Raw genomic sequence first — 56,107 nt, 5'->3', positions numbered from 1 at the left:
GCAATGCACTGGCCTCCAGCCTGTCGGGCGGCAACCAGCAGAAGATCGTCATCGGCAAATGGCTGGCGCATGGCGCCAAGCTGTTCATCTTCGACGAGCCGACGGTCGGCGTCGATGTTGGCACCAAGGCCGAGATCTATCGCCTGTTCAGCGCGCTCTTGTCGAAGGGTGCCGGCATTATCCTGATCTCCTCCTATCTGCCGGAAGTCTATGAGCTTGCCGACACGCTGCATGTGTTCCGCCGCGGCAAATTGGTGGCGACACACGGGTTCCGCACCGCCGATCACGAGGAAATTCTCACTCAGGCGCTCGCCGAGAAACAAGAAAAGCTGGGAGGACAGATATGAGCACCGAGGCGATTCCTGCTGAAAAACCGAAGCGCAACTACAACGCCTTATTCGGACTGACGCTGCTGGCGCTACTGGTGCTGCTGTGGGTCATCCTGTCACTATCGACATCGAGCTTCGCCTCTGCGAACAACATCTCGAACCTCCTGCGCCAGGGCTCGATGATCGCCATCCTGGCTGTCGGCCAGACCTTCGTCATCATCACCGGAGGCATCGACCTCTCCGTCGGCGCCGTGGTCGGCTTCGCCACCGTCATTGCGGCGATGCTGATCAATGCCGGCATACCAGTGTTCCTCGCCATCCTGATCACGCTGCTGGTGGGCGTCGCCATCGGCCTGTTCCATGGTTTTGGCATCGTCAAGATGGGACTGCCGCCCTTCATCATCACGCTGGCTACGCTGACATCCTTGCGCGGCATCGGCCTGCTGATGACCAACGGCAACTCGATCTCGATCAACAACGATGCCTTCCAGGTATTCTCGCGCAACTCCTTCCTCGGTGTCCCCAATCTGTTCTGGATGGTCATCCTGGTCGGCATTCCCGCCTATGTCTTCCTGCATCACAGCCGCTGGGGACGTTACCTCTTCTCGGTCGGCTCCAACGCCGAAGCCTCGCGCCTGTCAGGCGTCAACGTCCAGCGCACTATCTACATGGCCTACACGCTGTCGGGTCTGTGCGCTGCCTTCGTCGGCGTGCTGTTGGCCTCGCGCATCGGCATCGGCAATCCGACCCAGGCCGAGGGCTGGGAACTGCAGGCGATCGCGTCCTCGGTGATCGGCGGCACCTCGCTGTTCGGCGCGGTCGGCTCGGTGCATGGCCCGCTGCTCGGCGCCTTCATTCTCGCCACCATCAACAACGGCGCAAACCTCTTGAACGTCAACGCCTTCTGGCAACGCATCATCACCGGCGTTCTGATCATCGTCATCGTCTATTTCGACGGCTTGCGCCGCCGCGGTGGCAAATGACCCGCCACTGAAATCGGTCGCCGGCGCGCATCAAAGATGGGCCGGCGACTTCATGACAAACTGGATTAAAGCATGAAAGCCGTCGTCTGCCGCTCGCCCGGCGAGCTTGTCCTGGAAGATCGCCCGGCGCCAGGAGCACCCCCAGCCGGCTGGGCGCTTGTCGCTGTCAGCCATGTCGGCATCTGCGGCACCGATTATCACATCTTCGAAGGCAAGCACCCGTTCCTCGCCTATCCCCGCATCATGGGCCACGAAGTGTCGGGAACGATCGTCGAGGCCGGCGAAGGCGTCGACTTGGCCCTTGGTGAGCCGGTCGTCATCAATCCCTACCTGTCCTGCGGCAAATGCATCGCCTGCCGGCACGGCAAGCCGAATTGCTGCGTCAGGATCGAGGTGCTCGGCGTCCATCGCGACGGCGCCATGTGCGAAAACATTCTTGTCCCGGCCCAAAATCTTTACCCGGCGAACGGCCTGTCGCTGGCGGATGCCGCCGCCGTCGAATTCCTCGCCATCGGTGCGCATGCCGTGCGGCGCTCACGCGCCGATCCCGGCGCCCGCACGCTGGTCATCGGCGCCGGCCCGATCGGCCTCGGCACCGCCATCTTTGCCCGCATCGCCGGGCTCGACGTGACGCTGCTCGACATGAGCAGCGAGAGACTTGCCTTCGCCGCAACCGAACTCGGCTACAAGACTCTCGACGGCTCGCGCGGCGCAGCGCCCGATCTGGTCAGGGACGCGACATCAGGCGAAGGTTTCGACGTGGTCTTCGACGCCACCGGCAACACCCGGTCGGTGCAGTCGGCCTTCGCCCATGTCGCCCATGGCGGCACATTGGTGCTGGTTAGCGTCGTCAAGGACGACATCGTCTTTTCCGATCCGGAATTCCACAAGCGCGAGATGACGCTGGTCGGCAGCCGCAATGCCTTGCGCGCTGACTTCGACCATGTCGCTGCCTCGATCCGCAACGGTGCGGTGCCGCTGGCCAAGCTCGTCACCCACCGCACAACGCTTGACGGTACGCCGCGCGATCTCGCCCGCTGGGCGCATGAGAAATCCGGCCTGATCAAGGCCGTGATCGAGGTGGGGTCATAACATGGCAGACGCCGGACCCGGCCCGAATTGACGACGCTCCGCGCAACGTCGACCCCACTCCGTCTCGGCTTCGCCGAGACGGAGTGGGGAAGGCGGTCCTCAAATGCGCCGCCGCTGACAAGTGAACGCGACCGAGTTGGGCTGATGTCAGCGTGAGCCAGATGATCACGGTCTCGTATAACGCCGGCACTTCCTACAGCGCCGACAGTTTAAGCTCCACCCGCTCGGCCGAGAAACGCGTCTCGGAAAACTGGATCGGCTGGCCGTCAGGCGTAACGTTGACGGCGACCGTGACCAGCACGATGGCACCCGGCTGCAGGCCGAGATCGGCAAGGTCGCCCGCATCGGCGTGGCGCGCCGACAGCACGGTCGATTGCCGGAGATAATCGTCGATGCCGAAATGCATCAGCGACGCGGTGATCGAGCCGGTTTGCGCCATGGCCTTGTCGATGCCGGCAAAGCGCCTGGCATCGAACCAGCTGGCCGCGCGCGACACCGGCCGGCCATCCGCTTCGCCGCGCGTCTCCAGCCTTATCACCTCGGCACCCCTGGCCAGGCCAAGACCCTCGGCGACGCGCTGGCTGGCCGGCTCGACCGAGGAAGCCAGCAGCACGGTGTGCCGCTCCGACGTCTGCCCTTGCAGGCCTGTCGAGAAGCGGGTGCGCGCGCCGATCGGATAGGACAGCCGCTTGCGCGACAGCACGAAAGTGCCGCGTCCCTGCTCGGCCCGCAGAACCCCTTCCTGGACGAGGGCTGATATGGCGCTGCGCACTGTGTGGCGGTTGACGCCATAGCGCTCGGCCAGCGCCACCTCCGGCGGCAGAGCCGTATTCTCGGCGAAATCGCCGATGGCGATCGCGTGCAGGATCTTGTCGGCGATCTGCCGCCACAGCGAAACGCCGCTGCGCCGCTCGATGCCGTCAGCCGCCATCTGCCCAATCATGACTTGCCCCACCCAGCTTCTGTCGCCCCAGCCTTCATGACTTGTCACGCACCCGTCATGGACTCGCGTTAGGTAATATGTATAATTTGTATAGTTGTCTATATCAATAGACAAATTTAGCAAAGAGGAATGCTGCTGATGCGAGGACAAGAAGCCCGGGACCAGGCGGGGCGCAAAGCCGCCATGGCAACGCTGGCGCAATCCAGCGGTGATGACATCGTCCGGCTCTGGAACGAGGCCGGGCTGCCTTCGGAGGCTGAATTGCTGCGTGGCCCCGAGACCGGGCTGGTGACGTTGCGCGGCCGGATCGGCGGTGGCGGCGCGCCCTTCAATGTCGGTGAGGCAACGGTCACCCGTGCCACCGTCCGCCTGCCGTCGGGACAGGTTGGCCATTGCTATGCGCTTGGCCGCGACAAGCAGAAGGCCAAGCTGGCGGCAATAGCCGACGCGCTGTGGCAGGACCCTGCCCGCCGCGCCGAGGTCGAGGCCCGCCTGATTGCGCCTCTTCAATCCGCCTTGGCCACCGCCCAGGAGAAACGCCGCGCCGAGACGGCGGCAACAAAGGTGGACTTCTTCACCATGGTTCGCGGAGAAGATTGATGGAGATCGCAGCGCAATCGATCGAAGGCGGTTTCGCCGATCCGGTCTTCAACGCCCAGGCGGTGTTCCGCGCGATCATGGACGCCATGGCGCGGCCGGGCAGCGTGCAGCCTTTGCCCGCCCTGGCCCGTCCGCCGGCACCGCTCTTGGCAACAGCCGGCGCCATCGCGCTGGCGCTCTGCGATAACGACACGCCGCTCTGGCTCGATCCCGCCCTGCACGCCTCCGCCGCGATCGGCTCCTGGCTCGGCTTCCACACCGGCGCGCCGCTGGCCAACACGCCAGCCGATGCGCATTTCGCCTTCATCGCCACGCCCGCCGAGATGATGGCGATCGACGGCTTTTCGCAGGGAACGCAGGACTATCCCGACCGCTCGACCACCCTGATCCTGCAGGTGGCCGATCTTGCTTCAGGCACCCCGCTGTTGCTTGAGGGCCCCGGGATCGAAACCAGCGCGACGATCGCACCGGCGCAGATGCCGCGCCATTTTGTCGAGCAGTGGAAGCAAAACAATCAGCGCTTTCCGCGCGGCGTCGACATCATCCTCGCCACATCGGAAGGCCTGGCCTGCCTGCCGCGCACGACGCGCATCAAGACGATGGAGGCCTAGGATGTATGTCGCGGTAAAAGGCGGCGAGGCCGCAATTGCCAATGCCCACAGCTTGCTTGCGGATCGTCGGCGCGGCGACCGTTCGGTGCCCGCGCTTCGCCTAGACCAGATCGTCGAGCAGTTGGCGCTCGGCGTCGACCGGGTGATGAGCGAGGGTTCGCTCTACGACCGCGAACTCGCCGCGCTCGCCATCGTCCAGGCGCGCGGCGACATGATCGAGGCGATCTTCCTGGTGCGCGCCTATCGCACCACACTGCCGCGCTTCGGCTACTCGAAGCCGATCGACACCGGCGCCATGCGGGTCGAGCGGCGCGTGTCGGCAACCTACAAGGACCTGCCCGGCGGCCAGCTTCTCGGTCCGACCTTCGACTATACCCACCGGCTGCTCGATCCCGAGCTTGCCACCGGCGCCGAGGTCGCTGCGCCCTTGCAGCGCGAAACGGAAGCGCAGGCGATGCCGCGCGTCTCGGCGATCCTCGCCCGCGAAGGGCTGATCGAGCCGGATGGTGAGATGCCGCAGGATCATGTTCCCGGGGACATCACCCGTGAGCCGCTGGAATTCCCGATGGCGCGCGACATCCGCCTACAGGCACTGTCCCGCGGCGATGAGGGCTTCCTGCTGGCGCTCGGCTATTCCACCCAGCGCGGCTATGCCCGCAACCACCCCTTTGTCGGCGAAATCCGCATCGGCGAGGTCGAGCTGGAGCTCGACGTGCCCGAACTGCCCTTCGCGGTGCCGCTCGGCTGCGTGCGCGTCACCGAATGCCAGATGGTCAACCAGTTCAAGGGCTCGGCCAAGGCTCCGCCGCAATTCACCCGCGGCTACGGTCTGGTCTTCGGCCAGAGCGAGCGCAAGGCGATGGCGATGGCGCTCTGCGACCGCGCGCTGCGCGCCTCGGAACTGGGCGAGGACGTCGTTGCCGCCGCCCAGGACGAGGAGTTCGTCATTTCGCATTCAGACAATGTCCAGGCGACCGGCTTCGTCGAGCATCTGAAGCTGCCGCACTATGTCGACTTCCAGGCCGAACTCGACCTCGTGCGCCGTATGCGCGCCGAGTATGAGGCACGCGAAAATCCGATGGCGAAGGACGAGAAGAAGGAGGCGGCGGAATGACGACGCAATCGACCGACATCGCCACCTACAACTTCGCCTATCTCGACGAACAGACCAAAAGGATGATCCGCCGGGCGATCCTCAAGGGCATCGCCATTCCCGGCTACCAGGTACCCTTCGCCTCGCGCGAAATGCCGATGCCCTATGGCTGGGGCACAGGGGGCGTCCAGGTCACCGCCTCGATCATTGGCCCCGACGATGTCCTGAAGGTGATCGACCAGGGCGCCGACGACACCACCAACGCCGTCTCGATCCGCGCCTTCTTCAAGAAGGTCGCCAATGTCGCCGTCACGACCGATACCGCCAGCGCCACCATCATCCAGACCCGCCACCGCATCCCCGAGCATCCACTGACGGCGGGCCAGGTGCTGGTCTATCAGGTGCCGATCCCCGAACCGCTGCGCTTCCTCGAACCGCGCGAGACTGAAACGCGCAAGATGCATGCGCTGGAGGAATACGGGCTCATGCATGTGAAGCTCTACGAGGACATCGCCAAGCACGGCCGCATCGCCACCACCTATGCCTATCCGGTCAAGGTCGAGGGCCGCTATGTGATGGACCCCTCGCCGACGCCAAAATTCGACAATCCCAAGATGCACCGCTCGCCGGCGCTGCAACTGTTCGGCGCCGGCCGCGAGAAGCGCATCTACGCGGTGCCGCCGTTCACCGAGGTCGTCAGCCTGGACTTCGAGGATCATCCGTTCGAAGTCCAGACCTTCGACCAGCCCTGCGCGCTGTGCGCGGCCGAGAATGTCTATCTCGACGAGGTCATTCTCGACGACCATGGCGGCCACATGTTCGTCTGCTCCGACACCGATTATTGCGAGAAGCGGCGGGCCGACGGCCATCGCGGCCACCTTGCTCCGGAAACCCATTCCGTCTCGGAAAAAATGGAGCCAGCGCAATGACCGACGAACCACTGCTGCGCGTCTCGGCGCTCTCCAAATTCTACGGCTCACGCGTCGGCTGCGACAATGTTTCGTTCGAACTCTGGCCGGGCGAGGTCCTGGCTGTGGTCGGCGAATCCGGCTCCGGCAAGACGACGCTGCTCAACTGCCTGTCGACGCGGCTGCTGCCCTCGTCCGGCACCGCCAGCTACCGCATGCGCGACGGCCAGTTCCGCGAGCTCTACCGCATGAGCGAGGCCGAGCGCCGCTTCCTGATGCGCACCGACTGGGGCTTCGTCCATCAGAACCCGGCCGACGGCCTGCGCATGACGGTGTCTGCCGGCGCCAATGTCGGCGAACGATTGATGGCGGTCGGCGACCGCCACTATGGCAAGATCCGCGCCACCGCCGTCGACTGGTTGTCGCGCGTCGAGATCGAGCAAGACCGCATCGACGACGAGCCGCGCGCTTTCTCCGGCGGCATGCGCCAGCGCCTGCAGATCGCCCGCAATCTCGTCACGGGACCACGGCTGGTGTTCATGGACGAGCCAACCGGCGGCCTCGATGTTTCGGTCCAGGCCCGCCTGCTAGACCTCCTGCGTGGGCTGGTCACCGATCTCGGTCTCGCGGCCATCGTCGTCACCCACGACCTCGCCGTGGCGCGCCTCCTGTCGCAGCGCATGATGGTGATGAAGGACGGCCGCGTCGTCGAAAGCGGCCTCACCGACCGCGTGCTCGACGATCCGCGCGCGCCCTACACCCAGTTGCTCGTTTCCTCGATTTTGCAGGTGTGACGATGGCGCCAAGGCACCCCCCTCTGGCCTGCCGGCCATCTCCCCCTCAAGGGGGGAGATTGGCTGTCACTTCCGTTTTCGCCAATTTTCGACGTCGGAGAATGTGCGAGGCCGAAAAGCTTTCGATCTCCCCCCTTGAGGGGGAGATGGCCGGCAGGCCAGAGGGGGGCGCTGGCCCGCAAACGAACGACTGGAGAACCCTCTGATGCCGACGCCGCTCGTTGTCTCCGACGTTGCCAAGAGCTTCACCATGCACCTGCGTGACGGCATCAAACTGCCGGTCGTCGCTGGTGTCTCGTTCTCCATCAGGGCCGGCGAATGCACGGTGCTCGGCGGCCCGTCCGGTGCCGGCAAGAGCTCGATCCTGAAAATGCTCTACGGCAATTATGCCGTCGACGAGGGCCAGATCATCGTCACGCACGATGACGCGCTGATCGATCTCGCCAACGCCAGTCCGCGCACCGTTCTTGCCGTGCGCCGGCAGACGATCGGCTATGTCAGCCAGTTCCTGCGCACCGTGCCACGCGTCTCGGCGCTGGATGTGGTCGCCGAACCGTTGGTCGAGCGTGACGAGGACCGTGAGGCGGCAAGAGGCAAGGCGCGCGCGCTGCTGGCGCAGCTCAACCTGCCGGAGAAACTCTGGGCGCTGCCGCCGGCGACCTTCTCCGGCGGCGAGCAGCAGCGTGTCAACATCGCGCGCGGCTTCATCACCGAACACCCGATCCTGCTGCTCGATGAACCAACCGCCTCGCTCGATGCGAGGAACCGCGACGTGGTGATCGAACTCATCGCCGCCAAGAAGGCGGATGGCGTCGCCCTACTCGGCATCTTCCACGACCACGACGTGCGCGAGGCGGTTGCCGACCGCATCATCGACGTCACCGCTTTCGCTCCGGGAAAACTCGCCGCATGACCAGGAAATTGTCGGAGACGCCGCTGGTTCACCCGACAGCGGAGGTGCACAATTCCACGCTCGGCCGCTGGACCGAGATCGCCGACCGCAGCCGGGTCTCGGAAAGCGAACTCGGCGACTATTCCTACATGATGCAGGATTGCGCCGTCTGGTGCGCAACGATCGGCAAGTTTGCCAACATCGCGGCAAGCGTGCGCCTCAACGCTACCAACCACCCGACCTGGCGGCCGACGCTGCACCACTTCACCTATCGCGCCTCCGACTATTGGGACGACGCCGAGCACGAGAGCGAATTCTTCGCGGAGCGTCGCGCCAAGCGCGTCATCATCGGCCACGACACCTGGCTCGGCCATGGCTCGACCGTCCTGCCCGGCATAACGGTCGGCGATGGCGCGGCGGTTGGCGCTGGAGCCGTCGTATCGAAAGATGTCGCCCCCTACACGATCGTCGCCGGCGTGCCGGCAAAACCGATCCGCGAGCGCTTCGACCGCCGAACGGCCGAACGCTATCAGGCACTCGCCTGGTGGGATTGGGATCACGCTCGGCTGCGGGCCTCACTCGATGATTTCCGGGAACTGTCTGCCGAAGCCTTCCTGGAGAAATACGAGGGATAGCTCCTCACATCGTCGTCATGGGAACTCGTTCATATCCTTGACACACGACTCGGACACGAGGCCATCTCCCCAAGGAGATCGCAATGCCCGACACAATCAGCCCCTCGCTCGCTGGATTCTTTGCCGGCTCCAACCCGATCCCACCGGCGCATCTCGGCACGCGCTACGACACGTCGGGCAACTTCCTGATCGAGCCCGGCAACACCGTCGTCAGTCATCTGGTCAGCGGCTCGCCGTCGCAGGCCGTGGTGCTCGCGGTGCGCGAGAAGATGATGGCGATGCCTGACGCCGGCCGGCTCACCTTCACGCCGGTCTCCAGCCTGCACATGACGCTGTTCCAGGGCATCATCGAATACCGCCGCCGCTTGCCCTACTGGCCGCAGGACGTTCCGCTGGACACCAGCATCGAGGCCATGACCCACCTCTATCTGGAACGGCTGAGGGATTTCCGGGGGTTCGGTCCGTTCAACATCAGGGTCGTCGAAGTCGTGCCGACCGGCCTCACCGTTGCCGGTGCGACGGACGAGGATGTGCGCATCATGCGTCGATGGCGCGATGCGCTGGCGGTCCCGTTCGGGTACCGGCACCCCGATCACGACGCTTACGTCTTCCACATCACCTTCGCCTATCAGATCCAGCGTCTTGCCGATGACAAGGCGGCCGCGTGGCAGACGCTGTTCGACGATTGCCTGGCGCTTTTCGCGCGCCAGGCGCCGGTCATCGAGATCAAGCCGCCCGCATTCTGCAGCTTCCGCGACATGGAGCATTTCGAGGAATTGCAGGTGCTCGGCTGATCGCGCGGAAACGGGCGCATGACGCAGCGCCTGTGGAGCGTAACAAAACTGACATCAAGGCGACACGGCAGGTTCATGTGGCTGCGTTAGGCGAGAAGCCTGACGATCAACATGGTCCTGACGGGAACCTGCCCATGCCAGCAACCTCAGCCACGCTCGAAATCCGCGGCGTCACCCGACGATTTGGCAAGAACACCGCTGTCAGCGATATCAACATCTCGATCCCACAAGGTCAGATGGTCGGCGTCATCGGCCGTTCCGGCGCCGGCAAATCTACCCTTCTTCGCATGATCAACCGTCTCATCGATCCCAGCCAGGGGTCGATTTTCTTTGACGGCGCCGAAGTCTCCCAGTTGCGCGGCTCGCCGCTGCGGCGCTGGCAGCGCGACTGCGCCATGATCTTCCAGCAGTTCAACCTGGTGCCGCGCCTCGACGTGCTGACCAATGTGCTGCTCGGCAAGCTGAACCACCGTTCGACGATATCGAACCTTTTCGGCATGTTCTCCCGCGCCGAATGCGCCGAGGCCGTCGCCGCGCTCGAACGGCTCGACATCGCCCGCACGGCACTGCAGCCCGCCGGCACGCTATCTGGCGGCCAGCAGCAACGCGTCGCCATCGCCCGCGCCATGATGCAGCAGCCCAGGGTGATCCTTGCCGACGAGCCGATCGCCTCGCTTGACCCGCTCAATGCCAAGGTGGTGATGGATTCGCTGCAGGACATCAATCTGCGCGAAGGCATCACGGTCGTCACCAACCTCCACACCCTGGATACCGCCCGCACCTATTGCAACCGCATCATCGGCATGGCCGCCGGCAAGGTCGTCTTCGATGGCGCGCCGGAAGAGCTCGACCGCGAGGCCGTCCGCCTCGTCTATGGCGCCGACAGCAATGGTGGCGAGATTTCGGAGGCCATCACTTCCACCAGCGTCGCCTTCAAGCGAAAGATCGCCGCATCCGCCGGACCGCTCGAACCTGCATTCCCAGCTTACTGAGTTCAAGAAAGAGCGGCTCGGATCGTCCGCCCGCGTCAAGGGCACCTGTCAAAATCGATAACGCTGCCGGCGCGGGGCCGGAACCTACAGGAGAGATATCAATGTTCAGGAAGATGGTTCTCAGCGCCGTTTCGGTGCTCGCCATGGCCACCAGCATGGCCCACGCCGCCGACATGAAGGAATTCCGAGTCGGCATTCTCGGTGGCGAGAACGAAACCGACCGGCTGCGCAACTACCAGTGCCTGGCCGACCATTTGAAGGCTGAATTCGGCTTCGAAAAGGTCTCGCTGTTCCCGGCCGCCGACTATGACGGCGTCATCCAGGGCCTGCTCGGCGGTACGCTCGATTTCGCCGAACTCGGCGCTTCCGGCTACGCCAGCGTCGCGCTGAAGGACCCGAAGGCCGTTACCCCGATCCTCACCACCCAGCAGACCGACGGCGCCACCGGCTATTATTCGATCGGCCTGGCACTCAAGTCCTCCGGTATCACCGACATCAAATCGGCCAAGGGCAAGAAGCTCGGCTACGCCGATCCGGATTCGACCTCGGGCTACCTGATCCCGCTGACCCAGATCCCGAAGGACACCGGCGCTTCGAACGAGACCTTCTTCGCTTCGACCCAGTTCAACGGCGGCCACGAGAACAACGTCCTGGCCGTGCGTGACGGCAAGGTCGACGTCGCCGTGGACGATTCCTCGGGCATCGGCGACTTCAAGAACGGCTACACTTCGGGCACCTTCCACAAGGAAGTCGCCAAGGGCGCCGTCGACCCCAACGACTTCGTCGAAGTCTGGCGCTCGGGCCTGATTCCGAACGGCCCGCTGGTCGTGCGCACCGCGCTTGGCGACGACATGACCGCCAAGCTGACCGCCTTCTTCACCGACCTGCCCAAGAAGGACAAGGCTTGCTTCGAAGGCGTGGAAGGCGGCGATTTTACCGGCTACGTTCCGGTGAAGGCGGACTTCTACAACGTCATCGTCGAAGCCCGTAAGGCAGCCATCGGCGGCTAACGGCGAAATCGGAAAGGGCGGCGCTGAAAACGCCGCCCTTTTTGCATCTCCGATCATGACCCTTTCCGTGACAGCCCCCTCTTCTGGCGCTACCCACCAGATGGCCGATGCCTGGCGACGGCAGACGTCGTTGCGCCGGTTCTATACCGCCCTCGGCGTCGCGCTGCTGCTTGTCGCCATGCTCGCCAGCATGTGGTTCGCCGACGAAGCCAATGCCGGCCATTTCTTCGACCGGCTGCCGCACATCCTGGATTTCCTGAGCTGGCTCGTCCCCAAGGACTGGAACGACGTCTGGCGGGCTTTGTTCGACATCGCCTCGCCGCATGATACCGGCACCCAGGAATTCAACTTCCCGCTTGGCCGCGTCTATGTCTGGGGCGGTTTCTACATCCCCGAATATTTCGAGCTGATGCTGACCACGGTGAACGTGGCGCTGGTCTCCACCTTCATCGGTTTCGTCTTCGCCGTGCCGTTCTCCTTCATCGCCGCGCGCAACCTGACACCGCACCCTGTGCTGCGGCTTGTCGTCAAGCGCTTCATGGAGCTGCTGCGCGCCTTCCCCGAGATCGTCATCGCCGGCCTGTTCGCGGCCATCGTCTCGATCGGCCCGGTGGCCGCCATCATCGCCATCGGCCTGCATTCGATCGGCGCGTTGGGCAAGCTGTTCTACGAGATCAATGAGAACATCGACATGCGGGCCGAGGAAGGCCTGCGGGCGGTTGGCGCCAACTGGTTCGAGCGGGTTCGCTTTGCCGTCCTGCCGCAGGTTCTGCCCAACTTCATGTCCTACACGCTGCTGCGGATCGAGATCAACGTTCGTATCTCCACCATCATGGGCGCGGTCGGCGGCGGCGGCATTGGCGAGGAGCTCAAGCTCTCCATCTCGCGCGGCTTCGGCGCCAAGACGCTGGCGCTGGTGCTGCTCCTGTTCACCACCATCTTCATCGTCGACCAGTTCTCAGCCTGGCTGCGCCGCAAGCTTGTCGGCGAGCAGGCCTTCGTGATGGGGGCTTAGACCATGGTCCCGAAAAGTGGAGGCCGATTTTCGGAAGAGATCATGGTCAAACAAAAAGATGAATCATGGCGACCATGACGGCAGACGAAATCAGCGCGATCGAGGGCCGCTTTCCGCAGGTGTTCCGGCGGCCGGCCTACAAGCGCTTCGGTCCGCTGTTCCTGCTTCTGGGCACGGTGCTCTACCTCGCCTATGCGATGTGGTTCTTCAGCCTGCCGCAGGTGCTGCGGGAATCGCACTGGGAGCGCCTGCCGCTGTTCCTGTCGCAGTGGGTCAGCTACGATCTCCAGCCGGAGTTTCGCCTCGACCAAGCCGAGATCACGCCAAAATATCCCCGCTTCTCCGCGCTTGGCGAGAACCCGAACCCCGACTGGGTGATCAGGAACCCGGACGGCACGTTCACCGTGCAGATCGACGGGCCGGCTAAATCCGTCACTTTCGACAAGGCGCAGGCGACGATCATGGCCAACGGCCAGGCCGTGCCTGTCACGCTGACCAGCGGCAAGCCGGTTATCTCAGGCCCGGTGCCGGACTGGATCACCGCGCATGACGACGAAGTGGTCGCCAAGATGGGCTTCGCCGGCGAGGTGCGCGTCACCGTCGACCGCGTCAAAGTGCGCAAGCGCTTCCTCGGCTGGGCGAATTTCGTCTTCGACACCCGCTCGCCCTTCTTCGGCAAATCGGCGGGAGACGTGGTCTCGCTGATCGTGTCCGGGCCGCAGCTGAAACCCGGCACCTCGAACCTCGCGCTTGCCGGCGACAACATCTGGAACAACGCCCAGTGGCAGCACGGCGACGTTTGGACGAAGCTGCTGCAGACCATCGTCATGGCGTTTCTGGGCACGCTGCTCGGGGGCATTGTCGCCTTTCCGCTGGCTTTCTTCGCCGCCCGCAACATCACGCCGAGCGGATTGCTGAGCCAGGTGCTCAAGCGCTTCTTCGACTTCATGCGCTCGGTCGACATGCTAATCTGGGCATTGTTCTTCACCCGCGCCTTCGGGCCGGGGCCCCTGGCCGGCAGCGCCGCGATCTTCTTCACCGAGATCGGTACGCTCGGAAAAACCTATTCCGAGGCATTGGAGAACATCGACGACAAGCCGCGCGAGGGCGTCGTCTCGACCGGCGCCAACGGCCTTCTGGTGCAGCGCTACGGCGTGATACCGGAAGTGGTGCCCGTGTTCATCAGCCAGACGCTCTACCAGTGGGAATCCAACACCCGCGGCGCCACCATCATCGGCGCTGTCGGCGCCGGCGGCATCGGCCTGAAATTGTGGGAAGCGATGCGCACCAACTCCAACTGGGCCAACGTCTTCTACATGGTGCTGCTGACGCTGGTGGTGGTCTTCATCTTCGACAACATCTCCAACTTCCTGCGCCGCAGGCTGAGCCGGACGATCCACGATTACAACAGGATCCAGGCTGAACAGGGGTAGGCATCTTCCAGAATGAGGCGAGACGTCGGTGGGACAGCACCCCCCTCTGGCCTGCCGGCCATCTCCCCCGCAAGGAGGGAGATTGGCAGTTTCACAGGTGGCGCCTCCATTGCAACACTGGAGACTGGCGAAAGCCAGCACAACATCCGATCTCCCCCCTTGCGGGGGAGATGTCCGGCAGGACAGAGGGGGGTGTGAAGGAACGCGGCGTTCGTTGGACGGCGGCATTGTTACCTAAGCCGCCCCTCTCCACCCATCCTTGATATGCTTATACCCATCCCGATAAACCGCTTCCGGGCTCTCCGAAAAATCGCGCCACACCTTGGTCGCCGCCGCCAGTTCCTTGAGCGACCGCCCGAAAGCCTCGATCGTCAGCCAGTCGTCATAACCGCTCTTGCGGATCGCCGCGAACGTCTCTTTCCACGGAATGTTGCCGCGTCCCGGCACGCCGCGATCATTCTCCGAAATATGGACGTGCACGATATTGCGGCGGTGCTTCGTGTAGGCACCGATCGGATCGGCCTCTTCGATATTGGCGTGGAATGTATCGTACATCGCCTTGATGTGCGGCCGGTCGATGGAGTCGATATGCTCCGACAGGTCGGCCATCGTGTTGAGAAGATAGCATTCGAAGCGGTTCAGCGCCTCGAGCCCGATGGTGACCCCCCGCTTGCCGGCATGGTCGCCGATGGCGCGTTGCGAGGCCACCGAGCGTTTCTTCTCGGCGGCAGTCGGCCCGGAACCGGAAAAGGCGCCGAGCGTTGAATGCAGCGGGCCGCTCAGCGTGCGGGCGCCAAGCGCCTCGGCGCAATCGACAGCCCATTTCATGTAGTCGATACCGGCCTTGCGCGTGGCCGCATCGGCCGAGATCAGGTTCATCGCCGGATCGCCCATCGCCGAAACCGCCGTCCGCTCCAAGCCGATGCGGTCGAGCAGGTCGCCCAACTTCCTGTAGTCGTCCGGCGTGCCGGAAAAGATCGGTATCTCGACGCCATCGAAGCCGGTCGCCTTGATGTCGCGGAGCAGCGGCTCATGTTTCTTCGATACCGCCGTCGTCCACAAGAACATGCACATGCCGATTTTCATCGACTCCCCTCCCCATTTTACGGCGCACTGGCTGTTCCGCCAGCTTCGCGCCATGCTCCCTCGTCCGGCCGCTTCGCGGCCACCGTCTCCCCGAGGGAAGGGGCGCGCCTACAGCTTCGTCCACGCCCCATTCTTCTTCGACGACTTCACGCAGGCCTCGATGAAGGCCATGCCCTCGACGCCGTCGGCGATCGTCGGGAAGACGACATCCTTTGCCGGCTTGCCGCCCTTGCGGCGCGCTGCCCGGATGGCGCGTGCGGCTTCCTGGTAAATGTTGGCGAAACCTTCCAGATAGCCTTCGGGATGGCCGGAAGGAACGCGGCTGACACGGCCCGCCACCGGCAGCGCGCCGGCACCGTTGCGGGTGATCAATTGCTTCGGCTGTCCGAACGGCGTGTACCAGAGATAGTTCGGATCGGCCTGCACCCATTCCAGCCCGCCCTTCGAGCCATAGATGCGCAACTTCAGGCCGTTCTCATGCCCGGGCGCCACCTGGCTTGCCCAGATCATGCCCTTGGCCGGATGCGTCTTGCCGGCGGGCTTGAAGCGCAGCATCACGTTGACATTGTCGTCGAGCAGCCGCCCCGGCACGAAGGCGTCGAGATCGGCCGAGAGCGAATCGAGTTCCAATCCGGAGACGAAGCGGGCGAGATTGTAGGCATGGGTGCCGATGTCGCCCAGCGCACCGCCCGCACCCGCCTGCTTCGGATCGCCGCGCCATGATGCCTGCTTCTGGCCGGTGGCGGCGAGATCCTCGGTCAGCCAGTCTTGCGGATATTCGGACTGCACGATGCGGATGTCGCCGAGCACGCCCTTGGCCACCATTTCGCGCGCCTGCCGCACCATCGGATAGGCAGTGTAATTGTGGGTCAGCACGAACACCTTGCCGGTTTTCTCGACGATCGCCGCGAGCTTCTTCGCCTCGGCCAGCGTCGTCGCCAGCGGCTTGTCGCAGATGACGTGGATGCCCGCCTCGAGGAAGGCCTTTGCCGCCGGCACATGCACATTGTTGGGCGTCACGATCGCCACCGCCTCGATGCCGTCGGGACGTTTGGCCTCGGCCTTGGCCATCTCGGCATAGGACGCATAGCTGCGGTCCGGGTCGAGCCCGAGTTCGGCGGCCGAAGCCTTGGCGCGCGCCGGGTCGGATGACAGCGCGCCGGCAACCAACACGAAATCATTGTCCAAGCGCGCCGCGATCCGGTGCACCGCGCCGATGAAGGCGCCCTGCCCGCCGCCGACCATGCCGTAGCGGATCGGGCCGCCTCCCGTCTCCGACTTCGATGCGCCGACCATGTCTTTCTCCCTCATGTCTGAAATATCATCCCTCGATGGAGGGAAGCCGCGTCAAATTCCCATCATGGCGCGCAACAGCTTCTTGTCGGTGGTGCCGGCGGCAAAATCGTCGAATGCCTTCTCCGTCACCCGAATGATGTGGTGCTGGATGAAGGGCGCCCCTTCGGCAGCACCGTCTTCCGGATGCTTCAAGCAGCATTCCCATTCCAGCACGGCCCAGGAATCGTAATCGTACTGCGTCAGCTTGGAGAAGATGCCGCCGAAATCCACCTGCCCGTCGCCGAGCGAACGGAAACGCCCGGCACGGTTGGTCCAGCTCTGATAGCCGGAATAGACGCCTTGCCGGCCGGTCGGGTTGAACTCGGCGTCCTTGACGTGGAAGGCCTTGATGCGCTCGTGATAGATGTCGATGAATTCGAGATAATCGAGCTGCTGCAGCAGGAAGTGCGACGGATCGTAATTGATGTTGCAGCGCTTGTGGCCGCCGACCGCGTCGAGGAACATTTCGAAAGTGGCGCCGTCGAACACGTCCTCAGAGGGGTGAATTTCGTAGCCGACATCGACGCCATTGTCCTCGTAGACGTCGAGGATCGGCTTCCAGCGTTTGCCGAGCTCGCCAAACGCTTCCTCAATGAGTCCAGCCGGCCGCTGCGGGAACGGATAGAGGTAAGGGAAAGCCAGCGAGCCGGTAAACGACACAGAAGCATTCAGTCCCAGATTGCGCGATGCTTTGGCGCCGAACTTCATCTGCTCGACAGCCCACTTCTGCCGGGCTGCGGGATTATTGTGCACCGACGGCGGCGCAAAGCCATCCATCTGCGCGTCATAGGCCGGATGAACCGCGACCAGCTGTCCCTGCAGATGCGTCGACAGTTCGGTGATCTCGACGCCGGCGTCAGCGCAGATGCCCTTCACCTCGTCGCAATAGGCCTTGGAAGACGCCGCTTTCTCGAGGTCGAACAGGCGTGCGTCCCAGGTCGGGATCTGCACGCCCTTGTAACCGAGACCCGCGGCCCATTTGGTGATCGAAGGCAGCGAATTGAACGGCGCCGCATCACCCGCGAACTGCGCCAGAAACAGTCCAGGACCCTTCATTGTCGTCGGCATCGGCATCCTCCTCATTTGTCGAGACCAAGCATAGCGCCGATTGGAAGCAGGGCCAGCCATTTTGGTCTTCTCGCATCGTGCGCTTTGCAGGCACTGCCATTCTGGTATTACCAAATAAGCAAATTTGGTCAAGTCTCCCAATGCGCCGCCAAAGCCCTCCAGCTACTCAAAATGATGGCATATATCGCAATGTAATCAATAGAGTAATCCGCACGAAAAGTTGCGATGCTGCGCTTCTTGCCGTTCCGGGGAATTTGCTGTAGACCTCATTTGAGGCCCAATTGGTCGAACCAGTTTGCAAGGAAAAGGCTGGGGATGCCTTGGGGAGGAACCCTTGCGTCGCCTTTCGGCGATGCATGTCGCAGGCAAACCATACGGACGAATTTTGGGAAGGACGGACCATGCATCTTTCGACGCACAACTGGATGCGCGCGGAACCCCTGGAGACGACGCTCAAGCGCATCAAGAAATTTGGCTACGAGTCGATCGAGATTTCCGGCGAGCCCGAACAGTATAAGACCAAGGAGACGCGGGCGCTGTTGAAGGAACATGGCATCCGCTGCTGGGGCGCGGTCACCTTGATGCTGGGCGAACGCAACCTCGCCGCCAGGAACCAGGGCCAGCGCGAGCGCTCGGTGCAGTATGTAAAGGACGTGCTGACCATGGTCAGCGAACTCGATGGCGAGATCATCACGCTTGTCCCCGCGACCGTCGGCAAGGTGGTGCCTGACGGCACCGAGGAAGAGGAATGGAAGTGGGTGGTCGACGCGACCCGCGAATGCTTCACCCACGCCAAGAAGGTCGGCGTCAAGATCGCAGTCGAGCCGCTGAACCGCTTCGAGACGTATCTGTTCAACCGTGGCGCCCAGGCGCTGGCGCTGGCCGACGCGGTCAGCCCCGAATGCGGCGTCTGCCTCGACGCTTATCACATCCACATGGAGGAATTTAACGTCCACGACGCTATCCGCCAGGTCGGAAAGCGCCTGTTCGACTTCCACGTCGCCGACAACAACCGCTTCGCCGCCGGGCTGGGCCAGATCGACTGGCCCAGGATCGTCGCCACCTTGAAGGAAGTCGGCTACGACGGCGCGCTGACCAACGAGTTCGTCGCTCCGGTCGACCGCACGCCGGCGGCACCCTACCCCGAAATGGTCGAGCGTCACCCGGTCGATATCTCGCCTGAGCAGCTGAAGTTCATCCAGGATCACGGCTCCAGCGTGCTCACCGAAAAATTCTACACCGACCAGATGCGCATCACCGCCGAAACGCTGCTGCCGCTGATCAAGTAGTCGACTGCTTTGGGATTTTGCCCTTTCGCCCTGGCCGGCGGCAGGGCTGGGGAAAAATATGCGCATCAAGACCGTCCAAGCCTGGTGGGTCCGCATCCCGATCGAAGCCGCTCGGCAACACCGTAGCGACTTCGGCCAGGTCACGACCTTCGACGCCGCCATCCTGCGCATCGAGACCGATGATGGGCTGATCGGCTGGGGCGAAGGCAAGAACGCCGCCGGCAGCGCCGGCAGTTACGGCGCCCTTGTCCACATGCTGAACCATGAGGTTGGGCCGCAGCTGATCGGCCGCGATCCGGCCGATATCGGCGTCATCTGGGAAATGCTCTACAACGGCGTGCGCCACGACAGCGCGATACGCGCCGGCCATGCCATGCCGCAGCTGGCGCGGCGCGGCATGAGTGTCGCCGCCATCAGCGCCGTCGACATCGCGCTCTGGGATATTCTGGGCAAATCGCTGGGTGTCCCGGTCTGGCGGCTGCTGGGCGGCCGCAAGGCCGACCGCATGCAGGCCTATGCCTCGGGCGGCTGGGCTGCCGCCGATGCCATCGGCGAGCAATTGAAGTCCTATATCGCCCGGGGCGGCTTCAAGGCGCTGAAGATGCGGGTCGGCGCCATGGATGGCGCCGCGCACATTTCCGCCGCGCGTGTCCGCGCCGCGCGCCAGGCGCTCGGTCCCGATGTCGAACTGATGGTCGACGCCCACGGCACCTATACGGTCGCCGAAGCAAAGCGCTTCATCCATCTCGTCAACGATCTCGATCTGGCCTGGTTCGAGGAGCCGATCATTGCCGATGACAAGCCCGGCATGGCTGAAGTGCGCGCCTCGGGCGCCGTCCCGATCGCCACCGGCGAAAGCGAGGCGACGCGCTATGCCTTCCGCGACCTCGCCGTGCTCAAGGCCGCCGACATCTTCCAGCCGGATCCCGCCTTCTGCGGCGGCATCAGCGAGGCGATGAAGATCGGCACCATCGCCAGCGCCTTCAACCTGCGCTTTGCGCCGCATCTGTGGGCCGGCGCCCCCTGCTTCTTTGCCGGGCTGCATGTCTGCGCCGCGTCGCCGGCGAGCTTCACTGTCGAATATTCGCTCGGCGCCAACCCGATGATCCACGATCTGATCGAAGAGACTGTCGAAGCAAGGGACGGTATGATAGCGATCCCCGAAAAGCCGGGTCTGGGATTCACCATTTCGGAGCGGTTCCTGGAGGCGCACGCGCAACGCAATTGACGATGAAAGAAAAGAACCTCCTCGCGGAACTCGCCGCCTATCTGTTCTCCCACTCGGACAAGGAGACCGGCCGGACACCGTCGGAACGTGAGCTGGCGGAGCATTTCGGCGTCAGCCGGGGCCAGATCCGCGAAGCGCTCGCCATCCTCGAAGCCATGCGGATCGTCGAACGCCGTGCCAAGTCCGGCATCTACATCGACACCAAGCAGGCGAGCGTCGAGGCGCTGGCGCTGTTTGCCCGTGCCGGGCTGCCGCTCGATCCGCTGCAGATTTACGAGACAGTCGAGTTGCGCAAGATCCACGAGATCAAGGCCGCGGAACTTGCCTGTTCGCGTGCCACCGAGGAAAATTTCGAACGGCTGCGCGAAATCCTCAGGGCTTCCGAGGAGCGCATCGCCGCCGGCGAGGGCCTTGCCAAGGAGGACCGCGAATTCCATCTTGAGATCGTGCGCGCCACCAAGAACAGCGTCTTCCACAACATCTGCAGCGTCTATTATCTGATGGGCGAGCAGCGCCTGCCGATCTATTTCAACGATCCCGAACGCAGCGTTCGCTCGCATGCCGAACACGTGCAGATCTACGAGGCGCTGCTGCGCCGCGACGGCAACCTCGCCCAGGCGCTGATGAGCGCGCATTTGCAGGGCGCTGAAAGCTACTGGAAGGGCCTGATCGAAGGCGGCATGGCTGCTGTTCCGCCGAACCCTGCGCTCGAAAAGGCCTGACCGTGGCCCAGCCAAAGATCCTGTCGACCCATCCGCTGCACCCGCACGCCGCAGCCAAACTGGCGGGCGCCGGCCAGCTTGTGATTGCATCGGCGCTCGATGCCGACACCCTGATCAGGGAGGCCAAGGATGCCGACATCGTCATCGTGCGTGCCCCATTGCCGCCGGCGCTGTTCGAGGGTGCCTGGAAGCTGAGGGCGGCCATCCGCCATGGCGCCGGGCTCGACATGATCCCGATGGAGGCGGCGGCGGCGGCCGGTGTGCTGGTGGCCAATGTGCCGGCGGTCAATGCGCGCTCGGTTGCCGAACACGTCATGTTCACCGCACTTGCCTTGCTTCGGCAATTCCGCAGGGTCGACCGCGACCTGCGCGCCAAAGGCTGGCTTGCCGGACGCGAGCATGCCAACGCCAACGTCGAACTCGCCGGCAAGACCATCGGCATCGTCGGCCTCGGCGCCGTCGGCCAGGCTGTCGGCCATATCGCGGCGCACGGCTTCGACTTGAAAGTGGTGGCCACGACGCGCAGCATGCAGCCGGCGCCGGAAAAGGTCGGCTTCCTGTCGATCGACGCACTGGTCGAGCAGAGCGACATCATCGTGCTCTGCTGCCCGCTGACGCCGGAGACGCGCGGCCTGATCAGCCGCGAGCGCATCGCCCGCATGAAACCCAATGCGCTGCTGATCAACGTGTCTCGAGGCCCGGTCGTAGATGACGATGCGTTGATCGAGGCCTTGCAGAAGCGCCGTATCGGCGGTGCCGCGCTCGACGTTTTCTCGACGCAGCCGCTGCCGTCAAATCATCCCTATTTCGGCTTCGACAACGTCATCATCACCCCACATATGGCAGGCATCACCGAGGAATCGATGATGCGCATGGGCGTCGGCGCCGCGGGCGAGGCCCTGCTGGTGCTGGCTGGCAAACTGCCGGTCAACCTGCGCAATCCGGAAGTGGTCGATCACTACCGCCGGCGCTTTCCGCTCGACATATAGCGCATCGCGGTTTCGCGCCAATTCTCCGCGACCCTGGGAGCCATGTCCGGTCTTCGCCTCGTATTTCTGACTGTTGTCGCTTCGTCGATCTTCGCTCTGCCGGCACTCGCCGCAGACGAAAGCAGTTATGTCTATTGCGACAACGGGCTTCGCTGCTTCAAGGCGCCCTGCCCGTCGAACAGCGCGCTCGACCTTGCCACCGGCACAATCATCAAGGGCCTGTCGATCGACACCAGCGGATTGCCGCAGGCCGACAAGGCGATAACGGATCAGTCCGACGTGCTTTACAGCGGAAAGATCATCGTCAGGGGTTCGATCGAGCACCGTACCCAAACCATCACCGGCAAGGACTACAGCCTGCCCTGGCTGGTCGCGACCCGCATCGTGCGCACCGCCAAGGACAGCGAACGCAAGCACTGTTCGTCGCACTGATCCGCCATCTGCGGTTTCGCTGCCGACTGCCGATCAACCACCCAGCAGCCTCTCCACTTCAGCGGCAATCCGCAACAGACGGCAGTCATGGCCATTGCGCGCCACCAGCATCAGTCCCGCCGGTAGCGTCATGCCTGGCATCGGCAACGAAATTGCACAGAGGTCGAACTGGTTGGCGACCTGCGTGTTGCGCAGCAGCAGGCCCTCTATGTGATCGCGCAGTTCGGGATTCTCGGCCATCGATACGATGGTCGGCGCCGTCACCGGCGTCGTCGGCAAGGCCAACACATCGACCGATGTCAGCCGCTCGTCCATGGCGACGACCAGCGCGGCGCGGCGGCGCAAAGCCCTGATGTAGACCGGCGTCGGTATGGCGGCTGCCCGCGACAAAGGTCCGCTGACATGTGGATCGACCGGCACCGGTGCTCCCGCCGCCAGCCAGTCGGCATGGATTTCAGCCCCTTCCATCGCGGCGATCGAGCCACGTTTGGTCGCCGCGCGCATTTCTCCAAGCAGATCGTCTATCGACATGTCAGCCAGGCGCGCACCGGTCTGTTCGATCGTGCCGAGACAATGCTCGAACGCCGCGGTCACCCCGCTTTCCGTTTCTCCAAAAAGAATGCCGCGCGGAATGCCGATGCGAAGGCCTGAAAGCGGGATCGGCGCCAGCTCGGCCGGCACATTGCCGGCCATCACGGCATCGGCAGCGGCACACTGGGCTACCGTTCGAGCGAGCGGCCCGATCGAATCCAGAGTGCCAGATAGTGGGAAGGCACCGGTCAGCGGCACGCGCCGCGCCGTCGGCTTGAAGCCAACGACACCGTTGAGCGATGCTGGTATGCGCACCGAGCCGCCGGTGTCGGAGCCGATCGATATTTCGCTCGTCGCCTCGCCGACGGAAACGCCGGCACCTGAGGACGAACCGCCGGGAATGCGGCTGGCATCGACGGCATTGCCTGGCGTGCCGTAGTGCATGTTGTCGCCGATCGCGGTGAAGGCGAATTCGGTCATGTTGGTCTTGCCGATGATCACCGCGCCGGCTTGCCGCAACCGGCTGATGATGGCCGCGTCGCGCGAAGCAGGCATGGCGGTTTTGCGCATCAGCGAGCCGGCCGTGGTTGGTTCGCCGGCGACATCGAACAGATCCTTCACCGAGACGATGGTGCCGTCGAGCGGTCCCAACGTCACGCCGGCTCGGCTGCGGGCATCACTGGCATCGGCTGCCGCTCGCGCCGCTTCGGCGTAGAGCCTGGTGAACACGCGTTCCTCACCGGCACGAGCGGCAAGCCGCGCCAGGATGATTTCCAGATGATCGCGGGTTGATTGCATTTTCGGTGTCGGGCTCCGGACGCCTCGAACGTCCTTGGACAAGTGGCATGGAATGCCAAGACTTAACCCGGCGCAGGTGGTTTTGCACCCCTGCCGGACGCAAGGAAGAAACGATGCTCTACAAAGGCAGCTGTCACTGCGGCAAGGTCGCCTTCGAATTCGAGGCGGAGCTGACCGGGGCCGTGCGGTGCAATTGTTCGATCTGCTCGCGCAAGGGCGCGCTCCTGTGCGCCATCCCGCACCAGAGTCTGAGGATTCTGGCCTGGGGTGATGATTTGGGCACCTACACATTCGGCAGTCACGCGATGGCGCACCGCTTCTGCCGCACCTGCGGCATCCACCCTTTCGCCGAGGATGTGCGCGAAGGCGGGGAGCGCAGCGCCTACATCAACCTCAACTGTGTCGCCGGTCTCGACCCGTCGACCTTGTCGATCTTCGACTTCGACGGGCGCTCGGCCTGACACCGTCGCATAAGCCATCACAATGGCAGCGGACCGAGAACCGTGACGGTTCTCGGTCCGCTCGTAAATCAGGAATTCGGCGGCACTATTCCACGCGCTTCGGACCGCGCAGGAACACCACGATGGCCGCCAGCAATGTCGCCGCGCCGCAATAGGCGAAGGCGCTGGCGACGCCGGCATGGTCGACCAGCAGGCCGCCGAAGACGGCGCCCAATGCAATCGCCACCTGGAACGTCGCCACCATCAAGCCGCCGGCGCTTTCAGCCTGGTCGGGCGCGGCCCGCACCAGCCAGCTCTGCAGCCCGACCGGCACCGCGCCGAAGGCAAAGCCCCAGATCGCGACCGACACCGCAGCAATGGTCGGCGAGGCGCCAAGAACCAGCATCGAGGCGGCGGCCAGTGCAATCAGCAGGGGTGCCAGCGCGACCGCTGCCTTGAGATTGCGCTCGGCCAGGATGCCGCCGGCGACATTGCCGAAGAAGCCGCCTATGCCGTAGGCCAGCAGCACCAGCGAGATCGTCTCGATGTCAAGCACGGGCACCTTTTCGAGGAACGGGCGCACATAGGTGAAACCGGCAAAGTGCCCTGAGGCGACCAGCAGCACGACCAGCAGCGCCACCCTGATCGACGGGCGCTCCAGCACCTCGAGCAAGGTGCGGAAGCTTGCCACTCCCATGGGCGGCAGCTTCGGGATGGTCGCCACCTGCACCAGCAGCGCCAGCGCGCCGACGATGGTCGCGATCATGAACGCGGTGCGCCATCCCCACATGTCACCGACATAGGCGCCGACGGGGGCCGCGGTGACGGTGGCCAGCGAAACGCCGGTCAGGATGATCGACATGGCACGCGGCATCAGCCGCATCGGCACCAGCCGCAGCGCCATGGCAGCCGACATCGCCCAGAAGCCGCCCAGGGCGACGCCAAGCACGACGCGGGCAAGCAGAAGCATGGGCAAGGATGAAGCAAAGGTGGCCAGGAGATTGGACAGGATCAGGAACATCGTCAGCATCCACATCACCAGCCTGCGGTCCATGCGCCTTGTGATGATCGCCATGGTCGGTGCGGCAATGGCGCCGACGATCGCGGTCGCCGTCACCGCTTGTCCCGCCACGCCTTCTGTGACGCCGAGATCGCGCGCCATCGGCGTCAGCAGGCTGGCGGGCAGGAATTCAGCGGTAACGAGGCCGAAAACCCCAAGCGCGAGCGAGACCACGGCACCCCACGCGGGCTCTGTTCGCTCCTCCTGGTCCGTGGGATTCAATAGGGCGGCGTCGACGGCGCCCGTGGCGGATTCGGCCATGATCAGTCTCCGATGAAGTTGCAGCGCAGCATTTGGCTGCAGTGCAACATAGGGAGTGACCGGCTGGAGTTTCCATGTTAGAAACACCATTATGTTTGACCGTTCGTCCAAAATTCCGGTCACTGGCGACGCGCTGACCGACATATTGCGCGGCTTGCGTCTCGATGGCGTCGAGTATGGCCGCTGCGCAATGAAAGAGCCCTGGGGCATCCAGTTCCCGGCCCAGCCCGCGGCCCGGTTTCACTTCATCGGCCGCAAAGGCTGCTGGCTGAAGCAGCCTTCCGGCGAGTGGGTGCAGCTCAATGCCGGCGATGCGGTGTTGCTGCCGCGGGGCGCTGCTCATGTGTTGGCCAGCGAACCCGGCGCCCAGGCCTGGCCAATTCACAGCTACGGCCGCGAAGAGGTCTGCAAGGACGTCTATTGTACGTCGAACGCGGAGATGTGTGACAAGAATGGCCAGCCGGGCACGCTGCTGTTCTGCGCCAGCATGTATTTCAACCTCGATGGCCTGCATCCGCTGCTCGGGATGATGCCGGATGTGATGCGCACGCACGAGCTCGAAGACTACGAACCCGGCATTCCGCACCTGCTGGATTCGATGGCGCGCGAAGTGACGATGGAGCGCGTCGGGTCCGGCGGCATTCTGGCGCGACTGGCCGACGTGCTTGCCGCCACCGTCATCCGCTCATGGGTCGAGCGCGGCTGCGGCGACTCCTCCGGCTGGATCGCGGCGGTCAGGGACCGCGACATCGGCCGCGTGCTGGCCGCCATTCATCTCGAACCGGACCATGACTGGACGGTCGAGTCGCTGGCCCGGATGATGGGCGCCTCGCGCTCGGGCTTTGCCGAGCGCTTCGCCACCATCGTCGGCGAAACGCCGGCAAGATACGTCACCCAGGTCAGGATGCATCAGGCGCGGCAATGGCTGGTCCGCGACCGGATGAAGATATCGGTCGTTGCCGCCCGTCTCGGCTATGAATCGGACGCCGCCTTCAGCCGTGCCTTCAAGCGCGTCATCGGTTCGGCGCCCAGCCACCTGCGCGCCGAGGAACAGGCCGACATCCGCCAGGCCAGCTGATGCGCCGGCCGTGACGGCTGGTGATTCCGGTTTGCCAAGTTGCCCTCATGCAATAGTTTGCCCGGTAATGGAGGGCCGGCGGCAAATCAGCCTTTGGAGGATAGCTGATGCTAAATCATGTGAAAATCCTGGCACTCGCCACCATGCTCGTCGTCTCAGGACGGGCATTTGCCATCGAGGATAACTATTTGCCAGCCAACAAGATTCCCTATGTTTCCGAAGCACCGGGCCAGCCGCAGCGCCTCGGGCCATTGTGGGGCGAGCGGGCCAAGGGCCCGGCGGGCACGTTGCTGAAGGTCCCGGGGCACCTGGCGTGCTCCTGTTCACGCGCACACCGCGGACTACCGGGCGGTGGTCATAAAGGGGCTGTGGGCGCATTGGCAGATGGACGGCGGCGAAGCGACCAAGGTCGAACTGCCTCCGGGGTCCTACTGGACCCAGAAGGCCAACGAGATGCACGACGACGCTTGCCTCTCCGACACGGAATGCGTGATCTTGCTGATCAACGACACCCCTTACGAGACCTACATGGCAAAGTGATCGGGCGCTCTATCCGGCGTGCCGCAAGCTGACGCCACTGCCCTTGTCGAACAGCACGACCTTGTCCGGGTTCCAGGCAAAGCGCACCGGCTGCTCGATCGCGACATCGGTCCTTGCCGGCACCGTCGCGCGCAGCGTCGTGTCGCCTACCCTGAGCGTCAGTATCTTTTCGACGCCGTGATTCTCGACATCGTGGACGCGCGCCTCGACCGGCGCGCCGCTTTCCAGATAGACGTCCTCCGGACGGATACCGAAGACGAGCGGGCGGCCGTCGGTCGCGCCGCTCGCCTTTAGTCCCGACAAAGTATTGGCGCCCCCCGAATAAGGCAGTTCGAAATTCAGCGGTGCCATCACCGCGCGGCCGTCGACCAGTTTGCCGTCGATGAGGTTCATCGGCGGCGAGCCAACGAAGCTCGCCACATAGGTGTCGCGCGGGTTGTTGTAGATCTCGTGCGGCGTGCCGGTCTGGACGATGCGGCCATGGTTGAGCACGCCGACCTTGTCGCCCATCGACATCGCCTCGATCTGGTCGTGGGTGACGAACAGGAAGGTGGCGCCGAGCTGTATCTGCAGGTTCTTCAGTTCCGTGCGCAGCGCCTCGCGCAGCTTGGCGTCGAGCGCCGACAGCGGCTCGTCCATCAGGAACACGCGCGGCTTGCGCACGATGGCGCGGCCGATGGAGACGCGTTGCATCTCGCCGCCTGACAGCCGGTCGGTCTTGCGGTCGAGCAGATGCTCGATCCTGAGCGTACGCGCGGCGCGGTCGACGCGATCCTTGATCTCGGCATCGGGCAACCGGCGGATCTTCGGTTTCAGCGGGAATTCGAGGTTTTCGCGCACCGTGTAGCGCGGATAGAGCGAGTATTGCTGCAGCACCAGCGCCACGTCGCGCTCGGCCGCGCCCCAGTCGGCGACGTCGACGCCGTCGATGAAGACCTGGCCCTCGCTGGGCTTTTCCAGGCCGGCAATCAGCCGCAGCGTCGTCGTCTTGCCGGCACCTGTCTCGCCCAGCAGGACGAAGAACTCGCCATCGGCGATGTCGAGATCGAGCCCGACCAGGGCGGTGTGGTTGCCGAAGGTCTTGGAGATGTTCTTGAGCTGGATATGCGCCATCAGAGTCTCACATCAAGCGACTTGCCGCTTGCCTTGTCGAAGAAATGCGCCTGGGTCGGGTCGATCCTGGCGAACACCTTCTCGCCCGGTCCGGCGACGAAGCCGCTCTTGGTGCGCGCGCGCAGCATCTTGGAACCGACCTTCAGGTCGACGATGTCGAAGGAGCCGAGCGGTTCGACGATCTGTGTTTCGACAGCCATGAACCCCTCGGCGGCGTCACGGCGGATGAGCACGCCTTCCGGCCGGATGCCGACTGCCAGTCCACCCGCGGCATGGCCGTTGAGCTTCGACAGGAGAGCTCGCGGAAACTCGAAGCCGGTGGCCGCGTCACCCACGGTCACCGATGCGGACGAGGCTTTTTCGGCCACCGCCGCGTCGGCGACATTCATCACCGGACTGCCGACGAATTGCGCCACGAACAGATTGGCCGGGCGCGAATAGACTTCGTCCGGCGAACCGACCTGCTGCAGCACGCCTTCATGCATGATGACGATGCGGTCGGCGAGGCTCATCGCCTCGATCTGGTCGTGCGTGACATAGATGGTGGTCGAGCCCTGCTTGATGTGCAGCCGCTTGATCTCGGCCCGCATCTCTTCGCGCAGCTTGGCGTCGAGTGCGCCGATCGGCTCGTCCATCAGCATGGCCTTCGGCCGCCGCACCAGTGCCCGGCCGATGGCGACGCGCTGCATGTCGCCGCCTGACAGCGCAGACGGTTTTTTAGCCAGCAGGTCCGTTATTTGCAGCGTCTTGGCGACCGAGCGCACCTCGCTGTCGATCTCCGCCTTGCTCTTGCGCGTGGCGCGCAGGGGAAAGGCGATGTTCTCGTAGACGCTCATATGCGGGTAGAGCGAAAACGACTGGAAGACCATGGCGATGTCGCGGTCGGCCGCCTTCAGATGCTGGATCGGTTTGCCATCGATGAGGATATCGCCTTCGTCGATCGTCTCCAGCCCGGCGATGGCGCGCAATGTCGTCGTCTTGCCACAGCCCGACTGGCCGAGCAGAACGATGAACTCGTTGTCGGCGATCTGGAGGTTGAGGTCCTTGATGACCTGGACGGCACCGAAGAATTTCTGGACGCCGCGAAGCTCGATCTGGGTCAATGCTGTGCTCCCGGATTTCGCGCCTGCATGTCCCCGGAATGCCCAGTACCGGCCTTGTCTTCCGGTGCGATCTTCGAGGTGACGTTGAAGCCGATCAGCCCGATCAGGATAATGGTCAGGCCGTATGTGTGCAGCAGCATGTTCCACGGCTGGCAGAGCGCGACGATGCCGAGCACCATCAGCACCTGGCTGCCTGGCTCCAGATATTTCTGATTGATGGCGCGAAAGCTCATTTGCGGATCGCTCCGAAAGACATGCCACGCAGCAGGTGATTGCGCAGCAGGAAGGTGAAGATGGCGACCGGCAGCAGGAACAGGAAGGTGCCGGCGGCGATCACCGTCCAGTCCGGCAGGCCGGAGCCGACCTGGCTGGGGATGAACGGCGGGGCGGTCTGCGCACGGCGATTGGTCATGATCAGCGCGAAGGCATATTCGTTCCACGCGGTGATGAAGCAGAACACGGCGGTGGCGGCGATGCCTGTGGCCGCCTCCGGCAGCACGATCTTGAAGAAGGCTTCCATGCGCGTATAGCCGTCGACGAGTGCCGCCTCCTCGTATTCTTTCGGTATCTCGTCCATGAAGCCCTTCATCAGCCACACCGAGAAGGACAGGTTGAAGGCGGTGTAGAGGATGATCAGCCCGACATGGGTATCGTTGAGGCCGACCGCGCGGTACATCAGGAACATCGGGATCGCCACCACCACCGGCGGCAGCATGCGTGTCGACAGGATGAAGAAGAGCAGGTCCGCCTCCCCCTTCACCTTGAAACGCGAGAAGCCGTAGGCGGTGAACGTGCCCATGCCGACCGCCAGCACGGTCGAGGTGATGGCGATGATCAGCGAGTTCAGGAAGCGGCTCGGATAGCCCGACCACTGCACCTGGCCTTTACCGTCGCGCACGATCTTCTCGCCGCCGTCGAAAACGACGCGCTCCCACCACGGGGCGGCCGCGTACTCTTCGGGCGTCGGCGGACTGCGCAATTGCGAGCGCTTGGTGAACAGCTTCACGAAAGGCGAAATCTCCGGCTGGAAGACGACCGTCGGCGGGATGGTGGTGGCCAGGTTGCGCGGCTTGAAGGCCGTCGAGGCGATCCAGTAGATCGGGGCGAGGAAGATGATCGTCACCAACAGCACGGCGACGATGGCGACGCGGTTGAAGCCGATCTCGGAAGAAGTGCGGACTGCAGCCATCTCAGCGCTCCTTCACCTTGTTGAGGTATTTGACATAGATGTTGGTAATGGCCAGCACCATGATCAGCACGATGTAGGCCATCGCGCAGGAACGCCCGGTCTGCCACTCCTGGAACGCCATCTTGTAGAGCCGGATCGAGATCAGCTCGGCCGTCGGCTGGCTGGTCAGGATGTAGGCGAGGTCGAAGGTCTTGAACGCCTCCATGGTGCGGAAGATGACTGCGATCATCAGGATCGGCGCGACCAGCGGCAGCGTGATGCGGAAGAAGGTGTAGAACGGCCCGGCGCGGTCAATCGCGGCGGCCTCGTAGAGATGTTTCGGCACCGCCGAGAGGCCTGCCAGCGACAACAGCATGACGAAGGGCGACCACATCCAGATGTCGGTCAGCGCAACCGCATAGAGCGCCATCTTGGGATCGGCCAGCCACTCGAAATTGCCGAGCCCGAGCGCATAGTTGATGACCCCCCATGATGGGTCGTAGAGAAGCTTCCAGAACAAGCCGACAACAGCCATCGACAGCATCATCGGCAGCAGCAGGAGCGTGGTGATAAGGCCCTTGAGAGGGATATCCCGGTTGAGCAGCATCGCCACGCCGAAGCCGACAAACAACTGGCCGGCGACCGAGATGATCACGTATTTGGCGGTGATGGCGAAGTTGGACCAGACATAGGGGTCGTTGAGCAGGTCGCGGTAGTTCTGCAGCCCGACGAAAGTCGCCGGCGCATTGGTCGACGCACGAAAGTCGGTGAAGGAATAACCGAGCGAATAGATCAGCGGAAAGATGTTGAAGACGATCAGGAACAGGACCGTCGGGATGATGAAGAGATTGCGGATGGAAGTGTCGCTCAGGCCGCGCGCGGCCGCTCTTGAAGACCTGTCCAGCGTGGTGATCATCGTGGTCGCCAAGACCCTGCTCCCGGTTGCGGAAAAAGAAACGGAGGGGGCATCAAGCCCCCTCCGCGAGGCATGATCGTTATTGGCCGCGGCCGTACTTCTTGAAGGTCGCGTTCCAGTCGGCCGCCAAAGCGTCCAGCGTTTCCTTGGCGGTACCTTCCCCGCCGATCATGTAGGGATAGACGCGCTGGTTGAGCTGCTGCAGCAGTTCGGCGTATTCCGGCACCGCCCAGAAATCCTTCACCTTGAACATGGTCTCGTAGAAGGCCTTGTTGTAGGGCGTGGCGTTCTGGAATTCCGGCGACTTGAGCACCGCCGCGCTGCAGGTATAGCCGCCAAGGGCCGCCCACTTCTTCTGGGTCTCGTCCTTGATGAACCATTCCAGGAACTTCGTCGCCTCTTCCTGCTTCTGCGAGTAGGAGACGATGGAGATGCCCTGCCCGCCGAGTGCGGCGAACTGGTCGCCGTTCGGGCCTGGAGGGTTGGCGAAGAAGCCGGTGTTCTTGGCATTCGGGTTCGACGCCTCGTTGATCAGCGAGGGGAAGAACGCGAAGTAGTTCATGCTCATAGCGGCCAGGTTTTCGGTGATCGCCTGGTTGTCCTCGACGAAGAACGACTTGGCCCAGCCTGGAGGGGTGAACTTGTAGAGTTCCTTGTAGGCGTCGAGCGCTGCGACCGCCTTGTCGGAGTTGATGAAGCCATCGACCTTGTAGGTCGAATAGTCACCCAGTTCGCCGCCATAGGAGAACAGCGCGTTCTCGAACCCCATCGCCATCGCGTCGTAGGAATTGTCGGTGTAGATGGCGATGCCGTACCTCTTCTGGTCCGGCCGATAGAAGAATTCGGCGATGTCGCGCAACGCCTTGAAATCCTTCGGCACGTCGAGGTCGTAACCATACTTGGCCTTGAACGCTTCCTTTTCCTTGGGGTCCTCGAACCAGTCCTTGCGATAGGACCAGCCGACGGCGTCGCCTTCAAGCGGGATGGCCCAGTACTTGCTGCTTCCGCCCGGATATTCGGCATAGTACTTCACCGTCGCCGGTGCCATTACTTCGCCGAGCTTGTGCTTGTTGAAGAAGTCGGTCAGGTCGACATAGTGGCCACCGGTCGAGCCGGCGCCGAGCCATTGCGAGTCGCCGACGACCATATCATAGGCGTCGCCATGGGCGTTGAACTCGGTGAATGCCTTGGTCTGGAAGTCGGACCATGGGGTGGTTTCCACCGTGATCTTGACGCCGGTTTCCTTCTCGTACTCGTTGCCGAGTTCCTGCAAATAGTTGGCCGGATCCCATTCCGCCCAGAAGATGGTGAGCGACTTTTCCTGCGCGTAGACGGACGTTCCGCAGGCAAGCGTTAAGCCGATACCAGCAAGTACGCTGGTCACTAACTTGCGCATAATGATTTCCTCCCTTGTGCGCGTTCTACCTTGTCATGCGAGCCGGCGACGCAGCCGACCCTGGTAGTTCCTCCCGTAATCGCACCTTTCCGGTTTCGGCCTCCTCGCCCTGCCGGAAAAATGGATCGCAACCCTCACTTTCAACCCACTTTTCTGATCCAATCTGGTATTACCAATCTTGCGTCGACGTCAAGCCCTTTCTTGGCAGCCAGTCTTCCCCCAGGCTTCCCGATTCAGACATTATCTGCCTGTTTTCGCATGATTTTCCTACTCAGTGATATGCATAGGTGTTGCCTGGCACCTCGCGCTGGAGTTAATATCGATAGTCGGCATGCAAATCTGGTCGAACCAGATTGGTGCTATTTCACGGCTGTCCCTGAACCTACACCGCCTCCTTCATCGATCGATTCCGCGACCGCCGCACGCACCAGCGCACCAGCCGCCCATTGCGCGACCGCCATCGTTTTACGGCTATCCAGCCCCCAGATATCTTTCAGCACGATCAGCACCTCGACGCCGAAGATCAGCGACAGTGCCTGCGCCAGGCGTTTGAAGTCGCGCGGCGGCAAGCGGCCTTTGAGCGGCGCGATCGCCTCCTTCAAAAGATCGACGCGATGACCGCGCGTGAGGGCCGGCTCGCCACCCAGCGTGCCGGCCTGGCGCCTCGCCCACTGGTCGAGCGACAGCTTCAGCGCCGCCTTGAACGTCGCCTCGAAGGCCTCGATGCGCGGCATGGCGGTGTAGAACAGCTCTGTGACCCGCCGCCCGGCATCGGGGGAGGTTGATTGCCAGGTCAGGATCGGGCCGAGCCCCTCATTGACGACCGCCTGCACCAACGCCGCCTGGCTCGGGAAATAACGATAGGCGGTGGCACGGGAAACCTGCGCCGCTTCCGCGACTTCGCTGACCGAAGGCGTGACGCCCGCCTGCATCAGCCGCGTCGCCGTCTCCAGCATCAGCCGTTTCGTGCGCGCCCGGGGTCCGCGCTCGGCTCTCTCGCTGGCGTCGTCCTGCACGGTGGCGTGTTGACGTGAGACATCCATGTCAATACGATACGCGCGTCTCAAAAATTTGCAATGACCTGGGAACGGCCCGTGAAGCGCATCTACGTCGTGGGCACCGCCGACACCAAGGGTGAGGAACTCGCCTTCCTGGCCAATGCGATCGCCGCCACCGGCGCCGCTGTTTGCCGTGTCGATGTCGGAACGCGCAACGCAACCGTGCCTGTCGACATCACCGCCAAGGAAATTTCCGGCCATCACCCCGACGGCGTCAACGCCGTGCTCGGCGGAAGTGATCGTGGCGCCGCCGTCGCCGCGATGGGCGTCGCCTTCGCCCGCTTCATCCAGTCGCGAAACGACATTGCCGCGATTATCGGCATTGGCGGCGGCGGCGGCACGTCGATCATCACGTCGGGCATGCGCGCCCTGCCGCTCGGCCTGCCCAAGATCATGGTCTCGACGCTCGCATCGGGCGACACCGCACCCTATGTCGATGTCTCCGACATCATCATGATGCCTGCCGTGACCGACATGGCGGGGTTGAACCGGCTCTCCCGCGTCGTCCTGCACAATGCCGCCCAGGCGATCTCCGGCATGGCGGCGAGGCCTGCGCCGCCGCCCGACGGCAAGGCTTCGATCGGGCTCACCATGTTCGGCGTCACAACGCCGTGCGTGACCGCCATCGCCGACCAGCTTCGCTCCCGATACGATTGCATGGTTTTCCACGCCACCGGCACCGGCGGCCGCAGCATGGAGAAGCTCGCCGACAGCGGCCTGCCATCCGGCATCATCGACATCACCACCACCGAGGTCTGCGACCTTCTGCTCGGCGGCGTGCTACCGGCGACGCAGGATCGTTTCGGAGCGATCATGCGCACCCGCCTGCCCTATGTCGGTTCGGTCGGCGCGCTCGATATGGTCAATTTCTGGGCGCCTTCGACCGTTCCGGAACGATATCGCGGCCGGCTGTTCTACGAGCACAATCCGAACGTCACGCTGATGCGCACCACGGCAGACGAGTGCCGCCAGATCGGCGAATGGATCGGCGCCAGGCTCGCCCGCTGCGAAGGGCCGATGCATTTTCTGATCCCGGAAAAGGGTGTCTCGGCGCTCGACATCAAGGGTGGCGCCTTCTTCGATCCGGAGGCCGATGCCGTCCTGTTCGAAGCCATCGAGCGCACCATCCAGCCAAACAACACGCGCTGCGTCACCCGCCTGCCGCTGCACATCAACGACCCCGAATTCGCCCAGGCGGCAACCGCCGCCTTCCTCGACATCGCCAGACACTGAGGTCCAAGAACATGCCCGCCATACCGCGCAAGGACATACTGAAGAAGTTCCGGGGAATGATCGACAAGGGCGTGGCGATCGTCGGCGGCGGCGCCGGCACCGGCCTGTCGGCCAAGGCCGAGGAGGCCGGCGGCATCGATCTCATCATCATCTACAATTCCGGGCGCTACCGCATGGCCGGGCGCGGCTCGGCCGCCGGCCTGCTCGCCTATGGCAATGCCAACGAGATCGTCAAGGAGATGGCCTACGAGGTGCTACCGGTGGTGAAGAAGACGCCGGTTCTGGCCGGCGTCAACGGCACCGATCCCTTCGTCATCATGCCCCTGCTTTTGGCCGAGCTGAAGACGATGGGCTTTTCCGGCGTGCAGAATTTTCCGACCATCGGCCTGTTCGACGGCTCCATGCGGCAGAGTTTCGAGGAGACCGGCATGGGCTTTGGGCTCGAGGTCGACATGATCGCCGAGGCGCACAAGCTTGACCTCTTGACCACGCCCTATGTCTTCAACCCCGACGAAGCTCGCGCCATGACCAAGGCCGGCGCCGACATCGTCGTTGCCCATATGGGCGTGACGACGGGCGGCTCGATCGGCGCCACCTCGGCCAAGTCACTCGACGACTGCGTGGTCCAGATCGATGCCATCACCGAAGCCGCCCGCTCGGTACGCAAGGACGTCATCCTGCTTTGCCATGGCGGCCCGATCTCGATGCCCGATGACGCGCGCTACATTCTCTCGCGAGCCAAGGGCCTGCATGGCTTCTATGGCGCAAGCTCGATGGAACGGCTGCCGGCCGAAGCGGCGATCGCCAGGCAGACTGCCGATTTCAAGGCGCTCGGCAGCGAGAAAGCCGCGAAGAAAAAGAAGGGGTGATGAGAGATGATCGACAAGAGCAAGGTGTTTGTCTACCCGAAGGACGTCAGCGCCTTCGGCTTCGACTGGGGCAAGCTGTCGCTGACGGTGGCTCCGGAAGTGAACGGCGCTGTCCGCTTTTCCGGCGGCGTGGTCGACCTGCCCTCCGGCAAGGGCCACGCCCGCCACAATCATCCAGGCGCCGAAGAGATCATCTTCGTCATTTCGGGCCATGGCGAGCAGATGGTCGAGGACGAAAAGGGCAATCCGGTGGTCGAGAAGGTCGGCCCCGGCTGCACCATCTATGTGCCGGAAAGCCGTTTTCATTCGACATTGAACACAGGCGACGGGCCGATGCAGCTCTTCGTCGTCTATTCGCCGACCGGACCGGAATTGGGCTTAAGGGAGCTGCCGGATTTCAGGCTGCTGCCACCCGGGCAGTAATGAACTGGTTTCTGTCCGAAGCCGCGCTGCCCCTCATTGTCCTGCCGGACATTTCTCCCCGTATAGTGACGGGGAGAAAGACGCAGCCATCGGCGCTTTCGCCAATTTTCAACGCCGCAAAACAGATACCGAGGGCGCGGCTGTCCTCTTCTCCTTGTCACTATACGTGGAGAAGGTGCCGACAGGCGGATGAGCGGCGCCAGCCTTGGGTTCTATGAAATCCCACCCCGGTTCCACCCCCGCCCCCGATCGCCGAACATCACATAGCCGCTCTCGGTCACCGCCAGTGTATCCTCCAGCTTGATAAAGCCACGTGTCGGGTGGAGCATCGTTGTCTCGACCGACAGCACCATGTTCTTTTCCAGTGGCTTGGCCGCATAGGTGCCTTCATAGGTCACCGGATGGTTGGTCATCAGGAACGGCGCCTCATGCGTGATCAGGCCCATGCCGTGGGCGAAGAAATCCGTATAGGCAGCGACTTTTGATTTCTTCAGCACGCCCTCGGCGTGGGAAATCATGTCGCCGCCGAGCGTGCCCGCTTTGACCTTCGAGAAGGCAGCCTGCTGCACCGTCTCGACCTCGGCCAGCAGATCCTCCAACTCGGCATCCGGTTCACCCAGGATGCCCATCCGGCAGAGGTCGCCGATATAGCCGTGGTAATTGCCGCCGGAATCGATCGACAGCACCTCGCCCTTCTTCCATGCCTGCGGTGAAGCGGCTCGGTTATGGCTGGAGCCCAACGTCAGCAGGCAATATTCGAAATGGATCCCGCGATTGGTTTCTTCGCGCCGCAGCTGCTCGATCATCTCGGCCTTGGTCGTGCCTTCGCGCGCCCATTGGATGGTCGCCAGCATGGAATCGGTGATCAGTTCGGAAGCCGTGCGCAGCTTCTCCAGCTCGGCATCGGTCTTGATCGCACGCATGCGCTCCAGCATGTCGGTCGCATCGATCAGCTTGGCCTCCGGCAGCGCCTTGCGGATCAGCGTATAGGCGTCCGAGGGCAGGAAACCCGGCTCGATGCCGATGCGCGCGCCCGCCTTGCCGATCTTCTGCAGATGTTCGACGGCGAGGTTCGCGGCGTCGAGCGTGCCCCAGCAGGCGGCATGCAGCGTCGGTGTCCAGAACGGGTTGTTCTGGTGCTCGCCGCCTTCCATGCGGTTGCCGATATAGGCGGCGTGATCGGGTCCGCCCTTCTCGTAAATGACTATGGGCAGATAGCGGCTGTGGCCGATCGCATCCATGGCGGCGAAGAAGATGAATTTGTAGCCGCCAAGCAGATATTGCGTGTTGTGCTTGGAGGTCGCGAGCAGCACATCGATGCCGGCCTCCTCCATCAGCCGATCGACCCTAGCTTGGTCGAACGGGATCTTGCTGACGGCACTCTTGCCCGGGGCAATGTTCATCTCTCTCTCCCTTGGATTGCCTGGGATCACAGGCCGCTCCGCGTCCCGATCCGCTGGCTGTCGATCAAATCTGCACCATTTTTCCCACACTGGTCTAGCCAGAATGCGCGAAGAGCGCGACTGCGCCGCCACCAGGCCGTCATCGGCCGTATATCCATCAAATCTGGTCTTACCAGATAGATGGAATTGAGCCATTTCCCGCAAACTGGTCCAGCGGACGAAAATTTCAAAGCCAAGCAAGGATGCGCCAATTCCGTCTCTGGCGAAACCCTTGGCAAGGCTCATAATCGCCGCCGCAAGGATGCCGGCGGGCTCGCAGGCGTTCGAGGGGTATGGCGCGCCCTGTAGGGTCGCGGAGAGGACGGAGTTCGATCATGTCAGGTTTCACGATTTCCAGACGCAGAATGCTTGGCGGCTCGGCGATGCTGCTCGCCTCCACCGCCATGCCGACACTTGGCTGGGCGCAGACACCGAAGAAGGGCGGCCGGCTGGTGCTCGCCGCCGATTCCGAGCCACGCAACCTCAACCCGGCGATCGTCGCCTCAAACGGCGTCTTCTTCATCTCCAGCAAGATCGTCGAAACGCTGGCCGAAGCCTCCTTCGACGGCAAGGACGGGCTTGCGCCACGCCTGGCTCTGAGCTGGGAAGGCGCCGCCGATGGGCTTTCGGTGACGTTCAAGCTGCGCGAAGGCGTCAAATGGCATGACGGCAAGCCGTTCACGTCGGCCGACGTCGCTTTCTCGGCGCTGCAGATCTGGAAGCCGCTGCAAAATCTCGGCCGCACCGTGTTCAAGGATCTGGCTGGCGTGGATACGCCCGACGATCTCACCGCCGTGTTCAAATTCGCCAAGCCGACGCCGTTCCAGCTGATCCGCAACGCGCTGCCGGCGCTGAGCAGCGTCGTGCCGAAGCATGTCTACGAGGTCGGCAAGATTGAGGACAACCCGGCCAACAACGCGCCCATCGGCACTGGGCCGTTCAAGTTCGGCGAGTACAAGGCCGGCCAGTATTACCGGCTGATCAAGAACACGGATTACTGGGGCAAGGACGAGCCCTACCTCGACGAAATCATCTACCAGGTGCTGCCCGACCGAACGTCGGCGGCAAGCGCACTGGAAGCCGAGGAAATTCAGCTCGCCGCCTTCTCGGCCGTGCCGCTGGCAGATCTCGACCGCATCTCCAAGGTGCCGGGCCTGAAGGTGATCACCAAGGGTTACGAAGGGCTGACCTATCAGCTCGTCGTCGAGATCAACCATCGCCGCAAGGAACTGGCCGATGTGAAAGTGCGCCAGGCTATCGCGCACGCCATCGACAAGGATTTCGTCGTCAAGACCGTGTTCCTTGGCTATGCCGCGACCGCCACCGGCCCGGTGCCGAAGAACGACCCGCAGTTCTACACCGCCGACGTGCCGACCTATGCCTTCGACGTCGCCAAGGCCAACGCCTTGCTCGACGAGGCCGGCTACAAGAAAGGCCCGGACGGCAAGCGCTTTACGCTCAAGCTCCTGCCCGCGCCGTATTTCAACGAGACCAAGCAGTTCGGCGACTACCTGCGCCAGGCACTCGCCGCCATCGGCATCGACGCGGAGCTCGTCAACAACGACTCCGCCGCGCACATCAAGGCCGTCTACACCGACCACGCCTTCGACCTTGCGGTGGGTCCGCCGGTGTTCCGCGGCGATCCGGCGATCTCGACAACCATCCTGGTGCAGAGCGGCATTCCCGACGGCGTGCCGTTCTCCAACCAGGGCGGCTACAAGAACGACGCGCTCGATGCGCTCATCGCCAAGGCATCCGAGACGCTCGACACCACGGCCCGCACCGACCTCTACAAGGAGTTCCAGAAGGAGGTGGCCGCCGACCTGCCGCTGATCAACGTCGCCGAATGGAGTTTCATCAGCGTCGCGCGCGATACGGTTGGCAACATCGCCAACAACCCGCGCTGGGCGGTGTCGAACTGGGCGGACACGTATCTGGAATCGTGACACATTTGCGCGGATGAGAATTCGCGAAATCATCGTAGACGTTGAGTTCTACGAGGCCCCCCTCTGTCCTACCGGACATCTCCCCCTCAAGGGGGGAGATTGGCCGCTTGTCTGTCCCGCGAATTCTTCAACGTTGGAGATTGGCGAAGCCGTCGGTGACATCCAATCTCCCCCCTTGCGGGGGAGATGTCCGGCAGGACAGAGGGGGGTGCCTGGGCTCGGCATTTCTTATAGGCGGCCATACGCCAACACTCGGAGGAGCCCATGACCCGCGCCTTCATCCTCCTCCGCCGCCGTCTCGTCGGCAGCATCTTCGTGCTGCTGATCGTCGTCATCGGCACGTTCCTTTTGCTCGAGGCCGCCCCTGGCGACGCCGTCGACGCCTACATCGTCTCGACCGGCGGCGACGCCGGCATGATCGAATTGCTGCGTCATCGCTGGGGTCTCGACCAGTCGGAGCTGACGCGGCTGGCCAACTATCTCTGGGCACTGCTGCATCTCGACCTCGGCCAGTCGGTGACCTTCTCCAGACCGATCCGCGACGTCATCCTCGAGCGCCTGCCCAACACGCTGCTGCTGATGGTCAGCGCCACCGCGCTCTCCTTCGGGCTCGGCTCGGCGCTCGGCATCTATGCCGGCGCGAGGCCCGGGAGTTTGCGCGACCGCTTCCTGTCGATCGGCTCGCTGGCGCTTTATGCCGTGCCCGGTTTCTGGCTCGGCCTGGTGCTGATCGTCGTCTTTGCCGTCGACCTGCGCTGGCTGCCGATCGGCGGCATCGAAACCCTGGCCTCGGACAAAACCGGCCTCGACCGAGCCGTCGACATCGCCATCCATCTCGTCCTGCCGGTTTCCGCGCTCGGCTTCATCTATCTCGCGCTCTATCTGCGCATGATGCGTGCCGGCATGGCCGAGGTCTGGCGGCAGGATTTTGTGCTGGCCGCCCGCGCCAGGGGGCTTTCGCGCCGCCGGATCGTGCTCGCCCATATTGCCCGCAACGCGCTGCTGCCGCTGGTCACCATGCTCGGCCTGCAGTCGGCGCAGATGCTCGGCGGCAGTGTCGTCATCGAGAGCGTTTTCTCCGTGCCTGGCCTTGGCCGGCTGGCGCAGGAAGCCGTGGCCGCGCGTGACACACCCCTTCTGCTCGGCATCATCCTCGTCAGCGCCGTGCTGGTCATCGTGATTAACCTCCTCGTCGACATCGCCTATGCCTTCCTCGATCCGCGCGTCGGCGCCAGCGAGGCCGGCGCGTGAACCCGCTTCGCCGTTTCTTGCGGACGCCTGAGGCCGTCGCCGGCGCCATCCTTCTGGCGGCGTTGATTGCCATGGCGCTGTCGGCACCGCTGCTGTTCTCCGGTGATCCGCAAGCCATTGCCGGACCACCGCTGTTGCCACCGTTCCAGGTCTGGTCGCTGCCGCTCGGCACCGACCGGCTCGGCCGCGACGTGCTGGCCGAGCTTTTCCACGGCGCCCGCACCTCGCTCGCCGTCGGGCTTGCGGCGGCGACGGCGGCACTGGCCATCGGCGCGACAGTCGGTACGCTGGCCGGCTTTGCCGGCGGCCTCGTCGACGAGGTGCTGATGCGCATCACGGACGCCTTCCAGACCGTGCCGGGTTTCCTGCTGGCGCTGGCCTTCGTCAGTGTCGTCGGGCCATCACTGGGCGTCGTCGTGATCGCCATCGCGCTCGGCACCTGGACCGGGCCTGCCCGTATCGCCCGCGCGGAAGTTCTCTCCATTCGCGAGCGCGACTATGTCGCCAGCGCCCGCGCCGTCGGCATGCATCCGCTCGAAATCGCCTTTCGCGAAGTGCTGCCCAACGCCTTGCCGCCGGTGCTGGCAATGTCATCGGTAATCGTCGCCGCAGCCATCCTCACCGAGGCAGCCTTGTCGTTTCTCGGCCTCGGCGACCCCAACCGGGTCACCTGGGGCGGCATGATCGCCGAAGGCCGCGCTGTCTTGCGCACCGCGCCCTTCCTGTCCATCGTTCCTGGCATAGCGCTGGTGCTGACGGTACTCGGGGTCTATCTCGCCGGCGAAGGCATCGTCGAGACGACGGCATTCAGGAGAGGCCTGTCGTGACCGCACTCGCAGCGATCCGCGACTTGACGGTCACCTACCGCCGCGACGGCGGCGAGGTCGCGGCGTTGAAGCACATCAGCCTCGATATCGTCGCCGGCGAGCGCCTGGCCATCATCGGCGAAAGCGGATCCGGCAAGAGCACACTGGCGCTGGCTATTGCGGGGTTGTTGCCGGCGAGCGCCAAGACTGAAGGAAAGATCGATTGGTTCCTTGGATCGAAAGGAGAGGTCGATGCCAAGGCGCCCCCCTCTGTCCTGCCGGACATCTCCCCCTCAAGGGGGGAGATTGGCAGTCCGACCAGCGTTTCCTCCCCTGCAACCATCGTGATTGGCGAAATCAGAGAGGACGGCGCAATCTCCCCCCTAGAGGGGGAGATGTCCGGCAGGACAGCGGGGGGGCTCGTAGAGCACAGGCCGCAAAAGCTCTTCACCAGATCAAGTCACCCTCCCCTCGGTGGCCGCGATATCGGCTTCGTCTTCCAGGACCCATCCGCCAGCCTCGATCCCGTCATGCCAATCGGCAAACAAATCGCTGAAGTCGCCCGCACCCATCTCGGCCTCACCTGGCCGCAGGCATACACGCAAGCAAAGATCCTGCTCGAACGCGTTCGGCTGCCCGATCCAGATTCGGCCCTGCGAGCCTTCCCGCATCAGCTCTCCGGCGGCCAGAAGCAGCGCGTGGCAATTGCCGCCGCCATCGCCGCGGGACCGAAATTGCTGATCGCCGACGAGGCGACCAGCGCGCTCGACACCATCGTGCAGGCCGGCATCGTCGCCCTGATCCGCCGGCTGGTGGCCGAGGACGGCATGACGCTGCTGTTCATCAGCCACGACATCGCGCTTGCCGCGGAGCTTGCCGAGCGCATCGCCGTGTTCCGCCATGGCCAGTCGGTTGAACTTGGCACGACGCCACGGATTATCGACGCCCCAGCCCAGGCCTACACGCGCGCGCTCCTTGATGCCCACATCGGACTTGATGCCGAACCATTGTTGAACCGAAGCGGGCGCCACGCATGAGCCTGCTCACGGTATCCAGCCTCACCAAACACTATCGTCGCGGCGGCAAGACAGTTGCCGCCGTGGACGATGTCTCTTTTCGCATCGAGCCGGGCGAAACGCTGGCGCTCGCCGGCCCCTCCGGCAGCGGCAAGTCGACAATCGCGCGGCTGGTGCTGCGGTTGATCGAGCCGGATGCCGGCCGCATCGAATTCGAAGGCAATGATTTCCTGGCTTTTGGTGGTGCCGCGTTGCGAGCGCATCGCGCGCGCCTGCAAATGGTGTTCCAGGACCCACTGGCCGCCTTCAATCCACGCGCCACGGTGGCGCGGGTGCTCGACGACCCCTTGCGCATCCATCGCATTGTCTCGCGCGCCGAGCGCCCCCGCCGCATTGCCGCCTTGCTCGGACGCGTAGGGCTGGCGGCGGATCTTGCCGCGCGCGCCATCCACGAAATCTCCGGCGGCCAGCGGCAGCGCGTCGCCATCGCGCGCGCCATCGCCACGAGCCCGTCACTGATCGTGCTCGACGAAGCGGTGTCGGCGCTCGACGTCTCGATGCGTGGACAGATCCTCGACCTGTTACTCGACCTGCAGCGCGAGAAACGGATCGCCTATCTCTTCATTTCACATGATCTCGGCGTGGTCCGCGCGATCTCCCACCGCGTCATCCTTCTCGACGCTGGGCGAATTGCCGAGAGCGGCGACGCCCGTGCCGTCATCGACGCACCGCAATCGGCCATCGGCAAGGCCCTGGTGGCGGCCGCGCCAAAACTCAAGAGAACCGCACAGGACGCATCATGACAGACCCCGTAGCCAGAGCCGAGAAACTGTCGCGCGAACTCGATTCCGCCTTCCGCAACCGCGCCGATCTCTACCGTCTGTTCCTCGACGAACTGACCGGAGAACTCGGCGCCGAAAAGGCCGAGGCGGTCATGATCCGAACCATCGAGCAGCGCGGCAAGGAAGTGGCTGCAGCCGCCTTCGCCAGCTTCGGCGCCAACGACGCGCGCGCCATCGGCGAGGCCTTCCTGGCGGTCAGCCCGGATGGCGGCCTGATGTACCCGACCGATGTCGAGCGCGGCGATGACCGCATCGCCTTCAAGGTGAAGCGCTGCCCGCTCAAGGACGCCTGGGTCGAGGCCGGAGTCGGTGACGAAAAGCTCGCCACGCTCTGCCGCATCGCCGGCGCCTTCGACCGCGGCCTGTTCGAGGCGACGGGCGTGCGTTTCGACAATGTCACCTGGACGCCGGGCCACGGCCCAGGCTGCTGCCACATCGCGCTGACCAATCGCGATGCCGGCTAGAGCAATTCCAGGAAAAGTGTGACATGGTTTTCCCGGGAAAAGCGCGTAGCGCTTTCCCTTGGGAATTGCGTGAAAACAAAGAGATAGAGCGGGTCGCCGTTTCCGTGAAACGGTGAAATGCTCTAGCCGCCGACCATCAGCCTGACGACTTCGTCATGGTTAGTCTCGGAGATTTTGCGCTCGCCGGCCTGGATGCCGCGCCGCAACACCACGATGCGGTCCGAGACGGCAAAGATGTCCTGCAGATTGTGCGAGATGAAGATCACCCCGCGCCCCTGCGCCTTGAGCTGGTGGATGAGCGAAATCACCTTGCGCTGCTCCGGCACGCCAAGGGCGGCAGTCGGCTCGTCCATGATCAGGATCTGCGCATCCCAGTAGACGGCGCGGCCGATGGCGACGGCCTGGCGTTGGCCGCCGGAGAAGTTGCTGACCGGGGCTTCGAGCCGGCTGACATGGAAATCCAGCCGCCCCATCGTCTCCTTGGCCGCCGTGGCCATCGCCTTGCGGTCGAGCACCGGCAGGAAGCCGAACGCCTTGCGCATCGGTTCGCGGCCAAGGAAGATGTTGGCGCCGATCGACAGATTGTCGGCAAGCGCGAGGTCCTGGTAGATCGTCTCGATGCCCTTTTCGCGCGCCTCCTGAGGCGTCGCGAACGTCACCTGCTGACCCCTGAGCAGGATTTCGCCGCCGGTCGGCTGGAACACGCCCGATATCGCCTTGATCAGCGTCGTCTTGCCGGCGCCATTGTCGCCGGCGAGCGCCACCACTTCACCGGGCCGCACGGCCATGGAGAAGTCGTTCAGCGCACGCACGGCACCGAAGTGCTTGGACAGGTTGCGGACTTCCAGCAGGGGTGCGTTCTGGTTGGTGCTATTCATCCTGACGGGCTCCACTGAACCGGCGCTGCGCCTGGTCGATGAGAACGGAAATGATGATGACGATGCCGACGGCGATGAATTGCCAGAACGGCTCGACATTGACGAAGACCAGTCCGTACTGGATGACCGCGATCACCAGCGCACCGGCCACGGTGCCGAAGATAGTGCCGGAGCCGCCGAACAGGCTGGCGCCGCCGATCACCACGGCCGCGACGCTATCGAGCAGCAAAGGCTCGCCGGCTTGCGCGGCACCCGCGGTAAACCGCGCGGCATAGAGCGCGCCGCCAAGGCCGGCGCACATCGCCGACAGCACATAGAGCCGAAGGATGTGGCCCCTGATGTCGATGCCGGCGCGCCGCGCCGCCTGCACGTTGGCGCCGATGGCATAATTGTGCTGGCCGAACCGGGTCTGGCTGAGCAGATAGTGCATCACGACGACGAAGACGGCGGCGATCATCACCAGATAGGGGATGCCGTGGAACTTGCCGTTGCCGAGCAGCGCGAACCACGAATTTTGCACCGGCACCGTCGTGCCCCCGGCGAGCAGGAAGGCGGCACCGCGCGCGACGCCGAACATGCCGAGCGTGCCGATGAAAGGCGGGACCCTGAGGCGCGATATCAGCAAGCCGTTGATGACGCCTGGCACGCCGGCAACGATGACCGCGGCAAGGATGCCTGCCAGCATCGCCAGCGGCAAGGGAATGGCCGCGCCCGCCATGTTGGTGGCATGCGCGGCGATGACGGCGGCCAGCCCCATTATGAAGCCGAGCGACAGGTCGATGCCGCCCGAGATTATGACGAAGGTTTGCCCTGTCGCCAAGAGCAGCGGCGCCACGGCGAAGATCGCAATGGACTGCAGGTTGAACGGATTGAGCACGAAGGTCGCACCGAAGTCGGTCCTCGACCAGATTTCGAAGCAGATGATCAGGCCGGCAAGGAACAGCCAGGCGCGCGCCTCCGCTATGCGTGCGATCCAGTTCCTGGCCGGATCGCCGTGATCGGCCTGAGGGGCGACATGCTTCTCGGCCGGCTGGGCTGGTGATGTGGAGGTCATGGATACTCCGCGGCTGCCATCAAAAAAGGTCCTGCCTTCGGCGAGAACCCGGCACGGGCTCCTCCCGGCGGACCGGGAAGAGCCGGGCTCGTCTCGACTTACTCGGAGTAGAGATACTTCGAGATGTTCGGATCCGCGATATTGGACTTGTCCATGATCGTGAAGCCGGTGCCGATCGTGACCGGAATCGACTGGCCGGTCAGGTGGGCATAGGCCGAAACGACGCCGTAATAGCCGATCTCGGCGGGATGCTGGGCGATCGCCACGTCCACCAGGCCGGTGTTGATGTTGTCGACGATGCTGGTCGGAGCGTCGAAGGCGACCACCTTGACGGTTCCCGTCTGTCCGGCCTGCTTGACGCCATTGGCCGCGCCCAGCGCCGAGAACAAATTGGCGCCGAACACGCCGACCAGGTCCGGATTGCGCGCGAATACGGCCTGCAGTTGCGAGGCCGCCTTGTTGGCATCGTCGTCGTTGAACTGGGTCTCCAGCACGGTGATGCCCGTATGCTTGGCCATCTCCTTCTTGAAGCCCTCTTCACGCTGGTCGGTGGTCGAGATTCCGGGCTTGACGTTCGAGACATAGACCTTGCCCTTGTCGCCAACCGCGGTGGCCAGCGCGCGAGCGGCAATCTCGCCGCCGAGCACATTGTCGGAGGCGATGTAGGACAGCGGGAAATCGGCGTCACCCGCGCCGGTCTGGTAGACGCCGCTGCCGATGAAGGTGTCGACGGTGATGACCGGAATGCCGGCATCATTGGCCTTGCGCAGCGGCTCGACCAGCTGAACCTTGTCGGTCGGCGCAATCAGGATCGCGTCAGGCTTCTTGGCGATGACCGCATCGAGCACCGGCACCTGGGTGACCGGGTTGAATTCCGGCGCGCCCTGGAAAACCAGGTTTACGCCAAGCGCATCGGCAGCCGCCTGGGCGCCCTTGCGCATGGTGATGTAGAAACCATCGGTAGTGAGGCCCGGAATGAGCGCAATGGTGTATTTCTTGTCCTGCGCCTGCGCGGGCGCGATCAGCACCGTCGCACTGACGGCAAGCGCCGCGAGCGCGGCAACAATCTTCTTCATGACATCCTCCTCATTATTGGCAGATCTGCCGTTGCAAGTGACATTGGAATGGCCGCCATCCGCTAAGGGACAAGGCAGCGTGAACGCCTGTTTGCCGTCACGGGCAGCTTTCCTCCCAAGCGCCCTTCAGTCGATATGTCAGCCGGTCAGCCAGACCGGTACACTTGGCCACAGCCCCATTCCCCTACCTCCGCGAGGTCCGGCAAACTGTGCCCCCGCCGCGCCTTGCTGGCGGGCATCCTGCCTTGTAACACTTTGCAGAAATAAATTGCAACTCGGTTTTTCCGAGCTTGCAGCGCCGGGTTTTTTCACACCGTACGACATTCGACTGCTCCGTGGAGCCCCAGCAAACTATTGCCCGCGCCTCGCGGCGACACAACTTGTTTCCGCAGCCGGCTCCATCCCGCCGCCAGTATCCTGCCGACCCTATCGCTGCGCAAGCGTCGCGAGTATGGCCTGCGCCGTCTTCGTATCGGTGACCAGCGTGTTGATCAGCCCTGCGCGAGCCGCGCCGATGATTGCCGTCGCCTTCTCTGGCGATGCGGCAAGGCCGATCACCTGCGGCACGGCGCGAAGCTGTGCCGGCGACATGGCGATCATCCGGCTCTCCCCTTCCCACGCGATCGGCTGCCCCTCGACATCGAAATAATGCCGAAGCACATCACCGGCCGCATGGACCAACGCCTGCTCGCTCGGCGTGGCGGCACTTGCCTCCGGCGCATTGATGGCATGCGGCAGGCCAATACCGACGATCGCGATGTCGGTCTTCTCCCACAAGGCGACGGCGTCGCGGATGGCGACATCGCGCAGGAAGACATCCCGCAACTCCGTGGACGGCAGATAGGGTGCATGGATGAAGTGCGGCGTGCCGCCGAACTCCTCGGCGGCAAGCCGCACGAACTCATTGACCTGAAAATGCGCCGCGTGCTGCTGCATGCCGCCGGTGGCGGCGACGGTGAGCACGCCCGGTATGCGCGGCAGGCCGGCCCGGATCACTTCGCGCACGGCGCGCCCCCAGCCGATGGCGACCACGGAGCCTGCCACCAGTTGCGCCTGCCTGAGCAGCCCGCCAAGCGGTGCCGCCAGCGCCGCCAGCGTGCCTGCCGCCGGCGTCTCGACCACCGCGGCATCCCGCAGTTTCAACCCGTCGATCAACTGCCTGGTGATGTCCTCCGGCGTCGCCAGATCGAGAACCTCGATACGCACGATCCCTTCCGCCCGTGCCCGCTGCAGCAGTCGCGAAATCGTCGCGGTGGAGACACCGAGCTGCCGCGCGATGTCGACCTGCGACATCTCCTCCAAATAGTGCAGCTTGGCGACCGTGTGCAGCAGTGTCCGCGACGCGGTCGCATCCTGGATGGAGGGAACAGACAGCTTGCAATTCCTTTCAGCAACGTGTTACACACGTATACGCCGATGGGAGTTATCGCGCAAATCCAGCCGACTCGCAACGTGGGGCCGCTTCCATGCGGCAATGTCGGCCGGCACCGTTTTTGAGAGCGGACGGCGCACCACGCGGCAAAAAATCTCCTCGCCGGCAAAGGCGGGCAGAACTGAACATTGTTGTTTCCACGGGATCCGCGCCCTCGGTAGACGGCGCCAACATCGGACTGAAGATCATGACGAAGATGACCACCGCGGAGCTGCGCGGCTACCAGCAGATATGCGGCAAGGACGGGGCAATGGTGGCCATCGCCTGCGACCAGCGCGGCGGCATGCGGACCTTGTTGGCATCGGATCCGGCAGAGCAGGCCAAGATCACCAACGACATGCTCGGCGACACCAAGGCTGACATCACGCGCTACCTCGCCAGTGCAGCATCCTGCGTGCTGCTCGACCCACTCTGCGCGGTGCCGCGCATCGTCGACGAGGGCGTCTTGAACCGCGATACGGCACTGCTCATCGGCCTCGACGCCTCCGGTTTCGACGTCTCGCCCGAGGGCTACCGGTTGTCACGCCTGGTTCCAGGCATCGATGCGCGCCGTGTCCGCGCCCTGGGCGGCACCGGCGGCAAGATCATGGTCTATCTGCGGGCCGACAAGCCGCAAGCCAACGAACACAACATCGCCATCCTGCGCCAGTGCATCGCCGATTTCGGCAAGGAGGACCTGCTGCTGGTCGTCGAGTTCCTGACCTATCCGCTCGAAGGCGAAAGCCCCGAGGACTATGGGGCCAGGACGCCATGGCTTGTCGAGGAAGGCACCAGAATCTCGCTGGAATGCGGCGCCAAGGTGCTAAAGCTTCCCTATCCCGGCACCCCCGAAGCCTGTGCCAACATCACCCGAATGGCCGGCGAGGTGCCATGGGCGGTGCTTTCGGCCGGCGTCAACCACGCAACATTCCTCGGCCAGGTCGAGATCGCCATGCAGAACGGCGCTTCGGGCGTCATCGCCGGCCGTTCGCTGTGGAAAGACTGCATCTCGCTCGACCGTGACATCCAGCGCGAAAGGCTTAAGACCATCGCAGTGCCGCGGTTGCGTGAAATCCAGGCCGTGATCGGGCACTACCGGCAAAAAGCGGCTGCCTGACAATTGCGTTTGAACTAAAGCTATTCCAGCAGAAGTGTGAAGCGGTTTTGCGTCCGGAACTTGCGGAAAAACAGATGCAGGACGTCATGCCTCTCAGCATAGGGATCGATATAGGCGGCACCAATCTGCGTGCCGCCCGCGTCTCCGGGACCGGTGAAATCCTTAAGCGCGTTTCCGAAAAGAGCGCGCCCGACCCGGGGCTGGTGCTTGGCCGCATCGCCGACATGGTGCGCTTTCTCGACACATCCGATGTGAAGGCGATCGGCGTCGGCGTCCCCGGCCGCGTCGATGCGCGGCGCGGCGCCGTTCTGTCGGGCGGCTACGTCAACCTCGCTTCGGTTGCGCTGGCGCAACGCCTGGAAGACATGACCGGCAAGCCCGTCATCATCGACAACGACTGCAACATGGCGCTGGCCGCCGAGATGGCGCTCGGCGCCGGGCGCGGCCATGACAACATCGTCATGTTCACCATAGGCACCGGCATTGGCGGGGCCGTCGCTCAAGATCGCCTGATTACGCGTGGCTCGGCAACGGCGGGCCAGCTTGGCCACATCACCGTCGATGTCGACGGCGAGGTTTGCGCCTGCGGCCGGCGCGGCTGCGTCGAGACCACCAGTTCGGGCACGGCGCTCGGCCGCCACATTGCACGCGCCGGGCTCGACGCCGACATTTCTGTCGATCAGCTTTTTGCCCGCGATGCGGCCGGCGACATCCAGGCGCGCGGCATACTCGACGCCTGGGCGAGACCGCTGCGTGCCGCCATCGACACGGCCGTTGCCGTGCTCGATCCCGACATGGTGCTGCTTGGCGGCGGCCTTGGCCGGGCAGCACACCGAGCACTCGGCCGAGCACCGGCGCTGGCGCCCTGGTACCAATGCCCGGTGCAACCCGCGCAGCTCGGCGACGACGCCGGCGTGATCGGCGCTGGCCTCCAGGCACTCGCCATGGAACCGGGCGCAGGTCCGGTTCCGCGCTTGGCCCAGTTCAGCCACGCCAGGCGTGCCGTGCTCGTCAACGGCGTTCCCGCAAGCGGCAAGAGCACCGTCTCGCGCGGCATCGCCGACCGCATGGGATGGCCGTTGCTCGCGCTCGACACGATCAAGAATCCGTTCCTCGAAGTGCTTGGCGGCGGCGACCGCGAATTCAACCGCACGCTCGGCCGCGCCAGCTATCAAGCGATCTGGTCGACCGTCGGCGAGGCGCCGGCGGGCACCACCTTCGTCGTCGATGCCTGGTTCGGTTTCCAGCCGCGCCAAGTTCTCGAGGACTATCTGCGAAAAGCTGGCGTCGAACAGACCGTCGAAATCTGGTGCCACGCGCCCGGCGAAGTCCTTGCCGAGCGCTATGGCGCCCGGCTCGACCAGCGCCCCGCTGGTCATCCCGGTGCCGCCTATATCCCTGAACTGATCGAGCTCGCCAAGCGTGCCGAACCGCTGCGGCGCGGACCGCTCTTCGACGTCGACACGACAAAACCGATCGACTTCGATGCCATCACGGCATGGCTGCGGGCGGTCATGGCCGCCCGCTTGGATGTACCTGGCTGAACCAGGACGTCAGTCCCGTTTGATCAATAGCCGACCGTAAAACGCTGCCTGACATGCGCAGGCTTTTCGATCTCGTCGACCATGACGATCGCGTAATCCTCGAAGGAGATGCTGCTGCCCTTGTCCGAGGCGAGGAGCGTGTCCTGGCCAAGGCGGAATTTGCCGGTGCGCTCGCCAGGGATGAACATGGCGGACGGCGAGAGGAACGTCCAATCGAGATCGCCGACGGTCTTCAACTTGTCGAGGAAGTCGGCGCCCTTCTGTGCCTCCGCCTTGTAGATTGCAGGGAATTCGGGGGTATCGACCAGACGCTTGCCCGGCGCGACCTCGAGGCTGCCGGCGCCGCCGACAATGAGGTAGCGCTTCACGCCGGAAGCACGCACCGCGGCGATCAGCGTGTCGGCGTCGCTGTCCAGAAAATGCACCGAGCTGACCACCACGTCATGGCCGCGGATCAGGTCGGCGAGAGCTTGGCTGTCGAAGACATCCCCCTTCCTGGCCGTGACGCCGGGCAGCGCAGCGATCTTTTCCGGGTGTCGCGCAATGCCGGTGACTGTGTGGCCACGATCCGAGAGTTCCTTGAGGATGCGCGAACCGACGGCGCCCGATGCACCGATGAGAGCGACTTTTGCCATGTCTTTTTCCGTTCCTTGCTGGGGTTAGTTGGGAGAGATCACGCCGCCGCGATATGGGCGACAAGATTGTCGAAGCTGCCGAACAGTGCGTTCGAACCGATGAGCCGGGGCGCGTCGTTGCGGATGACCGCGAGCGAAGGCACGCCGTCGGCATGAAGGCGCTCGAACAGCGTTCGGCCTTGGCCGACGAGTTCGCGGTGCGCCTTCATCAGCCGTTCCGTCGGCGACTGCAGCAGGCCGGCAGCATCCGCCATGCCGGCGGCGGCAAGCACTTCTGCGACACCGTCGATCGTCACGATATCCCTGCCATCGACATAACGCGCCCGCTGGATCGCCTTCAGCGCCGTCAGCCGGCCGCCGGGACCTTCCAGGCCAGCAGCGCTGATGCCGAGCGTGGCGGCATGGGAATCGAGCAAGGTGCCACGGACATCGAGGACATCGCGCCGATAGGCCTGCGTGAACTTCTGCCCGGTCAGGCGCTCGATGCGCTGGTCGTTCGCCCAGGCGTGGGCAGCGAAAGCTTCATCCATCGGCCGCGCCCCTGCGCCGGAGAACAGGCCGGTCGGCAGCAGTTCGATGCGCACGCCGCTGGCCGACAGCCTGTCCAGCATCGGGGTGGCGCCGTAGCACCAGCCGCAGAGCGGATCGAAAAGATAGGTCACGTCTGGATTGCTCACGATCATACTGTCCTTGCTGTGGGTATCAGGTGCGGCCCACCGGAATGTGCTGGCCATATGTGGCAGACGGCGACCTTGCGATAAACCAGAGCCAATAATACAAACTGTCCGATCAAATCAGACAAAGGCAGGTCATATGGCCGAGCTTCTGAATCTCAATCGGCTCGTCTACTTCACCACGGTGATGGAAACCGGCTCGTTCACCGTGGCGGGGGACCGGCTGGGCGTTGCCAAGGCCGTGGTCAGCCACCAGATCGGCAAGCTTGAGGAGGAACTGGGCGCAACGCTCATGCGGCGCACGACGCGGCGTGTCACCCCGACAGAAGAAGGGCGCCTCTTCTATGACCGCGCGACCATCATCTTGCGCGAGGCCGAGGCAGCCTATGGCGAGATCTCGCACGGGGCGGTCGAGCCCGCCGGAATGCTGAGGCTGACTGCACCGCTCGACTATGGCGCTAAGGTGGTCGCGCCGGTGATGGCCGCGTATCTGAAGACCTATCCGCAGATGCGCGTCGAGGCGATCTTCGACGACGCGGTAAGCAATCTGGTGGACGAGCAAATCGACCTCGGCATCCGCGTCGGCTGGCTTGCCGATTCCTCCAACCAGGCGCGGCGCCTGGGCACGATACGGCAGATCGTGGTGGCAAGCCCGGCCTTTGCCGCAAGCCTGCCGTCCGACGTCGGACCGCACCAGGCGAGATCGCTGGCCTGGGTTGGCAACGCGCAGCTGCGCGGCATCGGCCAGTGGCTGTTTTCCAGGGATGGGGAAACGGTGCTGACCGAACTCAATCCGGTCATCATGTGCGACAAGAGCCCGGCGGCCCTGGCCTGTGTGCTCGCCGGCATTGGGCTGGGCATATTCCCGGACTACAGTGTCAATGACGATATCGCCGAGGGACGGCTGGTGCCGGTGTTCGCCGGCTGGACCTTGCCGACCGGCGGTATCCACGCGGTCTTCCCGCCGGCCCGCTTCCGGCCCGCCAAGGTGCGCGCCTTCGTCGACTTGCTGGCGGCGGCCGAGAGAAAGCGCGCGCGTCGCCTCGAAACGGCATGATGCCGCCGGGCGCGCGACATTGTCAGCAAGAACTTACATTCGCGCGCGGAGCCGTGCCGTTCGATTGCCGGCGAGAGGCACTCCTCATTGTCTGGAACTTGCCGCCAGACATGCAAACGGCCCGCTTGAGCGGGCCGTTTTAAGTTTGGTTGCGGGGACAGGATTTGAACCTGTGACCTTCAGGTTATGAGCCTGACGAGCTACCGGGCTGCTCCACCCCGCGTCAACCCTAAGCAAGCGTTTGCTTGCTGATCTAAGCAAGCGTTTGCCTGCTTTGGACGTAAGCCGATGCCTATGACTAGGATGGCTTACAAATAGATAGCTGGCTCACCAAATGAAAGGGCCGCTTTCGCGGCCCGTGGTTTCCCGATTGGCGGGCCATGTTCGTAAAGAGAAGATTTCACTGACATCCGGTTGGATGTGAGTTCAACGTGCGTTTGGCAGACCTGGCAGCGACCTACTCTCCCGCGTCTTGAGACGAAGTACCATCAGCGCTGGAGCGTTTCACGGCCGAGTTCGGAATGGGATCGGGTGCAGCCGCTCCGCCATAACCACCAGGTCGGCAAAACGCACGTTGTTTTCGAGAAGCTGGGTTAGGGGTTAGGCAGCAGGGAATAGTGAGCAGGGGATACCCGCTCGCTATTGGCTTGTGCCCGTTTGCCCGTCTTTCCGTGCCAATGGCGACTTTCATTGCAGGGCGCCCCGGGCGTAAGCCCGCAAGCGCGACTGCGCGTCGCCGGTTTTCCGGCGCCCTCGCGGAGCATAGGCCCCAGAGGGGCCGCTCATGCGTGAGCGCTGGCCAGATCATCGTGTTCACGATGAGCATAAGGAATGAGAACGATCAAGCCGATCGAACTATTAGTACCGGTAAGCTTCAAGCGTTGCCGCTCTTCCACACCCGGCCTATCAACGTGGTCGTCTTCCACGGTTCTCAGGGAATACTCGTTTTAAGGTGGGTTTCCCGCTTAGATGCCTTCAGCGGTTATCCCGTCCGGATATAGCTACCCTGCTATGCGGCTGGCGCCACAACAGGTCCACCAGAGATCCGTCCATCCCGGTCCTCTCGTACTAGGGACAGATCCTTTCAATATTCCTACACCCACGGCAGATAGGGACCGAACTGTCTCACGACGTTCTGAACCCAACTCACGTACCGCTTTAAATGGCGAACAGCCATACCCTTGGGACCTGCTCCAGCCCCAGGATGCGATGAGTCGACATCGAGGTGCCAAACAACCCCGTCGATATGGACTCTTGGGGGTCATCAGCCTGTTATCCCCGGCGTACCTTTTATCCGTTGAGCGATGGCCCTTCCACGCGGGACCACCGGATCACTATGACCGACTTTCGTCTCTGCTCGACTTGTCAGTCTCGCAGTCAGGCAGGCTTATGCCATTGCACTCAGCGAACGATTTCCGACCGTTCTGAGCCCACCATCGCGCGCCTCCGTTACTCTTTAGGAGGCGACCGCCCCAGTCAAACTACCCACCATACATTGTCCCGGACCCGGATAACGGGCCGCGGTTAGACATCCATAGTAATAAGGGTGGTATTTCAAGGGTGGCTCCACCTGAGCTGGCGCCCAGGTTTCAAAGCCTACCACCTATCCTACACATGCCACTACGAATGCCAATGTAAAGCTATAGTAAAGGTGCACGGGGTCTTTCCGTCTAACCGCAGGAACCCCGCATCTTCACGGGGAATTCAATTTCACTGAGTCTATGCTGGAGACAGCGGGGAAGTCGTTACGCCATTCGTGCAGGTCGGAACTTACCCGACAAGGAATTTCGCTACCTTAGGACCGTTATAGTTACGGCCGCCGTTTACTGGGGCTTCGATTCAGAGCTTGCACCCCTCCTCTTAACCTTCCAGCACCGGGCAGGCGTCAGACCCTATACGTCGTCTTGCGACTTCGCAGAGCCCTGTGTTTTTGATAAACAGTCGCTACCCCCTGGTCTGTGCCACCCTCCTCCACTTGCGTGGAAAAGGGTCACGCTTCTTCCGAAGTTACGCGTGCAATTTGCCGAGTTCCTTCAGCATAGTTCTCTCAAGCGCCTTGGTATACTCTACCAGACCACCAGTGTCGGTTTCGGGTACGGTTTATAAGGAGGAGCTATTTCCTGGAACCACGCAGCAGCCCGTTCAATCCGATAAGATTGGACTACCTCAATGATCCGTCACTACCTCCAAGCCCACGAATATTAACGTGGTTCCCATCGACTACGCGTTTCCGCCTCGTCTTAGGGGCCGGCTAACCCTGCTCAGATTAGCTTTAAGCAGGAACCCTTGGTCTTTCGGCGGGGAGTCTCTCACTCCCCTTACGTTACTCATGTCAGCATTCGCACTTCTGATACCTCCACCACCCCTCACGGGTATGGCTTCATCAGCTTACAGAACGCTCCGCTACCGCTTGGCCCTTGCGGACCAAACCCTAAGCTTCGGTGTATGGCTTTAGCCCCGTTACATTTTCGGCGCAAAGACCCTTATTTAGACCAGTGAGCTGTTACGCTTTCTTTAAATGATGGCTGCTTCTAAGCCAACATCCTGGTTGTTTTGGGATCCTCACATCCTTTCCCACTTAGCCATAACTTGGGGACCTTAGCTGTAGGTCAGGGTTGTTTCCCTTTTCACGAC

At 63.5% G+C, this 56,107-nt stretch carries 54 protein-coding genes, 1 tRNA gene, 2 rRNA genes and 1 pseudogene (2 of these 58 cut by a window edge); 35 read left to right on the top strand and 23 right to left on the bottom strand.

All coding sequences use genetic code 11. The annotated features are described in order from the left end of the window. From AC0NIH_RS08370 to AC0NIH_RS08360, 3 genes are all read left to right on the top strand, one after another. Positions 1–347 carry the end of a sugar ABC transporter ATP-binding protein gene (locus AC0NIH_RS08370; RefSeq protein ID WP_473463754.1) on the top strand. Its footprint begins 1,207 nt before the window's first position, so only the last 347 of its 1,554 coding nucleotides appear in the window; its start codon lies off the left edge, out of view; the stop codon is at positions 345–347. Then, positions 344–1,312 carry an ABC transporter permease gene (locus tag AC0NIH_RS08365; protein WP_013892935.1) on the top strand — a complete coding sequence of 323 codons (969 nt, stop codon included), beginning with the start codon at positions 344–346 and terminating at the stop codon, positions 1,310–1,312. Before AC0NIH_RS08370 ends, AC0NIH_RS08365 begins: the two co-directional genes overlap by 4 nt. 72 nt (positions 1,313–1,384) lie before the next feature. Further along, entirely contained in the window at positions 1,385–2,404 is a 1,020-nt protein-coding gene (locus AC0NIH_RS08360; RefSeq protein ID WP_352714633.1) for a zinc-binding alcohol dehydrogenase family protein, read from the top strand. A gap of 193 nt (positions 2,405–2,597) precedes the next feature. Here AC0NIH_RS08360 and phnF read toward each other — a convergent pair whose 3' ends face one another. After that, positions 2,598–3,347 carry a phosphonate metabolism transcriptional regulator PhnF gene (gene phnF, locus AC0NIH_RS08355; protein ID WP_352715560.1) on the bottom strand — a complete coding sequence of 250 codons (750 nt, stop codon included), beginning with the start codon at positions 3,345–3,347 and terminating at the stop codon, positions 2,598–2,600. Between the two features lie 138 nt (positions 3,348–3,485). Between phnF and phnG the strand changes: the two genes are divergently transcribed. From phnG to phnE (AC0NIH_RS08295), 12 genes are all read left to right on the top strand, one after another. Further along, entirely contained in the window at positions 3,486–3,947 is a 462-nt protein-coding gene (phnG, locus tag AC0NIH_RS08350) for a phosphonate C-P lyase system protein PhnG (protein WP_352715557.1), read from the top strand. Then, on the top strand, positions 3,947–4,558 hold the full coding sequence (gene phnH, locus AC0NIH_RS08345; RefSeq protein WP_473463751.1) for a phosphonate C-P lyase system protein PhnH: 612 nt from the start codon (positions 3,947–3,949) through the stop codon (positions 4,556–4,558). The genes phnG and phnH overlap by 1 nt, the downstream gene beginning before the upstream one ends. A 1-nt stretch (position 4,559) precedes the next feature. Continuing rightward, a complete protein-coding gene (locus AC0NIH_RS08340) occupies positions 4,560–5,672 on the top strand; it encodes a carbon-phosphorus lyase complex subunit (protein WP_473463749.1) in 1,113 nt (370 codons plus the stop codon). Next, a complete protein-coding gene (locus AC0NIH_RS08335) occupies positions 5,669–6,580 on the top strand; it encodes an alpha-D-ribose 1-methylphosphonate 5-phosphate C-P-lyase PhnJ (RefSeq protein ID WP_023763984.1) in 912 nt (303 codons plus the stop codon). Before AC0NIH_RS08340 ends, AC0NIH_RS08335 begins: the two co-directional genes overlap by 4 nt. Further along, a complete protein-coding gene (gene phnK / locus AC0NIH_RS08330) occupies positions 6,577–7,353 on the top strand; it encodes a phosphonate C-P lyase system protein PhnK (RefSeq protein ID WP_027060275.1) in 777 nt (258 codons plus the stop codon). The genes AC0NIH_RS08335 and phnK overlap by 4 nt, the downstream gene beginning before the upstream one ends. Positions 7,354–7,558: 205 nt before the next feature. Continuing rightward, positions 7,559–8,266, top strand: a complete 708-nt coding sequence (gene phnL / locus AC0NIH_RS08325; protein WP_473463746.1) for a phosphonate C-P lyase system protein PhnL — start codon at positions 7,559–7,561, stop codon at positions 8,264–8,266. Further along, positions 8,263–8,880 carry a DapH/DapD/GlmU-related protein gene (locus tag AC0NIH_RS08320; RefSeq protein ID WP_473463744.1) on the top strand — a complete coding sequence of 206 codons (618 nt, stop codon included), beginning with the start codon at positions 8,263–8,265 and terminating at the stop codon, positions 8,878–8,880. Before phnL ends, AC0NIH_RS08320 begins: the two co-directional genes overlap by 4 nt. Positions 8,881–8,963: 83 nt before the next feature. Continuing rightward, positions 8,964–9,674, top strand: a complete 711-nt coding sequence (locus tag AC0NIH_RS08315; protein ID WP_473463742.1) for a DUF1868 domain-containing protein — start codon at positions 8,964–8,966, stop codon at positions 9,672–9,674. A 134-nt stretch (positions 9,675–9,808) separates the two neighbouring features. Beyond that, on the top strand, positions 9,809–10,666 hold the full coding sequence (gene phnC / locus AC0NIH_RS08310; protein WP_013892924.1) for a phosphonate ABC transporter ATP-binding protein: 858 nt from the start codon (positions 9,809–9,811) through the stop codon (positions 10,664–10,666). Between the two features lie 101 nt (positions 10,667–10,767). Further along, positions 10,768–11,676: a phosphonate ABC transporter substrate-binding protein gene (gene phnD, locus AC0NIH_RS08305; RefSeq protein WP_023763978.1), complete on the top strand. Its 909-nt coding sequence runs from the start codon at positions 10,768–10,770 to the stop codon at positions 11,674–11,676. Positions 11,677–11,731: 55 nt separating this feature from the next. Further along, on the top strand, positions 11,732–12,691 hold the full coding sequence (gene phnE / locus AC0NIH_RS08300; protein ID WP_023780602.1) for a phosphonate ABC transporter, permease protein PhnE: 960 nt from the start codon (positions 11,732–11,734) through the stop codon (positions 12,689–12,691). A 65-nt stretch (positions 12,692–12,756) separates the two neighbouring features. Continuing rightward, on the top strand, positions 12,757–14,124 hold the full coding sequence (gene phnE / locus AC0NIH_RS08295) for a phosphonate ABC transporter, permease protein PhnE (protein WP_473463739.1): 1,368 nt from the start codon (positions 12,757–12,759) through the stop codon (positions 14,122–14,124). Between the two features lie 234 nt (positions 14,125–14,358). On the opposite strand, the gene AC0NIH_RS08290 is transcribed toward phnE (AC0NIH_RS08295), so the two are convergent. The 3 genes from AC0NIH_RS08290 to AC0NIH_RS08280 all read right to left on the bottom strand — a co-directional run bounded on the left by AC0NIH_RS08290 (position 14,359) and on the right by AC0NIH_RS08280 (position 17,613). Continuing rightward, positions 14,359–15,210, bottom strand: a complete 852-nt coding sequence (locus tag AC0NIH_RS08290; RefSeq protein WP_473463737.1) for a sugar phosphate isomerase/epimerase family protein — start codon at positions 15,208–15,210, stop codon at positions 14,359–14,361. A gap of 108 nt (positions 15,211–15,318) precedes the next feature. After that, complete coding sequence (locus AC0NIH_RS08285; protein ID WP_352715527.1) at positions 15,319–16,506, bottom strand: Gfo/Idh/MocA family protein; 1,188 nt, start codon at positions 16,504–16,506, stop codon at positions 15,319–15,321. Positions 16,507–16,557: 51 nt separating this feature from the next. Further along, entirely contained in the window at positions 16,558–17,613 is a 1,056-nt protein-coding gene (locus tag AC0NIH_RS08280) for a sugar phosphate isomerase/epimerase family protein (protein ID WP_224730158.1), read from the bottom strand. A 401-nt stretch (positions 17,614–18,014) separates the two neighbouring features. On the opposite strand from AC0NIH_RS08280, the gene AC0NIH_RS08275 reads away from it, so the two are divergent. From AC0NIH_RS08275 to AC0NIH_RS08255, 5 genes are read left to right on the top strand one after another with little or no spacing between them, the layout of a single operon-like run. Further along, positions 18,015–18,902 (top strand): sugar phosphate isomerase/epimerase family protein, encoded by an 888-nt coding sequence (locus AC0NIH_RS08275; RefSeq protein ID WP_013892917.1) that lies wholly within the window; start codon positions 18,015–18,017, stop codon positions 18,900–18,902. A 58-nt stretch (positions 18,903–18,960) separates the two neighbouring features. Further along, positions 18,961–20,130 (top strand): mandelate racemase/muconate lactonizing enzyme family protein, encoded by a 1,170-nt coding sequence (locus tag AC0NIH_RS08270; RefSeq protein WP_473463734.1) that lies wholly within the window; start codon positions 18,961–18,963, stop codon positions 20,128–20,130. A gap of 2 nt (positions 20,131–20,132) precedes the next feature. Continuing rightward, positions 20,133–20,852, top strand: coding sequence for a FadR/GntR family transcriptional regulator (locus tag AC0NIH_RS08265; protein ID WP_023763971.1), 720 nt, complete (start codon positions 20,133–20,135; stop codon positions 20,850–20,852). 2 nt (positions 20,853–20,854) lie between these two features. Continuing rightward, the gene (locus AC0NIH_RS08260; protein WP_473463731.1) at positions 20,855–21,841 is read left to right on the top strand and encodes a hydroxyacid dehydrogenase; all 987 of its coding nucleotides are present in this window, start codon (positions 20,855–20,857) and stop codon (positions 21,839–21,841) included. A gap of 42 nt (positions 21,842–21,883) precedes the next feature. Beyond that, complete coding sequence (locus AC0NIH_RS08255) at positions 21,884–22,273, top strand: hypothetical protein (protein WP_473463729.1); 390 nt, start codon at positions 21,884–21,886, stop codon at positions 22,271–22,273. A 33-nt stretch (positions 22,274–22,306) separates the two neighbouring features. Here the strand turns inward: AC0NIH_RS08255 and AC0NIH_RS08250 are convergent, their stop codons facing one another. Continuing rightward, positions 22,307–23,602: an amidase gene (locus tag AC0NIH_RS08250; protein WP_473463727.1), complete on the bottom strand. Its 1,296-nt coding sequence runs from the start codon at positions 23,600–23,602 to the stop codon at positions 22,307–22,309. A 113-nt stretch (positions 23,603–23,715) separates the two neighbouring features. On the opposite strand from AC0NIH_RS08250, the gene AC0NIH_RS08245 reads away from it, so the two are divergent. Next, on the top strand, positions 23,716–24,063 hold the full coding sequence (locus AC0NIH_RS08245) for a GFA family protein (protein WP_023780612.1): 348 nt from the start codon (positions 23,716–23,718) through the stop codon (positions 24,061–24,063). Between the two features lie 85 nt (positions 24,064–24,148). On the opposite strand, the gene AC0NIH_RS08240 is transcribed toward AC0NIH_RS08245, so the two are convergent. Further along, the gene (locus AC0NIH_RS08240; RefSeq protein ID WP_473463724.1) at positions 24,149–25,363 is read right to left on the bottom strand and encodes an MFS transporter; all 1,215 of its coding nucleotides are present in this window, start codon (positions 25,361–25,363) and stop codon (positions 24,149–24,151) included. 91 nt (positions 25,364–25,454) lie between these two features. On the opposite strand from AC0NIH_RS08240, the gene AC0NIH_RS08235 reads away from it, so the two are divergent. Beyond that, positions 25,455–26,441: an AraC family transcriptional regulator gene (locus AC0NIH_RS08235; RefSeq protein WP_473463722.1), complete on the top strand. Its 987-nt coding sequence runs from the start codon at positions 25,455–25,457 to the stop codon at positions 26,439–26,441. Between the two features lie 107 nt (positions 26,442–26,548). Further along, a pseudogene (locus AC0NIH_RS08230) lies at positions 26,549–26,981 on the top strand (DUF4437 domain-containing protein). 9 nt (positions 26,982–26,990) lie between these two features. On the opposite strand, the gene AC0NIH_RS08225 reads toward AC0NIH_RS08230, so the two are convergent. From AC0NIH_RS08225 to AC0NIH_RS08195, 7 genes are all read right to left on the bottom strand, one after another. After that, positions 26,991–28,094, bottom strand: coding sequence for an ABC transporter ATP-binding protein (locus AC0NIH_RS08225; protein ID WP_224687458.1), 1,104 nt, complete (start codon positions 28,092–28,094; stop codon positions 26,991–26,993). Further along, a complete protein-coding gene (locus AC0NIH_RS08220) occupies positions 28,094–29,197 on the bottom strand; it encodes an ABC transporter ATP-binding protein (protein WP_473463720.1) in 1,104 nt (367 codons plus the stop codon). Before AC0NIH_RS08220 ends, AC0NIH_RS08225 begins: the two co-directional genes overlap by 1 nt. After that, entirely contained in the window at positions 29,194–29,430 is a 237-nt protein-coding gene (locus tag AC0NIH_RS08215) for a hypothetical protein (protein WP_013892905.1), read from the bottom strand. Before AC0NIH_RS08215 ends, AC0NIH_RS08220 begins: the two co-directional genes overlap by 4 nt. Next, positions 29,427–30,386 carry a carbohydrate ABC transporter permease gene (locus AC0NIH_RS08210; protein ID WP_013892904.1) on the bottom strand — a complete coding sequence of 320 codons (960 nt, stop codon included), beginning with the start codon at positions 30,384–30,386 and terminating at the stop codon, positions 29,427–29,429. Before AC0NIH_RS08210 ends, AC0NIH_RS08215 begins: the two co-directional genes overlap by 4 nt. Before the next feature lies 1 nt (position 30,387). Then, positions 30,388–31,293, bottom strand: coding sequence for a carbohydrate ABC transporter permease (locus AC0NIH_RS08205; RefSeq protein ID WP_023763961.1), 906 nt, complete (start codon positions 31,291–31,293; stop codon positions 30,388–30,390). 67 nt (positions 31,294–31,360) lie between these two features. After that, positions 31,361–32,677 (bottom strand): ABC transporter substrate-binding protein, encoded by a 1,317-nt coding sequence (locus AC0NIH_RS08200; protein WP_023780617.1) that lies wholly within the window; start codon positions 32,675–32,677, stop codon positions 31,361–31,363. Between the two features lie 359 nt (positions 32,678–33,036). Continuing rightward, positions 33,037–33,720, bottom strand: coding sequence for a TetR/AcrR family transcriptional regulator (locus AC0NIH_RS08195; RefSeq protein ID WP_473463716.1), 684 nt, complete (start codon positions 33,718–33,720; stop codon positions 33,037–33,039). Between the two features lie 51 nt (positions 33,721–33,771). On the opposite strand from AC0NIH_RS08195, the gene AC0NIH_RS08190 reads away from it, so the two are divergent. From AC0NIH_RS08190 to AC0NIH_RS08180, 3 genes are read left to right on the top strand one after another with little or no spacing between them, the layout of a single operon-like run. Then, a complete protein-coding gene (locus AC0NIH_RS08190; protein WP_473463714.1) occupies positions 33,772–34,968 on the top strand; it encodes a Tm-1-like ATP-binding domain-containing protein in 1,197 nt (398 codons plus the stop codon). Between the two features lie 11 nt (positions 34,969–34,979). After that, complete coding sequence (locus tag AC0NIH_RS08185; RefSeq protein ID WP_473463711.1) at positions 34,980–35,837, top strand: phosphoenolpyruvate hydrolase family protein; 858 nt, start codon at positions 34,980–34,982, stop codon at positions 35,835–35,837. 6 nt (positions 35,838–35,843) lie between these two features. Continuing rightward, positions 35,844–36,260, top strand: coding sequence for a cupin domain-containing protein (locus AC0NIH_RS08180; RefSeq protein ID WP_473463708.1), 417 nt, complete (start codon positions 35,844–35,846; stop codon positions 36,258–36,260). Positions 36,261–36,472: 212 nt separating this feature from the next. Here AC0NIH_RS08180 and AC0NIH_RS08175 read toward each other — a convergent pair whose 3' ends face one another. Then, on the bottom strand, positions 36,473–37,663 hold the full coding sequence (locus AC0NIH_RS08175) for a M24 family metallopeptidase (protein WP_473463706.1): 1,191 nt from the start codon (positions 37,661–37,663) through the stop codon (positions 36,473–36,475). A gap of 374 nt (positions 37,664–38,037) precedes the next feature. Between AC0NIH_RS08175 and AC0NIH_RS08170 the strand changes: the two genes are divergently transcribed. The 6 genes from AC0NIH_RS08170 to AC0NIH_RS08145 all read left to right on the top strand — a co-directional run bounded on the left by AC0NIH_RS08170 (position 38,038) and on the right by AC0NIH_RS08145 (position 44,027). Next, entirely contained in the window at positions 38,038–39,648 is a 1,611-nt protein-coding gene (locus AC0NIH_RS08170) for an ABC transporter substrate-binding protein (RefSeq protein WP_473463703.1), read from the top strand. A gap of 264 nt (positions 39,649–39,912) precedes the next feature. Continuing rightward, positions 39,913–40,899 carry an ABC transporter permease gene (locus tag AC0NIH_RS08165; protein ID WP_473463701.1) on the top strand — a complete coding sequence of 329 codons (987 nt, stop codon included), beginning with the start codon at positions 39,913–39,915 and terminating at the stop codon, positions 40,897–40,899. Next, the gene (locus AC0NIH_RS08160) at positions 40,896–41,726 is read left to right on the top strand and encodes an ABC transporter permease (protein ID WP_473463698.1); all 831 of its coding nucleotides are present in this window, start codon (positions 40,896–40,898) and stop codon (positions 41,724–41,726) included. Before AC0NIH_RS08165 ends, AC0NIH_RS08160 begins: the two co-directional genes overlap by 4 nt. Then, positions 41,723–42,742 carry an ABC transporter ATP-binding protein gene (locus AC0NIH_RS08155; protein WP_473463695.1) on the top strand — a complete coding sequence of 340 codons (1,020 nt, stop codon included), beginning with the start codon at positions 41,723–41,725 and terminating at the stop codon, positions 42,740–42,742. Before AC0NIH_RS08160 ends, AC0NIH_RS08155 begins: the two co-directional genes overlap by 4 nt. Further along, entirely contained in the window at positions 42,739–43,524 is a 786-nt protein-coding gene (locus AC0NIH_RS08150) for an ATP-binding cassette domain-containing protein (RefSeq protein WP_473463693.1), read from the top strand. The genes AC0NIH_RS08155 and AC0NIH_RS08150 overlap by 4 nt, the downstream gene beginning before the upstream one ends. Then, entirely contained in the window at positions 43,521–44,027 is a 507-nt protein-coding gene (locus AC0NIH_RS08145; protein WP_013892891.1) for an L-2-amino-thiazoline-4-carboxylic acid hydrolase, read from the top strand. Before AC0NIH_RS08150 ends, AC0NIH_RS08145 begins: the two co-directional genes overlap by 4 nt. A gap of 122 nt (positions 44,028–44,149) precedes the next feature. Here AC0NIH_RS08145 and AC0NIH_RS08140 read toward each other — a convergent pair whose 3' ends face one another. From AC0NIH_RS08140 to AC0NIH_RS08125, 4 genes are all read right to left on the bottom strand, one after another. Continuing rightward, positions 44,150–44,905 (bottom strand): ATP-binding cassette domain-containing protein, encoded by a 756-nt coding sequence (locus AC0NIH_RS08140; protein WP_023780629.1) that lies wholly within the window; start codon positions 44,903–44,905, stop codon positions 44,150–44,152. Then, on the bottom strand, positions 44,898–45,959 hold the full coding sequence (locus AC0NIH_RS08135) for an ABC transporter permease subunit (protein WP_473463690.1): 1,062 nt from the start codon (positions 45,957–45,959) through the stop codon (positions 44,898–44,900). The genes AC0NIH_RS08140 and AC0NIH_RS08135 overlap by 8 nt, the downstream gene beginning before the upstream one ends. Positions 45,960–46,057: 98 nt before the next feature. Further along, a complete protein-coding gene (locus AC0NIH_RS08130; protein WP_023780630.1) occupies positions 46,058–47,035 on the bottom strand; it encodes an ABC transporter substrate-binding protein in 978 nt (325 codons plus the stop codon). A 426-nt stretch (positions 47,036–47,461) separates the two neighbouring features. Then, a complete protein-coding gene (locus tag AC0NIH_RS08125; protein ID WP_473463921.1) occupies positions 47,462–48,367 on the bottom strand; it encodes a sugar-binding transcriptional regulator in 906 nt (301 codons plus the stop codon). A gap of 287 nt (positions 48,368–48,654) precedes the next feature. On the opposite strand from AC0NIH_RS08125, the gene AC0NIH_RS08120 reads away from it, so the two are divergent. Beyond that, entirely contained in the window at positions 48,655–49,563 is a 909-nt protein-coding gene (locus AC0NIH_RS08120; protein ID WP_473463687.1) for a tagatose-bisphosphate aldolase, read from the top strand. 74 nt (positions 49,564–49,637) lie between these two features. After that, entirely contained in the window at positions 49,638–51,107 is a 1,470-nt protein-coding gene (locus tag AC0NIH_RS08115) for an ROK family protein (protein ID WP_473463685.1), read from the top strand. Positions 51,108–51,130: 23 nt separating this feature from the next. Here the strand turns inward: AC0NIH_RS08115 and AC0NIH_RS08110 are convergent, their stop codons facing one another. Further along, positions 51,131–51,742 carry an NAD(P)-dependent oxidoreductase gene (locus tag AC0NIH_RS08110; protein WP_473463682.1) on the bottom strand — a complete coding sequence of 204 codons (612 nt, stop codon included), beginning with the start codon at positions 51,740–51,742 and terminating at the stop codon, positions 51,131–51,133. Positions 51,743–51,780: 38 nt separating this feature from the next. Beyond that, positions 51,781–52,419, bottom strand: a complete 639-nt coding sequence (locus AC0NIH_RS08105) for a DsbA family protein (RefSeq protein WP_473463680.1) — start codon at positions 52,417–52,419, stop codon at positions 51,781–51,783. A 136-nt stretch (positions 52,420–52,555) separates the two neighbouring features. Here AC0NIH_RS08105 and AC0NIH_RS08100 point away from each other — a divergent pair, with 136 nt between their 5' ends. Then, the gene (locus AC0NIH_RS08100; protein ID WP_473463677.1) at positions 52,556–53,473 is read left to right on the top strand and encodes a LysR family transcriptional regulator; all 918 of its coding nucleotides are present in this window, start codon (positions 52,556–52,558) and stop codon (positions 53,471–53,473) included. Between the two features lie 146 nt (positions 53,474–53,619). On the opposite strand, the gene AC0NIH_RS08095 is transcribed toward AC0NIH_RS08100, so the two are convergent. The 3 genes from AC0NIH_RS08095 to AC0NIH_RS08085 all read right to left on the bottom strand — a co-directional run. Further along, positions 53,620–53,696 (bottom strand) — tRNA-Met (locus AC0NIH_RS08095). Between the two features lie 221 nt (positions 53,697–53,917). Then, positions 53,918–54,032: ribosomal RNA gene (gene rrf, locus AC0NIH_RS08090) — 5S ribosomal RNA — on the bottom strand. A 278-nt stretch (positions 54,033–54,310) separates the two neighbouring features. After that, positions 54,311–56,107, bottom strand: a 23S ribosomal RNA gene (locus tag AC0NIH_RS08085) (it continues 1,024 nt past the right edge of the window).

This window comes from Mesorhizobium sp. WSM1386, from assembly GCF_055901595.1.
This window is presented reverse-complemented; position numbering and strand designations above follow the sequence as displayed.

Bases quoted from the DNA above. Each gene is read 5' to 3' on its own strand.
- AC0NIH_RS08150 (WP_473463693.1), top strand. From the start codon at position 42,739: ATGAGCCTGCTCACGGTATCCAGCCTCACCAAACACTATCGTCGCGGC.
- AC0NIH_RS08200 (WP_023780617.1), bottom strand. From the start codon at position 32,677: ATGCGCAAGTTAGTGACCAGCGTACTTGCTGGTATCGGCTTAACGCTT.
- AC0NIH_RS08340 (WP_473463749.1), top strand. From the start codon at position 4,560: ATGTATGTCGCGGTAAAAGGCGGCGAGGCCGCAATTGCCAATGCCCAC.
- AC0NIH_RS08240 (WP_473463724.1), bottom strand. From the start codon at position 25,363: ATGGCCGAATCCGCCACGGGCGCCGTCGACGCCGCCCTATTGAATCCC.
- AC0NIH_RS08320 (WP_473463744.1), top strand. From the start codon at position 8,263: ATGACCAGGAAATTGTCGGAGACGCCGCTGGTTCACCCGACAGCGGAG.
- phnE (WP_023780602.1), top strand. From the start codon at position 11,732: ATGACCCTTTCCGTGACAGCCCCCTCTTCTGGCGCTACCCACCAGATG.
- AC0NIH_RS08210 (WP_013892904.1), bottom strand. From the start codon at position 30,386: ATGGCTGCAGTCCGCACTTCTTCCGAGATCGGCTTCAACCGCGTCGCC.
- phnD (WP_023763978.1), top strand. From the start codon at position 10,768: ATGTTCAGGAAGATGGTTCTCAGCGCCGTTTCGGTGCTCGCCATGGCC.
- phnF (WP_352715560.1), bottom strand. From the start codon at position 3,347: ATGATTGGGCAGATGGCGGCTGACGGCATCGAGCGGCGCAGCGGCGTT.
- AC0NIH_RS08280 (WP_224730158.1), bottom strand. From the start codon at position 17,613: ATGCCGACGACAATGAAGGGTCCTGGACTGTTTCTGGCGCAGTTCGCG.
- phnL (WP_473463746.1), top strand. From the start codon at position 7,559: ATGCCGACGCCGCTCGTTGTCTCCGACGTTGCCAAGAGCTTCACCATG.
- AC0NIH_RS08195 (WP_473463716.1), bottom strand. From the start codon at position 33,720: ATGGATGTCTCACGTCAACACGCCACCGTGCAGGACGACGCCAGCGAG.
- AC0NIH_RS08285 (WP_352715527.1), bottom strand. From the start codon at position 16,506: ATGGTCGGCGCATCGAAGTCGGAGACGGGAGGCGGCCCGATCCGCTAC.
- AC0NIH_RS08360 (WP_352714633.1), top strand. From the start codon at position 1,385: ATGAAAGCCGTCGTCTGCCGCTCGCCCGGCGAGCTTGTCCTGGAAGAT.
- AC0NIH_RS08130 (WP_023780630.1), bottom strand. From the start codon at position 47,035: ATGAAGAAGATTGTTGCCGCGCTCGCGGCGCTTGCCGTCAGTGCGACG.
- phnC (WP_013892924.1), top strand. From the start codon at position 9,809: ATGCCAGCAACCTCAGCCACGCTCGAAATCCGCGGCGTCACCCGACGA.
- AC0NIH_RS08275 (WP_013892917.1), top strand. From the start codon at position 18,015: ATGCATCTTTCGACGCACAACTGGATGCGCGCGGAACCCCTGGAGACG.
- AC0NIH_RS08115 (WP_473463685.1), top strand. From the start codon at position 49,638: ATGCAGGACGTCATGCCTCTCAGCATAGGGATCGATATAGGCGGCACC.
- AC0NIH_RS08135 (WP_473463690.1), bottom strand. From the start codon at position 45,959: ATGACCTCCACATCACCAGCCCAGCCGGCCGAGAAGCATGTCGCCCCT.
- AC0NIH_RS08185 (WP_473463711.1), top strand. From the start codon at position 34,980: ATGCCCGCCATACCGCGCAAGGACATACTGAAGAAGTTCCGGGGAATG.
- AC0NIH_RS08165 (WP_473463701.1), top strand. From the start codon at position 39,913: ATGACCCGCGCCTTCATCCTCCTCCGCCGCCGTCTCGTCGGCAGCATC.
- AC0NIH_RS08265 (WP_023763971.1), top strand. From the start codon at position 20,133: ATGAAAGAAAAGAACCTCCTCGCGGAACTCGCCGCCTATCTGTTCTCC.
- AC0NIH_RS08245 (WP_023780612.1), top strand. From the start codon at position 23,716: ATGCTCTACAAAGGCAGCTGTCACTGCGGCAAGGTCGCCTTCGAATTC.
- AC0NIH_RS08270 (WP_473463734.1), top strand. From the start codon at position 18,961: ATGCGCATCAAGACCGTCCAAGCCTGGTGGGTCCGCATCCCGATCGAA.
- AC0NIH_RS08250 (WP_473463727.1), bottom strand. From the start codon at position 23,602: ATGCAATCAACCCGCGATCATCTGGAAATCATCCTGGCGCGGCTTGCC.
- phnH (WP_473463751.1), top strand. From the start codon at position 3,947: ATGGAGATCGCAGCGCAATCGATCGAAGGCGGTTTCGCCGATCCGGTC.
- AC0NIH_RS08365 (WP_013892935.1), top strand. From the start codon at position 344: ATGAGCACCGAGGCGATTCCTGCTGAAAAACCGAAGCGCAACTACAAC.
- phnE (WP_473463739.1), top strand. From the start codon at position 12,757: ATGGCGACCATGACGGCAGACGAAATCAGCGCGATCGAGGGCCGCTTT.
- AC0NIH_RS08180 (WP_473463708.1), top strand. From the start codon at position 35,844: ATGATCGACAAGAGCAAGGTGTTTGTCTACCCGAAGGACGTCAGCGCC.
- AC0NIH_RS08140 (WP_023780629.1), bottom strand. From the start codon at position 44,905: ATGAATAGCACCAACCAGAACGCACCCCTGCTGGAAGTCCGCAACCTG.
- AC0NIH_RS08315 (WP_473463742.1), top strand. From the start codon at position 8,964: ATGCCCGACACAATCAGCCCCTCGCTCGCTGGATTCTTTGCCGGCTCC.
- AC0NIH_RS08120 (WP_473463687.1), top strand. From the start codon at position 48,655: ATGACGAAGATGACCACCGCGGAGCTGCGCGGCTACCAGCAGATATGC.
- AC0NIH_RS08145 (WP_013892891.1), top strand. From the start codon at position 43,521: ATGACAGACCCCGTAGCCAGAGCCGAGAAACTGTCGCGCGAACTCGAT.
- AC0NIH_RS08215 (WP_013892905.1), bottom strand. From the start codon at position 29,430: ATGAGCTTTCGCGCCATCAATCAGAAATATCTGGAGCCAGGCAGCCAG.
- AC0NIH_RS08175 (WP_473463706.1), bottom strand. From the start codon at position 37,663: ATGAACATTGCCCCGGGCAAGAGTGCCGTCAGCAAGATCCCGTTCGAC.
- phnG (WP_352715557.1), top strand. From the start codon at position 3,486: ATGCGAGGACAAGAAGCCCGGGACCAGGCGGGGCGCAAAGCCGCCATG.
- AC0NIH_RS08170 (WP_473463703.1), top strand. From the start codon at position 38,038: ATGTCAGGTTTCACGATTTCCAGACGCAGAATGCTTGGCGGCTCGGCG.
- AC0NIH_RS08100 (WP_473463677.1), top strand. From the start codon at position 52,556: ATGGCCGAGCTTCTGAATCTCAATCGGCTCGTCTACTTCACCACGGTG.
- AC0NIH_RS08335 (WP_023763984.1), top strand. From the start codon at position 5,669: ATGACGACGCAATCGACCGACATCGCCACCTACAACTTCGCCTATCTC.
- phnK (WP_027060275.1), top strand. From the start codon at position 6,577: ATGACCGACGAACCACTGCTGCGCGTCTCGGCGCTCTCCAAATTCTAC.
- AC0NIH_RS08110 (WP_473463682.1), bottom strand. From the start codon at position 51,742: ATGGCAAAAGTCGCTCTCATCGGTGCATCGGGCGCCGTCGGTTCGCGC.
- AC0NIH_RS08225 (WP_224687458.1), bottom strand. From the start codon at position 28,094: ATGGCGCATATCCAGCTCAAGAACATCTCCAAGACCTTCGGCAACCAC.
- AC0NIH_RS08255 (WP_473463729.1), top strand. From the start codon at position 21,884: ATGTCCGGTCTTCGCCTCGTATTTCTGACTGTTGTCGCTTCGTCGATC.
- AC0NIH_RS08290 (WP_473463737.1), bottom strand. From the start codon at position 15,210: ATGAAAATCGGCATGTGCATGTTCTTGTGGACGACGGCGGTATCGAAG.
- AC0NIH_RS08235 (WP_473463722.1), top strand. From the start codon at position 25,455: ATGTTTGACCGTTCGTCCAAAATTCCGGTCACTGGCGACGCGCTGACC.